The organism is Streptomyces sp. 378, from assembly GCF_030124145.1.
In the GTDB taxonomy this organism is placed as follows: domain Bacteria; phylum Actinomycetota; class Actinomycetes; order Streptomycetales; family Streptomycetaceae; genus Streptomyces.
Genome location: NZ_JASKMS010000039.1, coordinates 1 through 57,671 on the forward strand (window position 1 = coordinate 1; position 57,671 = coordinate 57,671).

Below are 57,671 nucleotides of genomic sequence, written 5' to 3' on the forward strand. Positions count from 1 at the left end.
GTGCGCCGCGCCCGCCCGGTGCCCCCGGCGCGCCCGGCGGGCCGGGCCCGGTGCATCACGCGGAGACCATGCTGGCCGCGCCCCCGGCGGGCGGCCCCGGTGTGCCTCCGCCTCCGCAGGCCCCCGGCGCACCTCCCGCCGCGCCGGGTGCCCCGGGCATGCCCGGCGCACCCGGGCCGCACGGCGTGGTGCCCGGTGCGATGCCGCCGGGTGCGATGCCGCCGCCCGGTCAGCCCGTCCCCGGGCAGCCGCCCGCGTACGGCTATCCGCAGCAGCCCACCGGACAGCCGACCGTCGGCCCCGGCTACCAGGCCGTGCTGCGCTACCGCGCGCAGGACGGTTCCGAGCAGCAGCTGATCCGGCGTTCGGCGCCGGGCACGCCGCACCCGGAGTGGCAGATCTTCCACGAGCTGCGGGCCATGAACGTGCCCCCGGACCAGGTGCTGGAGCTGCACACCGAGCTGGAGTCGTGTGAACTGCCCGGTGCGTACTGCGCGCGGATGATCCGGGAGCAGTGGCCGCAGGCACGCATCACGTCCATCGCGCCGTACGGGACGGACCACGCGAGCCGGCAGCAGGGCATGCAGCAACTGCTGGCCCATCAGGGCGAGTTGCACCAGGTGGCGGACGGCCCGGCGCGTCCGGCTCCGGTGCGCGCTCCGCTGCCGCCGGTGCAGGCGGCGCCGCCGATCCCGCCGGAGGCCATCGGGCAGGAGCTGGGCGCCGCGTTCGGGCCGGGGGTGTTCCGGTTCGAGCACGCCGCGGTGTCGCGGCAGGGTGTGCCGCCGGTGGTGGCGCACACACTGGTGGCGGCCGGACTGCCCCTGGACATGGGTCCGTTCTTCTGGGCGCAGGCACAGCCGGGCCGGCCCGTTCCGACGCTGGCGGAGCTGGCGGCCGAGCGTGGTGTGCGGCCCGCAGCGGACGCGGGTTCCTATCTGGTGATGGGCAGCGACTTCGGCAAGGCGATCTGCGTGCAGTACGGCACGGCGAACATCGTCGCCGTGCCGGTGGAGGCCGGGCCGGGCGGGGCGCCCGTACCGCCGCAGTTCGTGAACACCGGGCTGCCGGAGTTCGCGCGCTGCCTGGCGCTGCTCGGGCGGATGTGGCGGCTGCGGTTCGGGCTGAACCAGGAGCAGGCGGGCCGCTGGACCGTCGACTTCCAGGCCCAGTTGGCCGCGCTCGACCCGGCGGCGCTCGGGTCGCCGGAGAGCTGGTGGTCGGTGCTGCTGGAGCAGATGTGGGACGGACTGCTGTGACGCCTCGCCGTTGAGGTGCCGCAAGGAGCCGGGTTCGGTCGCTCGTACGACCGGGCCCGGCTTCTTCGTGCCCGGGCCGGAGAAGAAGTCCGTGCCGGGCTGTCACACCTTCTGCCGTCGCTCCGTCAGTGCAGTGACAGTGACGCACCGCCCACACAGGAGGCAGAGATCATGCAGGCACGGATGACGAACCCGGCGTATGTCCTTTCCGGCGCGATGAAGGGCATCGGCACCCTCTTCCAGGCGATCGGGGAGGGCGGCCTGGCGCAGGACGTCGCGGAGATCGTCGGGCTGCGCGCCAGCCAGATCAACGGCTGCGGGGCCTGTGTGCACGGGCACGTCGCCAACCTCCGCAAGTCCGGGGTGAGCGAGGAGCGCATCGCGGCCGTCGCCGCCTGGCGGCACGCGCCCTGCTTCTCGGACGCCGAGCGCGCCGCGCTGAAGCTGACGGAGGCGATGACGCGGCTTTCCGACCTCTCCGGAGAGTCGGTGCCGGACGCGTTGTGGGACGAGGTGGCCGACCACTTCGACGAGAAGGAACTCTCCGCGCTGATCCTCACCGTCTCGGTCACCAACATGTTCAACCGCATCAACACGACCATCCAGGAGCCCGCGGGTACCACCTGGGGCTGACCGCGGTACGGCCCGGCCGTGGTCCCGTGACCTCTGAGCGGAGTGTCGGGTTATGGACACTTCCGTCTGATCCACCAAGATGTGCGCTGAATCATCCCATTTTTGGCGCGACTTCACGTCGGTGTGGTGGAGAGGGGTCCGGATGAGCAGCGCGACGGTGTCACCGCACGGCTTCACGGCCGTGCGGGGGCGCGGCTACCGTCCCGAGCAGGTCGACGCGTACGCCGAGGCCCTCTCCGCGGACCGGGACGCGGCGTGGGAGAGAGCAGCCCGGCTGACGGTGCTCGCCCGGCGGATGGGCGAGGAACTGGCGCTGCTGCGTGAGGTTGTGGCGCGGCTGGCCCCGCAGACCTACGAGACGCTCGGGGAGCGGGCGCGGCGGCTCTTCGAACTCGGCGAGCAGGAGGCCGCGGCCGTGAGGGAAGGGGCGCGGCGGGAGGCGCGGCAGTGCGTGGACGGGGCGCGGGCGTCCGCGACCGGTCTGCGTGAGGCCGCGCAGGCGCACGCCGACGCCGTGCGCGCCGACGCCGATGAACGTGCCCGGCAGCGGCTGCTGGCGGCCCGCGCCGAGGCCGACGAGATCCGGGACGTGGCCCGGCGTGAGGCGCGGGACCAGCGGGGCGAGGCCGTGGCCGCGTTGCGGGAGATGAGGCTGCGGACCTCCGGGATGCTGGCCGAGCAGGACAAGGAACGCGCCGAGCGGTGGGCGGAGACCGAACGGGAAGAGACCGGCCGGGCGGCGGTCCTGGACGCGAGCCACGCGAAGGCGCGCACGCGCGCCGAGGAAGTGCTGTCCGACGCCGAGCAGGCCTTGGCCGACGCGGAGGATCTGGCCCGCGACCTGGAGGAAGAGGCCCACGCCCATGCGGCGGAGCTGGTCGCCCGGGCCCGCGGACACGCCGAGGCGGTGGAGGCGGAGACGGCCCGGCTCCTGCGCGATCACGCTGAGCGCCGAGACGAGGCCCGGGCCCACATCGACCGCGTCCACGCCAGCCTGACGGCTTGGGCGGTGCGGGTGGCGGCGGAGTGACATCGTCGGCGGGTGCTGCCCGTGGTGGGCGACGAGACGGACTCCGTCTCCCACCGGCCGGGCGGGCGCGCAGGCACGCCGGGTGCGCCCATGGGCGGCGGCACCTCGGCCGTGCCGTGGGTCTCCGACCGGCTGTGCGTGTGTGCGAGCGCGGGCGCACACACGCCCGGCGCGGCGACCACGGCCGTGTGACTCCCAGCGGCTGTGCGTGCGCCGGTCCACGCTCGGCGCCTCAATGCCCGGCGCAGGCACGCTCGGCGCCTCAACGCCCGGCGGCAGGCACGCCCGGCGCCTCCACGTTCGTCGTCTCCACGTCCGGCGCACGCACGCTCGGCGCCTCCACGCCCGGTGGCCGGCTCGGCCGTTCCTGTCCTCCCGTAGCGGGCCCCGGCTGCCGTGCCGGGCGTCGGCGCAGGGCGCGCCCGCACTGTGGTCGGGCCGCGCCGCGGAGGGGGCGCCTGGCCGAGCCCTGTCCCGGCCGGCCTGGCCGCCGGCCGGCCCCACCGCCGGCCGGCCTGGCCTGACCCGTCGTCCCCTGCGCCCGGGCAGCCCGCCCGGCGGCACGGCAAGCCGTCATCGGCCGCCGTGCCGTTCGCGTCAGTGGTCCCTGCGGGCCGCGCCCGCCAGGATCCAGCCCTCCACCGCCTCGTACCGGTGGCGTTGTTCCTCCGACTTGCGGTGGCCGGAGGCCATCGTGCCGAGCCAGCCGCAGGCGAAGCCGAGGGGGATGGAGAGCAGGCCCGTGGTGGTGAACGGGAACCAGTTGAAGTCGGCTTCGGGGAAGGCCGAGACGGGCGAGCCGGAGACCAGGTTGGTGCCCGGCATCAGCAGCAGTACCGCGAGGGAGCCGCCGATGAGCGTGCTGAGCAGGCCCGCTCGTGTGAAGCGCCGCCAGAACAGGCTGTAGACCAGGGCGGGTGCGATGGCCGAGGCACCCAGGCAGAAGGACAGCGTGACCAGCCATTGCAGGCTGCGGTGCTGGACCTGGGTGGCCAGGAAGATCGCGGGAATGCCCACGGCCACCGCCGACAGTCGCGCCATGGTCATCTCGCGGCGCGGCGACATCTCCTGCACCCGGGCCGCGAACACGTCGTGGGCGAGGGAGTTGGCGCAGGCCAGGATCATGCCGGCGACGGAGGCGAGCAGCGTGAGGAAGACCGCGGTGGTGATGGTCGTGAACAGGAACGTCTCGGCCGACGACACGTCCGCGCCGAACGCCGCCTGTGACCCCAGCAGATAGGCCGTGTTGCCCTGCGGGTCGACCTGCGCGATCAGTTCCCGCCCGACCAGCGCTGTCGCGCCGAAGCCGACGACGGTGATGATCAGCACGAACAGGGCCACGCCCGACACCGCCCAGGACATCGAACGCCGCACCTGCCGGGCGCTGGAGGCCGTGTACATGCGCATGGTGACGTGTGGCAGGACGCCGCCGCCGAGGACCACCGTGAGCTGCGCGGTGATCATGTCCAGGTCGGGGCTGGGGCCGCCTGCGAACTGCAGTCCCGAGGAGAGGAACGCCGAGCCGACACCGCTGTTCTGGGCGGCCGCGGCGAAGAGGGCTCCCGGGTCCCAGTCGAACCGGTGCAGGATCAGGACCGCGACCACCATGCCGGAGCCGAGCAGCATCACGATCTTCAGGATCTGGATGAGGGCGGTGCCCTTCATCCCGCCGATCGCCGCGTAGCTGATCATCAGCGCGCCGACGCCGATGATGCAGCCCGTCTGCAGTGACTCGCCGGAGAAGCCGAGGATGAACGCCATGAGCTGCCCGGTCCCCGCCAACTGGACCACCATCAGCGGCAGCAGCGCCGTCAGGGTGACCGCGCAGGCCGCGATGCGGACAGCGCGGCCCGGCATCCGACGGGTCAGCGCGTCGCCCATGGTGAACCGGCCCGCGTTGCGCAGCGGTTCGGCCAGCAGGAACATCAGCAGCATCAGCGACAGGGCCGTGCTCAGCGCCAGCACGATCCCGTCGTAGCCGAACAGCGCGATGACGCCGCCGGTGCCCAGGACGGTCGCGGCGGAGATGTAGTCGCCGGCGATGGCCAGGCCGTTGCGCATGGGGGACAGCGAGCTGTAGCCGGTGTAGAACTCGTCCAGGTCGTCCCGGTCCGGGCCCGTCATCACGCACAGCAGCAGCGTGATCGTGGCGACGGCGGAGAAGCCGACGAGGGACATGGCCTGGGCGTTGCCGCTGAATTCGGTGGTCACCGTGCTCCCTCCCGCTTGGCGTCCAGCTCGGCATGCCTGCGGATCCGGTCCGCGATCGGGTCGACGCGGCGGCGGGCCGTCTGCTCGTACAGGGCGATCGCCAGCCAGGTCACGGGAACCTGGATGAGCGCGAGGAGCAGACCGGTGGGCAGGCCGTCGGTGACGGTGCTCGTCATGAACGAGGGTGCGAACGCCGACAGGATGAGGAACAGAAGGAAGTAGCCGAGCGCCGTGAGCGTGGCCACGCGCCGCTGCCAGCGGTAGGCGCTGCGCAGAACGCGCAGATCGCTGTGCTGCCCGAGCGCGGCATGGCGCTGGGGACGCCGGCCGGCCGGTTCGGGCGCCTCCTGCGGTGCCCAGGGGTAGGTGTCGTACGCGTACGGGTACGGGGACGGGTCGTGGGACGGTGACGGACCGGGTGGTCGGTACGGGTGCGACGGGGACGGGTCGTAGGACATCCCGGTGCTCCTTGCGAGGGTGGGATCCGGTGCGGCGGACCGCAGGGAGGTGGGGGGTGGGAGCCACGCACGCTACTGCGGAGTAGGGGCTGAGCGCGAGGGTTTCCGCAAACTGATCGGTCGGTATGCGCTTACCTTGCCGACCTGGGGTGTTACCCGCGTTAACCCGGCTTTCTCACACGAGCCGGCGCTCGTGGCGCACTCCCGGCCGGCCGCCCACCGTCGTGTCCCCCACCCGCGTGAAGCCGCTGCGGGCCAGGACCCTCAGGGAAGCGGGATTGTCCAGGGTCGTGACCGCGGTGAGCGACGTCAGGCCGTAGTCGGTGGCGGCCAGCCGGCACACCTGCGCGACGGCCGCCGTCGCCACACCCCGGCCGGCGGCGCGTTCGCCGACGCGGTAGCCGAGTTCGGCGCTGCCGTCCGCCAGGTCCACCAGGTTCACCCGGCCGATCACCCCGCCCTCCTCCCCGAGGACCACGTGGAAGCGGCACACGCGCGCGTGCTGTTCGTCGAGGAGCGCCCCGAGGCGTGCGGCGAAACCCTCAGGGGTGAAGAAGGCGTCCCCCCGGTCCGGCACGGTGCGCGCGAAGTACGCCCGGTTCTCCCGCTCGAAGGCCAGCAGCGCGTCCGCGTGGTCGGCCCGGAGGGGCTCCAAGGTCACCATGGGCGCGAGGATACGGACCATCAGTCCTTGAGCACCGGGAATTTCCGGGGCGCGAGGAACAGCAGCACCAGGAACGCCAGGGCCGCCGCACCCGCCGCGCCCAGGTAGACCGCGTGCACGGCGTCGGCGATCGCCCGTCTGGTCGTCTCCGGCGCGGTGCCCGCATCGAGCGCCCGCGTCACCGAGTCCAGGTCGCCCGCGCCGCCGAGCCGCGCGGCCAGGACCCCGTTGGCGACCGCGCCGAACACCGCCGCGCCGATCGTCTGGCCGGTCTGACGGCAGAACAGCACGGACGCGGTCGTCGTACCCCGCTCCGCCCAGCCCACCGTCGACTGCACACCGACGATGAGCGGCAGTTGGAACAGACCCAGCGCGGCGCCGAGCAGCAGCATCAGCAGCGTCGGCTGCCACGCCTGCCCGGGGTACGGCAGGAAGGGGAAGGCGAACAGGATCAGCGCGGCCGTGCCGATGCCCAGCATCGCCGTGTTGCGGAAGCCGATCCTGCGGTACACGTGCTGGCTCAGCGCCGCCGACACCGGCCAGCTCAACGTCCAGACGGACAGCACGAATCCGGCGGCCACGGGCGCGAGGCCCAGCACCGACTGGGCGTAGGTGGGCAGGAAGACCGACGGCGCGACCATCAGCAGGCCCAGCGCGCCCAGGGCCAGATTGACCGCGGCGATCGTACGGCGCCGCCACACCCAGCCGGGGATGATCGGCTCCGCGGCCCGGCGCTCCACCAGCACCACGACCCCGACCAGGGCGAGTCCCGCGCCGAACAGCCCCAGGGAGGGCGCCGACAGCCATGGCCACGCCACCCCGCCCTGCACGAGAGCCGTGAGCAGCACGCCGCCGCAGGCGAACACCGCGAGCGCGCCCGCCCAGTCCACGCGCGCGTGCGCGGTGGCTTCCCGCTCCGGCTCGTGGAGGTGACGGACGATCAGCCACAGCGCGACCGCGCCGATCGGCAGATTGATCAGGAAGATCCAGCGCCAGTCCGCGTACGCGGCGAGCACCCCGCCGAGTCCGGGGCCGGCGACCGCGGACACCGCCCACACCGTGGACAGCTTCGCCTGGATCTTGGGACGGTCCTTCAAGGGATACAGGTCGGCGGCGAGCGTCTGCACCGTGCCCTGGAGCGCGCCGCCGCCCAGGCCCTGCACGACGCGGAAGGCGATGAGCGCCCCCATGTTCCAGGCCAGCGCGCACAGCGCGGACCCGAGGAGGAAGACCACCGAGCCCGCTACCAGCACCGGTTTGCGGCCGAAGGTGTCGGAGAGCTTGCCGTACACGGGCAGGGTGACGGTCACGGCCAGCAGGTAACCGGAGAAGAGCCAGGAGAAGACGGAGAAACCGCCGAGGTCCCCGACGATCTGCGGGACGGCGGTCGAGACGATGGTGGCGTCGAGGGCGGCCAGCGCCATCGAGAGCATCAGCGCCGCCACGACGGCTCCGCGCCGGCCGGTCGTGGCGGGACGTGCGGCCTCGCGTGCCGCGGAACCGGTGCTGCCCACCCCGATGCCCCTCCCTCGCCCCGGCCGCACCCGCGTCCCGCCGCTTGTGCCTGCCCCTTGCATCTACCTGCCGCGGACAGCTTCTCACTTGACCCTGACGTCGCGGGAGGGTGGAGGCTGTGTGAGCCGACGGGTGGAGCGAACCCTGAGACGGTCTCCACCCTTGGGTGGACTGCCCCTAGGGGTACCTCCGTACTACGACCTGGGGAGGGTTCGTACCGACGGAGGATGAGACGGGGAGAGCCCCTTCCTTAACCTGGCTTTACGCCGCCGGGGGGCGGTGGGACACACCGCGGGGGTGGGGTTTTCCACAGTAGAAGACTGCGCTGAACACCAGGGCGCACGACCCCTCCCCGCCGCGAGACTTGAAACGCACCGGACGCACCGGAGCACCGGAGGCACCTGACGGACCGCACGGTCCGGCGAGGCGCACAGCGGCTGCCGACCAGGCGACCGCCTTCACCAACCGCTGACCGATATAGGAGACATACCGTGACATCGGCTGTAACCATTCCCAGGCACGGGGGCACTGGAGGGCGTACGGCCGTTGCCGCGCGGGCGCGGCAGGTCGTGAAGGCGTACGGATCCGGTGAGACGCGTGTCGTCGCCCTCGATCACGTCGACGTGGACATCGCACGCGGCCAGTTCACCGCGATCATGGGCCCCTCGGGGTCCGGCAAGTCCACCCTGATGCACTGCCTGGCCGGCCTCGACACCGTGACGAGCGGTCAGATCTACCTCGACGAGACCGAGATCACCGGTCTGAAGGACAAGAAGCTCACGCGGCTGCGCCGGGACCGGATCGGGTTCATCTTCCAGGCGTTCAACCTGCTGCCGACGCTGAACGCGATCGAGAACATCACCCTGCCCATGGACATCGCGGGCCGCAAGCCGGACAAGGAGTGGCTGACGCGGGTGGTGGAGACCGTCGGACTCGCCGACCGCCTCAAGCACCGGCCCACCCAGCTCTCCGGCGGCCAGCAGCAGCGCGTCGCCGTGGCGCGGGCCCTCGCCGCCCGGCCCGAGATCATCTTCGGCGACGAGCCGACCGGAAACCTCGACTCCCGCGCCGGCGCCGAGGTCCTCGGCTTCCTGCGCCGGTCCGTCGACGATCTGGGCCAGACCATCGTCATGGTCACCCACGACCCGGTCGCCGCGAGCTACGCGGACCGCGTGCTGTACCTCGCCGACGGCCGCATCGTCGACGAGATGTTCAAGCCGACCGCGGAGGCCGTTCTGGACCGCATGAAGGACTTCGACGCCCGGGGGCGTACGTCATGACCGTCATGAAGACCTCCATGCGCAACTTCCTCGCGCACAAGGGGCGCATGGCGCTCTCCGCGATCGCCGTGCTGCTGTCGGTGGCCTTCGTCTGCGGCACGCTCGTCTTCACGGACACCATGACCACCACCTTCGACAAGCTCTTCGCGGCCACCTCCTCCGACGTGACGGTGAGCGCCAAGGGCGCCTCCGACACCGGCCAGACCACCGCCGACAACGGCAAGCCGCCGGTCATGCCGGCCTCCGTGCTGGGCGAGGTCCGCAAGGCGCAGGGCGTGAAGTCCGCCGAGGGCACGGTGTTCTCCACCTCGGTGACCGTCGTCGACGCCGACAAGGACAGCCTGTCGCCCACCAGCGGCGGCCCGACCATCGTCGGCAGCTGGAACAACAACGACGCCCGCACCATGAAGATCACCTCCGGTGCGGCGCCCAAGAGCGCCGACCAGGTCATGGTCGACGCCGACACCGCCGACAAGCACGACCTGAAGCTCGGCGACGAGATCGGCGTGATCAGTGCCATCGGCACCCACACCGCGAAGATCTCCGGCATCGCCGACTTCACCGTCACCAACCCCGGCGCCGCGATCTTCTACCTCGACACCGAGACCGCCCAGCGCACGCTGGTCGGCGAGAGTGACGTCTACACCAACGTCAACGTCACCGCGGCCGCCGGTGTCAGCGACGCACAGCTGAAGAAGAACGTCACGGCCGAACTCGGTGGCGACTTCCAGGTGCAGACGGCCAAGGAGGCCGCCGACGCCAACCAGAAGGAGGTCGCGGGCTTCATGAACGTCATGAAGTACGCGATGCTCGGCTTCGCCGGGATCGCCTTCCTCGTCGGCATCTTCCTGATCATCAACACCTTCTCCATGCTGGTCGCCCAGCGCACCCGGGAGATCGGCCTGATGCGGGCCATCGGCTCCTCCCGCAAGCAGGTCAACCGCTCCGTCCTGGCCGAGGCACTGCTGCTCGGTGTCGTCGGCTCCGTGCTCGGGGTCGGCGCGGGCGTCGGCCTCGCGATCGGCCTGATGAAGCTCATGGGCCAGATCGGCATGGAACTGTCCACCGACGACCTCACGGTGGCCTGGACGACCCCGGTGGTCGGCCTCGTCCTCGGCGTGATCGTCACCGTGCTGGCCGCCTACCTGCCCGCCCGGCGCGCCGGCAAGATCTCCCCGATGGCCGCACTGCGCGACGCGGGAGCCCCCGCGGACGCCAAGGCGGGCTGGATCCGCGCCGCCATCGGAACGGTCCTCACCGGCACCGGCGGCCTCGCCCTCTACCTGGCGGCGGCGGCCGACAAGGCCACGGACGGCTCCCTGTGGCTCGGCCTCGGCGTGGTGCTGACGCTGATCGGCTTCGTCGTCATCGGCCCGCTGCTCGCCGGCGGTGTGGTCCGCGTCCTCGGCGCCGTCCTGCTCCGCATGTTCGGCCCCGTGGGCCGCATGGCCGAGCGCAACGCCCTGCGCAACCCGCGCCGCACCGGCGCGACCGGCGCCGCCCTGATGATCGGCCTCGCCCTGGTGGCGTGCCTGTCCGTGGTCGGCTCCTCCATGGTGGCGTCCGCCACCGACCAGCTCGACAAGACCGTCGGCACGGACTTCATCATCCAGTCCGACAGCGGTCAGCTGGTCACCCCGCAGGCGGTCGAGGCCGTGAAGTCGTCGCCCGACCTGGCGCGGGTCACCGAGTACAAGTGGACCAAGGCCGACTTCACCACCCCTGACGGCAAGACGCTCAAGGACACGGCGATCACGGCGGCCGACCCGTCGTACGCGACCGACCTGCGCACCGAGACGGTCGCCGGCAAGCTCCCCGACGCCTACAAGCCCGACTCCATGTCGGTCCACGAGAAGTTCGCAGAGGACCACGGCATCAGCCTCGGCTCCAAGATCAAGGTCGCCTTCAAGGACGGCTCCGCCGCCGACCTCACGGTCCGGGCGATCACCAGCAGCGACGTCGTGATCGACGCGGGCGCGATGTACATGTCCATCTCGACGATGGCCAAGTACGTCCCGGCCGACAAGATGCCCCTGGACTCGCTGGTCTTCGCCAGCGCCAAGGAAGGGCAGACGGACGCCGCCTACAAGTCCCTGAAGTCGGCCCTGCACGACTACCCGCAGTACACCGTGCGCGACCAGACCGACTACAAGGACGCCCTGAAGGACCAGATCGGCCAGCTGCTCAACATGATCTACGGCCTGCTGGCCCTGGCGATCATCGTCGCCATCCTGGGCGTGGTGAACACCCTGGCCCTGTCGGTGGTGGAGCGCACCAGGGAGATCGGCCTGATGCGGGCGATCGGCCTCTCCCGCCGCCAGCTGCGCCGCATGATCCGCATGGAGTCGGTCGTCATCGCCCTCTTCGGCGCCCTGCTGGGCCTCGGACTGGGCATGGGCTGGGGCGCCACGGCACAGCAGCTGCTCGCCCTGGAGGGCCTGATGGTCCTGGACATCCCCTGGCCGACGATCATCGGGGTCTTCATCAGCTCTGCGTTCGTGGGCCTGTTCGCGGCACTGATCCCGGCGTTCCGGGCGGGCCGGATGAACGTCCTGAACGCGATCGCGACGGAGTAGCCGACGGCTGCGACCGCCGCCCGAGAGCCACCGCACACGGGGGTTGCGGGGGATGGGTCCGCCCCGGAGGTATCCACCTCGGGGGCGGGCCTGCGGCTTGCCCCCCGACGGTGGGCGGCCACTCCGGCCCGGCGCCACGCCGGGGGCCTTCGCCCGCCGGGTGGTCCTGCCGGCGAGCTGCCCGGCCCGGCCCGCCTGTGGCACCGGTGATGTGTCGCCGGGCTCCCCTGCCTGTGACCCCGCGGAGGAGCAGCCCGACGACGGGCCCGGCGACTCGCCGCCGTCCACTGTGCGGCGGCACGGATCTCCGCGCCGGCCGGACTCGCTGCCGATCGCTGTCCGGCCGCACGGGATCTCCGCACTGGCCCGCCCCGCCCCGCCCGTTTCCCCACAAGGCCGCACTCGGCGAGGAGGCACGGCGCCCGGGCGCGGACGCCGGGCGCCGCCGACCACCGCAGCCGCCGGAGCAGGTCGTGCCGCCGACCACCGCAGCCGCCGGCCCGGCCCCGGTCCCGGTCCCGGCCCCTGGAGAATGGGCGTTATTCGGAGAACGGGCGTTATCCACAGGCCCGCCGTGCGGGCGCGCATCGTCGTACGCTGGAGACCCCCCGGCCCGCGGCGCGCGTCGGGCCCGTCGTGTTGCCCACCCCCTGGACGGAAAACGCCCCCATGAGCCTGCACGGTCTGCTCGACGCCGTAGTCAAGGATGCTGCCCTCGCAGAAGCGATCAGGGCGGCTGCCGACGGCAACCGCATGCACGTCGACCTGGTCGGCCCCCCGGCCGCGCGCCCCTTCGCGGTCGCCGCCCTGGCCCGCGACACGGGCCGCCCGGTGCTGGCGGTCACGGCCACGGGCCGCGAGGCGGAGGACCTGGCCGCTGCCCTGCGCTCCCTGCTCCCGCCGGAGGGAGTCGTGGAGTACCCGTCCTGGGAGACACTCCCGCACGAGCGGCTCAGCCCCCGCAGCGACACCGTCGGCCGCCGCCTGGCCGTGCTGCGCCGCCTGGCGCACCCGCGCCCCGACGACCCCGAGACCGGCCCCGTCTCGGTCGTCGTGGCGCCCGTCCGGTCCGTGCTCCAGCCGCAGGTCAAGGGGCTCGGCGACTTGGAGCCGGTCGCCCTGAGGACCGGGCAGAGCACCGACCTCAACGAGATCGTCGAAGCCCTCGCGGCAGCCGCCTACGCGCGCGTGGAGCTCGTCGAGAAGCGCGGCGAGTTCGCCGTGCGCGGCGGCATTCTCGACGTCTTCCCGCCCACCGAGGAACACCCCCTGCGCGTCGAGTTCTGGGGTGACGACGTCGAGGAGATCCGCTACTTCAAGGTCGCCGACCAGCGCTCCCTCGAAGTCGCCGAGCACGGCCTGTGGGCGCCGCCGTGCCGCGAGCTGCTGCTCACCGACGACGTCCGCGCCCGTGCGCGTGCCCTGGCCGAACAGCATCCCGAACTGGGTGAACTCCTCGGCAAGATCGCCGAGGGCATCGCCGTCGAGGGCATGGAGTCCCTCGCTCCGGTCCTGGTCGACGACATGGAGCTGCTGCTCGACGTGCTGCCGAAGGGCGCCATGGCCGTGGTGTGCGACCCGGAGCGGGTCCGCACACGCGCGTCGGACCTGGTGGCCACCTCGCAGGAGTTCCTCCAGGCCTCCTGGGCGGCCACCGCAGGAGGCGGCGAGGCCCCCATCGACGTCGGCGCGGCCTCCCTGTGGTCCCTCGCGGACGTCCGGGAACGGGCCCGCGAGCTGGAGATGATGTGGTGGTCGGTGTCGCCGTTCGCCGCGGACGAGGAGCTGGACGCGGGCACCCTGAAGCTCGGCATGCACGCCCCGGAGACCTACCGCGGCGACACCGCCAAGGCCCTCGCCGACACCAAGGGCTGGCTCGCCGACGGCTGGCGCGCGGTGTTCGTCACCGAGGGCCACGGCCCGGCCGCCCGTACCGTCGAGGTGCTGGGCGGCGAGGGCATCGCGGCCCGCCTCGATTCCGACCTCGGCGAGATCTCCCCGTCCCTCGTGCACGTGGCGTGCGGCTCGATCGACCACGGTTTCGTCGACTCGGCCCTCAGACTCGCCGTCCTGACCGAGACGGACCTGTCGGGGCAGAAGGCGTCCGGCCGCGAGGGCGCCCGGATGCCGGCCCGCCGCCGCAAGACCGTCGACCCGCTCACCCTGGAGGCGGGCGACTACATCGTCCACGAGCAGCACGGCGTGGGCCGCTACATCGAGATGGTGCAGCGCACCGTGCAGGGCGCGACCCGCGAGTATCTGGTCGTCGAGTACGCCCCCGCCAAGCGCGGCCAGCCCGGCGACCGCCTCTACATCCCCACCGACCAGCTGGAGCAGATCACCAAGTACGTCGGTGGCGAGGCCCCCACCCTGCACCGCCTCGGCGGCGCCGACTGGACGAAGACGAAGGCCCGCGCCAAGAAGGCCGTCAAGGAGATCGCGGCCGACCTGATCAAGCTGTACAGCGCGCGCATGGCCGCCCCCGGGCACGCCTTCGGCGCGGACACCCCCTGGCAGCGGGAACTGGAGGACGCCTTCCCCTACGCGGAGACGCCCGACCAGCTCACCACCATCGCCGAGGTCAAGGAGGACATGGAGAAGACGGTCCCCATGGACCGCCTGATCTGCGGCGACGTCGGTTACGGCAAGACCGAGATCGCGGTCCGCGCCGCCTTCAAGGCCGTCCAGGACGGCAAGCAGGTGGCCGTCCTGGTGCCCACGACCCTGCTGGTGCAGCAGCACTTCGGCACGTTCAGCGAGCGGTACGCGCAGTTCCCGGTGAGGGTGAAGGCCCTGTCCCGCTTCCAGTCCGACACCGAGGCCAAGGCGACCCTGGAGGGCCTGCGCGAGGGCTCGGTCGACATCGTGATCGGCACGCACCGGCTGTTCTCGTCCGAGACGAAGTTCAAGGACCTGGGCCTGGTCATCGTCGACGAGGAGCAGCGCTTCGGCGTCGAGCACAAGGAACAGCTGAAGAAGCTCCGTGCCAACGTCGACGTGCTGACGATGTCCGCGACCCCGATTCCCCGGACCCTGGAGATGGCGGTCACCGGCATCCGCGAGATGTCCACGATCACCACCCCGCCGGAGGAGCGCCACCCGGTGCTCACCTTCGTCGGGCCTTACGAGGAGAAGCAGATCGGCGCCGCGATCCGCCGCGAGCTGCTGCGCGAGGGCCAGGTCTTCTACATCCACAACCGCGTCGAGTCGATCGACCGGGCCACAGCCCGGCTGCGCGAGATCGTCCCAGAGGCGCGGATCGCCACCGCCCACGGACAGATGTCGGAGGCGGCGCTGGAGCAGGTCGTCGTCGACTTCTGGGAGAAGAAGTTCGACGTGCTGGTCTCCACGACGATCGTGGAGTCCGGCATCGACATCTCCAACGCCAACACCCTGATCGTGGAGCGCGGCGACAACTTCGGCCTGTCCCAGCTGCACCAGCTGCGCGGCCGGGTGGGCCGTGGCCGCGAGCGCGGCTACGCCTACTTCCTCTACCCGCCGGAGAAGCCGCTGACCGAGACCGCGCACGAGCGGCTCGCGACCATCGCCCAGCACACGGAGATGGGCGCCGGCATGTACGTCGCCATGAAGGACCTGGAGATCCGCGGCGCGGGCAACCTCCTGGGCGGTGAGCAGTCCGGCCACATCGCGGGCGTCGGCTTCGACCTGTACGTGCGCATGGTCGGCGAGGCCGTCGCCGACTACCGGCGCCAGCTGGAGACCGGCGAGATCGAGGAGGAGCCGCCGCTCGACGTCAAGATCGAGCTGCCCGTCGACGCGCACGTCCCGCACGACTACGCGCCGGGCGAGCGGCTCCGCCTCCAGGTCTACCGCGCCATCGCCTCCGCCAACTCGGAGGAGGACATCAAGGCGGTCCGCGAGGAACTCGCCGACCGCTACGGCAAGCTGCCCGAGCCGGTGGAGAACCTGCTGCTCGTCGCGGGCCTGCGCATGTTCGCTCGGGCGTGCGGCGTCGGCGAGATCGTGCTGCAGGGCAACAACATCCGGTTCGCGCCGGTGGAGTTGCGCGAGTCGCAGGAGCTGCGGCTCAAGCGGCTGTACCCCGGGGTCGTCATCAAGCCGGCGGCGCACCAGGTGCTGGTACCGCGCCCGAAGACCGCGAAGGTGGGCGGGAAGCCGCTGGTCGGACGGGAACTGCTGGCATGGGTCGGGGAGTTCCTCACCTCGATCCTGGGATCCTGACACCCCCTCGGCCGAACCACGTCAGGCCACCGGCCACACGCGCCCGCCGGTGGCCTGGTGCCGATCCGTCGCCGGTTGTGTGGGCGGGTTGACGGTCTGGTGCCGGGCCGCCGCCGGTTGGAGGGGCGCGCGCTGGTGGTGTTGTACCGGGGCTGCCGTCGGTTGGAGGGGCGCGCCGGTGGTCTGGTGTCGATAGATGCGAAACGCGAAGAACGCACAGTGAGGCCCCATGTGGCCCGAACCTCTTCGTCGCTACGGTGGGACCCGGCACGGGCCGCCCGTGCCGGAGCGGAACAGGCAAGCAGAGGAGGGGCGCGGTGACGCGTCTGAGGGGTGGGGCCGCACTGGCCGTCGCGATGGTGTTCACCGGTTCTGCGCTGGCCGGCTGCGAGGGCTTGGCCCCGCCCGCCGACGGCGACGGACCCTCCGGTTCCGGCGTCCCGGCCGCCGGCGACGGGCGGGCCGTGAACCCGCTGGACAACCCGGACGGCACGAAACCCGGGCTGGCGGCCATCAGTTCCGACGCGGACAAGGAGAGGGCGCGTGCCCTCATCGAGAAGGTGGTGACCAAGGGACGCGGTCCCAGGACGGGCTACGAACGGGACAAGTTCGGCTACGCCTGGATGGACTCGGCACCACGGGACGTCCCCTTCTCCCGCAACGGCTGCGACTCGCGGAACGACCTCCTGAAACGAGACGGGGAGGACCTGCGCTTCCGGGCGGGGTCCGACTGCGTGGTCACCTCGCTGACGCTGCACGACCCGTACACCGGGAAGGTCATCGAGTGGACCAAGTCCCGTGCGATCAAGGTCCAGATAGACCACGTCATGCCGCTGTCGTACGACTGGCAGATGGGCGCTTCGCGCTGGACGAAGGACAAGCGGGAGTCCATCGCCAACGACCCGCTCAACCTCCTCCCGGTGGACGGACCGACCAACGGCTCGAAGGGGGACTCCGGCCCGGCGTCCTGGCTGCCGCCGAACAAACGGATCCGCTGCGCCTACGCGGTGCGCTTCGCCCAGGTGTCGCTGAAGTACGAACTCCCCGTGACGGCCGCCGACAAGGAGATGATGCTCAAGCAGTGCGGCGGGTGAGGCCCCTGCCCCGCGACGGTAATTCGGTTCCGGGTTTCCGCACGCGTGCCTACCGTGATCACATGCAGCCGAAGACAGCAAGCCTCGCCGACCGTCCGGACATGCTGGAGCGGGTCGTCGGGATGGCGGACAGCTGGCCGGAGTTCGTGATCCAGGACCTCGTGGGCGCCGCCCACTTCCCCCGGATCGCCGCCGAACTGCCGGAGTACGTCCTGTTCGCCGAGGACGAGCAGGGCGAGATCGTGGCGAACGCCTACAGCGTGCCGTTCGCCCTCGGCGCCGAGCACCGCGGCAGGCTGCCCGCCAACGGCTGGGACGCGGTGCTCATATGGGCCTTCTCCGATCTGCGGCGCGGAGTGCGGCCCGACACCGTCAGCGCCATCTCGGTCTCCGTCGCCCCGCACGCCCAGGGCCGCGGGTTGTCCGGAGTGATGCTCTCCGCCATGCGTGACAACGCCCGGGCTCGTGGCTTCCGTGAGGTCGTCGCCCCCGTCCGCCCCAACGCCAAGCACCTCGAACCGCATACGCCGATGGAGGAGTACGCCCGCCGCGTCCGCCCCGACGGGCTGCCCGAGGACCCGTGGCTGCGCGTGCACGCCCGGGCCGGTGCCGTCATCGACTCGGTGGCACCGGCGTCCATGACGGTGGCCGCCCCGCTCACGGACTGGCGCCGCTGGACGGGCCTGCCGTTCGACACGGACGGCGAGGTAGAGGTGCCGGGAGGTCTCGTGCCGGTGCGCTGCGAAGTGGAGCGCGGATACGCCGTCTACGTCGAGCCCAACGTGTGGATGCGGCACCCCCTGTAGGACGCGGCGGACGGCCGGGCCGTGACCGGCTCGGGAAGGGGCCGTACACGCGATGTGATCAGCATGACAACGGTTCGGTACAACCCGCGACCGGTTGTCCGTGTCGGGCTATACGCTCGGATTCCCCAACAGGGTCTGTCACTCGCACGTCCGTCCCATCGGCCCCACCGGTCCAGGAGCAGTCATGTACGGCCACGGCGCGGCGCCGCCTCCCCGCAGCGCGGCAACGGTCATCTCCCTGCGCGTGCTGTTCGCCGCAGCCGGTTTCCTCACGTGCGGCCTGCTGGCCTGCGTACCGTTGTTCCGGGTGGCCGTCCTGCGCGGACGGGCCCTCGACTGGACGTTGGCGTGGCTGAGCCTGCCGCTGTCCATCACGTGCTTCGCCGTGGTCGGCTCACTGCCGGATGACGACGTCCGGACCGACCTCGCGCTGGCGGTGATCCTCTTCGTCGGAGCGGCCGCGGCCATCTACTTCCTCGTCGTGGACATCACCCACCACGGCGAGCGGCGGGCCGCCGGTTACGCCTCGCCCCACGCACCCACCGTCGTGGCCACCCCCTACGGCTATCCGCACCCGGCGCCGCCCTACGCCCCGAACTCCACGCCCGTCCCGCAGCACCCCGTGCCTCACACGCCCGTGCCTCGCACACCCGCACCCCACGACGCCGCACCGGGGGTCCCGGGCCCGATCCAGCCGCCCTCGTCCCCCCAGCCCCCCGGCCCCGCCCGCATCGACCAGGTCCGCGCCGAACTCGACGAGCTCAGCGACTACCTGCGCCGGCACGAAGGCGGGAGCAACGACGGGCACGAGGGCGGAAGGTGACCGCGACGGCAGGACGCGTCGTCGCCGACCGTTACGAGCTGTCCACCGTCCTCGGGCAGGGCGGCATGGGCCAGGTCTGGACGGCGTACGACCAGCGGCTCGACCGGCGCGTGGCGGTGAAGCTGCTGCGCCCCGACAAGGTGGCCGGGCAGGACGCGGAGGAACTGCGCCGGCGTTTCGTGCGCGAGTGCCGGGTGACCGCGCAGGTCGACCACCCCGGCCTGGTCACCGTGCACGACGCGGGCAGTGAGGGCGAGGAGCTGTTCCTCGTCATGCAGTACATCGACGGTGCCGACCTCGCCGGCCACCTCGCCGAGCACGATCCGTACCCCTGGCAGTGGGCGGTCGCGGTCGCGGCGCAGCTGTGCGCGGTGCTGAGCGCCGTGCACGCCGTGCCGATCGTCCACCGCGACCTCAAGCCGCGCAACGTGATGGTGAAGCAGGACGGCACGGTCGCCGTCCTCGACCTCGGCGTCGCCTCCGTCATGGACGCGGACACCACCCGCCTCACCCACACCGGCACCCCCATCGGCTCGCCCGCCTACATGGCCCCGGAGCAGGCGATGGGCGGCGCGGTCGGCCCGTACACCGACCTGTACGCGCTCGGCGTGGTCCTGCACGAACTGCTCAGCGGCGACGTGCCCTTCTCCGGCTCCACGGCACTCGGCGTCCTGCACCGGCACCTGTACGAGCCCCCGCTGCCCGTGCGCCGCGTCCGCCCCGAAGTCCCCGAGGCCCTGGAGGCCCTCGTCCTGCGCCTCCTCGCCAAGGACCCGCAGCACCGGCCCGCCTCCGCGCAGGAGGTCTACGAGCACCTGGAGCTGCTCCTGCCCGCTCGCGGGACGCCCACCGGAGCGGCCCTCGATCCCACCCGGCCGTTCCTGCGCCCGCACGCCCCCTGGCCGGATCGTGCGCGCACCCCCGCGCCCCGGCCCACGCCCGCCACCCCCGTCACCGACACCGCGGGGAAGACGGACATCGCCCGCGCCGTCGACGAGGTCAAACGGCTCCTCGGCGAGGGACGCGTCACCCAGGCCGTCGACATCCTCGGCGCGATCCTGCCCGCGGCGGCCGAACAGCACGGCGCGCACTCCCCGGTCGTCCGCACCCTGCGCAAGCAGTACGCGGCGACGCTCCTGGACGACGGCCAGTACCGGCGCGCCCTGCCCGAGCTGCGCCGGCTCGCCGACGAACGCGCCGCCGAGGCCGGCCAGGCCGACCCGCAGGCCCTGCGCTTCCGCTACGAGGTCGCCCAGTGCCTCGAACAGCTGGGCGAGCCGGCGGCGGCGCTCGCCGAGTACCGGGCGGTGCTGCCGTACTACGAGAACCAGTACGTCGCCGCAGGCGGCCCCGAGCTCGCGCACGACGTCCGCCGTCGCATCGGCCATCTCCTGCTCGCCCTCGGCGACCGCGGCGCCGCCCACGACACCCTGGCCAGGCTGCTGCACGACGTGGAGCGCACCCACGGCCCCGGGCACCCGCTCGGAGCGGAGATCCGCAGGACACTGCAGTGGCTGGGGCAGGTCCGCGGCTGACGACCGCCCCGGGGTTGGCGCGGCGGTGCCGGAAGTCCCGGTGAATCGTTGGTCGAATGGGTTGGCCAGAGCTTGGCCACTGCCTACCATCGATCATCGCAAGACCTTGTGCACCGTCGCACAATCTCCTCGGGAGGTTTCCTTGCACCGCCGCCGTCGCACCGCGCTCGTCCTCACCGCAGCGATCGCCGCCGCGGCACCCCTTCTCACCGCCTGCGGGAACGACGCGCATCCCGGCGCGGCGGCCCTGGTGGGTGGCCAGCGCATCACCGTCTCCCAGCTGGACGAGCGGGTCGGCGAGGTACGCGCGGCCCAGCGGGCGGCCGTGCAGAACGAGGCCCAGTACCAGCAGGCCATCGCCAGGACCGGCACCCTCACCCGCGACACCCTGCACACCATGGTCCTGGACCGGGTGCTGCACCGCGCCGCCGAGGACGCCGGAGTGAGCGTCTCCCGCAAGGAGATCCAGCAGATGCGGTCCGGCCTGGAACAGCGGGCCGGTGGCGCCGAGGCGCTGGAGACGGCCTGGCTCCAGCAGTACGGCATCCCGCCGCAGCGCCTCGAAGAGAACCTCCGCCTCCAGCTGGAGGCCCAGAAGCTCGCCGAGAAGCTCGGCACGACCACCGACCGTCCCGAGTTCTGGAAGGCCCTCTCCGACGCCTCCAAGGACCTGAACATCGACCTCAACCCCCGCTACGGCACGTGGGACGTCCAGAAGAGCAGCCGCGCCGACGCCAAGACACCGTGGGTCCGGGACGTCACGACGGCACCGACCCAGCAGGGCATGTAGGAGCAGGGGCGGAATGCGGGGCCCGCTCCCAGGGCCCTGTGGATGACTTCGAGGACTGTCGGCGGCGTGGGATAGCTTCGAACCGTGAACGCCAACAGCCCCGAAGCCACCCCGGGCCCCGAGCGGACCGCTCCCGACGCGGCCCCCGCCCCGGGCCGCATCATCCTGCTCACCACCAGCCACCGCGTCGCTCCCGGCCTGCTCTCCTGGCCCGCATGGCAGGCACTGCACGCGGCGGACCGGGTGCTGTGCGCGGACGGTGCACACCCGCAGCTGCCGTATCTGCGCGAGGCGGGGATCCCGGTCGACGAGGCGTCCCCCACCGCCCAGGAGCTGGTCGACGCCTGCTCCGGGGGCCGCACGGTGGTCGTGGTGGCGACGGGTGAGGGCGAACCGGTCCTGACGGACGGACTGGCCCGCCTCGCCGGTACCGGCCGTATCGCCATGCCCGAGCTGGAGCTGCTGCCCGCTTCCTACGATCTCCCGGGCGCCCGGCTCCTCGACCTCGTCCAGGTCATGGACCGCATCCGCGTCGAATGCCCCTGGTCCTCGCAGCAGACCCACGAGGGCCTGGCGAAGTACGGCATCGAGGAGGCGTACGAACTCGTCGAGGCGATCGAGGAGGGCGACCGCGACGAACTGCGCGAGGAGCTCGGTGACGTCCTCCTCCAGGTCGTCTTCCACGCCCGCATCGCCGAGGAGGGCCGCCCGGAGGACGGGGAGGAGGCCTTCTCCATCGACGACGTGGCCGGCGGCATCGTCGCCAAGCTGATCCACCGCCATCCGCATGTCTTCGGCGACGCGACGGCCACCACCCCCGAGGAAGTCAAGGAGCACTGGCTGCGCACCAAGGCGGTCGAGAAGCGGCGCACCTCGGTCACCGAGGGTATTCCCCTCGGCCAGCCCGGTCTGGCCCTCGCCGCCAAGCTGGCCTCCCGCGCCCGCACGGCGAACCTGCACATACCGCTCCCGCCCGTCGAGGGCATCGGCTACGAGCTTCTCGCCCTGGCCGTCCGCGCCGAGTCCGAGGGCGTGGACCCGGAGGCGGCCCTGAGGGCGGCGGCCCGTGCCTACCGCGACGCGATCAGACAGGCCGAGATCGAGGGTTGAACGGAAGGTCCGCGCCGAGATCGAGGGTTGAACGGAAGGTCCGCGCCGAGTCCCGAGGGTTGAACGGAAGGTCCGCGCCGAGTCCCGAGGGTTGAACGGAAGGTCCGCGCCGAGTCCCGAGGGTTGAACGGAAGGTCCGCGCCGAGTCCCGAGGGTTGAACGGAAGGTCCGCGCCGAGTCCCGAGGGTTGAACGGAAGGTCCGCGCCGAGTCCCGAGGGTTGAACGGAAGGTCCGCGCCGACTCCCGAGGGCTGACGGGAGGTCCGCTCCGAGTCCGAAGGCTGAACGGAAGGGGAGCAGGAGAGCGGGCAGGGGAGCGGAGCGGGAAGCGGCGGGAAGCCCGATACGGTCGACGCGTGACCGACCAGCCCCAGCCCCGCACCCCCGCGACCGCGCCCGACCTCTTCACCTGGGAGTTCGCGAGCAACCCCTACCCCGCCTACGCCTGGCTCCGCGAGCACAGTCCCGTCCACAAGACGCGGCTTCCCAGCGGCGTGGAGGCCTGGCTGGTCACGCGGTACGCCGACGCCAAGCAGACGCTCGCCGACCACCGGCTCTCCAAGAACCCGGCGCATCACGACGAACCGGCGCACGCCAAGGGCAAGACCGGAATCCCCGGGGAGCGCAAGGCCGAGCTGATGACGCATCTGCTGAACATCGACCCGCCGGACCACACCCGGCTGCGGCGACTGGTGTCCAAGGCGTTCACGCCCCGCCGGGTCGCCGAGTTCGCGCCACGGGTGCAGGAGCTCACGGACACCCTCATCGACGGGTTCGCGGGGAAGGGGTCCGCCGACCTCATCCACGAGTTCGCCTTCCCGCTGCCCATCTACGCCATCTGCGACCTGCTCGGCGTCCCCCGCGAGGACCAGGACGACTTCCGCGACTGGGCGGGCATGATGATCCGTCACCAGGGCGGTCCCCGGGGCGGCGTGGCGCGGTCGGTGAAGAAGATGCGCGGCTACCTCGCCGACCTCATCCACCGCAAGCGGGAGGCGCTGCCCGCCGAGCCCGCCCCCGGCGAGGACCTCATCTCCGGTCTCATCCGCGCCTCCGACCACGGTGAGCACCTCACCGAGAACGAGGCGGCGGCCATGGCCTTCATCCTGCTGTTCGCCGGTTTCGAGACCACCGTGAACCTGATCGGCAACGGCACCTACGCCCTGCTCACCCACCCCGAGCAGCGGGCGCGGCTCCAGGCGTCCCTCGCCGCCGGGGAGACGGCCCTCCTGGAGACCGGCGTCGAGGAACTCCTGCGTTTCGACGGGCCCGTCGAACTCGCCACCTGGCGTTTCGCCACGCAGCCCCTCACCCTCGGCGGGCAGCGGGTCGAGGCCGGCGACCCGGTTCTCGTCGTCCTGGCCGCCGCGGACCGGGACCCGGAGCGGTTCGCCGACCCGGACGTGCTGGACCTCGCCCGCCGCGACAACCAGCACCTGGGGTACGGCCACGGCATCCACTACTGCCTCGGCGCCCCACTCGCCCGCCTGGAGGGCCAGACCGCGCTCGCCACCCTCCTCACCCGCCTCCCGGACCTCCGGCTCGCGGCGGATCCGGCCGAGCTGCGGTGGCGCGGCGGCCTCATCATGCGCGGGCTGCGCACCCTGCCGGTGGAGTTCGCGGCGGCCGGACGTGACGAAACATCAGGACTGTGATCTTCACGTGATCCACGCGGCATTAACTTGTGACAAGTGATCTCCTGCCGATACGTTCACCCATCAACGCGGCCGGGATGCCGGACGCGTCGGTCACCGCTGTCGTGTGAAAGGTCTCCGTATGCTCTCCGGGAACGGTCGGCACCGTCGCCCCCGCCAGGCTCCGGCTCTCCTCGTGGCGGCCGGAGTGACCGGCTCCGCCATCGCGATCCCACTCCTCGGGGCCTCCGGTGCCAGCGCGGCCGACGGCACGACCTGGGACCGGATCGCGGACTGCGAGACCGGCGGCGCGTGGAGCCAGAACAGCGGCAACGGCTACTACGGCGGCCTGCAGTTGTCCCAGGAGGACTGGGAGAACCACGGCGGCCTCGAGTACGCCGCGAGCGCCGACCTGGCCAGTCGCTCCCAGCAGATATCCGTGGCCGAGAGAATCCTCGCCGACCAGGGGGTCGGCGCGTGGCGTACCTGCGGACTGCTCTCCGGCCTCCAGCAGGACGAGGGGTCGGGAGCGTCCGACTCGTCCGAAGCATCCGGTGAGGTGGACTCGTCCGGTCTGCTCGACGGCTCCGAGTCGTCCCCTTCCGCGGAGCCCTCCGCGAGCCCTTCGTCGTCGCCTGACGCGCAGTCGATTCAGAAGGACGAAACCTCCAAGTCGGGCAAGTCGTCTGATTCCGCCTCTCGGGAGCAGGGGCAGAAGCAGGATCGGAAGCCCGGCGGCTCTCCCTCCGTCACCCCCGGCAATGACGAGTCCGGCAACTCGCGCCGGGGTGGCGACTCTTCGGCCCTGACGGACGCCGGCTCCGGCCGCCACCGCGGCCCCAGTGCCGAGGAGGACTCCGCGTCCGCGAGCGGCCGTGAGGGCGCGTCCTCGGGCCGCCACGCCTCGCCCGGCGACGACGCCTCCCGGGGCGCGTCCGAGGGCTCCTACATCGTCGGCGTGGGTGACAGTCTCTGGTCCATCGCCGACTCCCTTGACGTCGACGGCGGATGGAACTCCCTCGACGACGGGAACGAGCAGGCCGTCGGTACCGACTCGAACCTCATCCTCCCCGGTCAGACGCCCACGACAGGGGTCGAAGCGGACGAGGGGTAGTCGTTCGGGCAGTGCGGAAACCGCGGTCGAAGTCACCCCGAAAGCGGGTGAGTTCACGTCACGTTTCGCGTTGAATGTCCCGTATAAGGCCCGTGAGAGATAGATCTCAGAAGCCCTGATCGTCTTTGAAATTCCGTGGATCGCGTGTCTACGGTCGTGATCGCTCGTCACCGCGAGCCCCGGCTGCCGCAACGCCGAATCCTGCCAGCGGCCGTACGGGAACAGTCGTCGCGTCAAGCGCCGTAGGCAGGAGCGGGGGACCCAAGGTAAGTGCCCGACCGGCCGGTTGTGCCGGAAGGGCTTGGGGTGAAGCCGTGTCCCGGGAGGGGCGCGGCCGGGCAACTCAACCGGCCCGAACCCGACAGCTCACCTCGCAGGCGTCGGTGAGGGGATCTCTCCATGCTGTTTTCCGGTAAGGGCACGCACCGCCGTCCGTCCAAGGCCACGCGCGCCATCGCCATCGCCGGTGTCACCGGTGCCGCCGTCGCCGCCCCGCTGATGGCGGTCGGCAACGCCTCCGCCGCCACCGCCTCCGAGTGGGACGCCGTCGCCCAGTGCGAGTCCGGCGGCAACTGGTCCATCAACACCGGCAACGGTTACTACGGCGGTCTGCAGTTCTCCGCCTCCACCTGGGCCGGCTACGGCGGCACGAAGTACGCCTCCACCGCCGACCAGGCCACCAAGGCCCAGCAGATCGAGATCGCCGAGAAGGTCCTCGCGGGCCAGGGCAAGGGTGCCTGGCCGGTCTGCGGCAAGGGCCTGTCGAGCGCCGGTTACACCGGCGGCGGCTCCTCCAGCGACTCCAGCGGCTCCTCCAGCAACTCCGGCAGCTCCTCGCAGCAGAGCGGGCAGAGCACCGAGACCCGCCAGACCGAGCAGCAGCCGGCTTCCCGCTCCGACGAGCGCCCGGCCGCCAAGAAGACCGTCACCACGCCGACCGGCAAGAAGGTCAAGAAGGGCGACGGCGAGTACAAGGTCGTCAAGGGCGACACCCTCAGCTCGATCGCCGCGGACGAGAAGGTCAAGGGCGGCTGGGAGAAGCTGTTCCAGCTGAACAAGGACATCGTCGAGGACGCCGACCTCATCTACCCGGGCCAGCAGCTGCACCTGAAGTAAGCAGCGGCTTGCCGGGCCCGCCCAGGGTCCTCATACTCCCCGCCCCGGTGCGTCGTCCCCCGTACGCGCCGGGGCGGGGTTTTTTCGGCAACGGGCTTTGTTCCGTTCGGAAACAATTTACTCTCGGTTCTGTCCATGGGGTGGGCGACCCGGTGGCCGATCGCCCGGAGCCGGTTAGGCTCATGTCGCGAGCCACCACGGCCCGCACCTCGCAGGGTCCACGCGACCCGCGTCACCGCGTCACATCCAAGAAGGAGATGCTCGTGCCGTCCATCGACGTCGTCGTAGCCCGGGAAATCCTGGACTCCCGAGGCAACCCCACGGTCGAGGTCGAGGTCGGCCTCGACGACGGCAGCACCGGTCGTGCCGCCGTCCCGTCCGGCGCCTCCACGGGCGCCTTCGAGGCCATCGAGCTCCGCGACGGCGACTCGAACCGCTACCTCGGCAAGGGTGTGGAGAAGGCCGTCCTCGCGGTCATCGAGCAGATCGGCCCGGAGCTGGTCGGCTACGACGCCACCGAGCAGCGCCTGATCGACCAGGCGATGTTCGACCTGGACGCCACCGACAACAAGGGCTCCCTCGGCGCCAACGCGATCCTCGGCGTCTCGCTCGCCGTCGCCCACGCCGCCTCCGAGGCCAGCGACCTGCCGCTGTTCCGCTACCTGGGCGGCCCCAACGCGCACCTGCTGCCGGTGCCGATGATGAACATCCTGAACGGCGGCTCGCACGCCGACTCCAACGTGGACATCCAGGAGTTCATGATCGCCCCGATCGGCGCGGAGTCCTTCTCCGAGGCCCTGCGCTGGGGCGCCGAGGTCTACCACACGCTGAAGAAGGTCCTGAAGAGCAAGGGCCTGGCCACCGGCCTCGGCGACGAGGGCGGCTTCGCCCCGAACCTCGGCTCCAACCGCGAGGCCCTCGACCTCATCCTCGAGGCGATCAAGGAAGCCGGCTACACCCCCGGCGAGCAGATCGCCCTCGCCCTCGACGTCGCCGCCTCCGAGTTCTACAAGGACGGCGTCTACACGTTCGAGGGCAAGGACCGCTCGGCGGCCGAGATGACCGAGTACTACGCGGAGCTCGTCGACGCCTACCCGCTCGTCTCCATCGAGGACCCGCTGTTCGAGGACGACTGGGAGGGCTGGAAGACCATCACCGACAAGCTCGGTGACAAGGTCCAGCTCGTCGGCGACGACCTGTTCGTCACCAACCCCGAGCGCCTCGCCCGCGGCATCGAGGAGGGCGCGGCCAACGCGCTCCTGGTCAAGGTCAACCAGATCGGTTCGCTGACCGAGACCCTGGACGCCGTCGAGCTGGCCCAGCGCAGCGGCTTCAAGTGCATGATGTCCCACCGCTCCGGCGAGACCGAGGACGTCACCATCGCCGACCTGGCCGTGGCCACCAACTGCGGACAGATCAAGACCGGCGCCCCGGCCCGCTCCGAGCGCGTCGCCAAGTACAACCAGCTGCTGCGCATCGAGGAGATCCTCGACGACGCCGCGGTGTACGCCGGCCGCTCGGCGTTCCCCCGCTTCAAGGGCTGACCCGGCCCGTAAGTAGCAGCGTCGTACGTACGTCCCCGTACTCGGTCCCGTACCGTGTCCGGGGACGTACGCGCGTATGACGGTGGAGCGGGAGGCGGACAGATGGCCGTGAAGGACCGGGACCGGTTCTCCACCGCGACCAGGATCCGGCTGCTCGGAGAGCAGACGGCGGCCCGGGTCTACCGCTCCCAGACCAAGCGCCAGGCCCGCCGCTCACGGCTGACCGGCCGGGCGGCGCTGCTCGCCCTGGTGATGTGCTCGCTGATCGTGGCCCTGGCCTACCCGATGCGCGAGTACGTCTCGCAGCGTGCCGAGATCGACGACCTCCAGCGCGAACAGCGGCAGGCCCGCGAGCGCGTCGAACGGCTGCGCGACCTGAAGGCGCGCTGGCAGGACGACGCCTACGCCGAGCAGCAGATCCGGCGGCGGTTGCACTACGTCATGCCGGGGGAGACGGGCTTCATCGTCGTCGACCCGCACGCGGCGAAGCAGTCGCGCACCGACCTGGGGGCGGCCGACCGTCCCTGGTACTCGAACGTCTGGGACGGGGTCGACAAGGCCGACGCCTCCGACCGGTGACCCGGCCCAGTCAGTGACCTGAACCCAGAGAAAGACAGCCTGAAGACAGTCATGGAAACGCCCCCGCCGACCACCCCGCGCACCGAGCCCACCGACGCGGACGTCGAGGCCTTCAAGCAGCAACTCGGCCGGCCCCCGCGCGGTCTGCGCGCGATCGCGCACCGCTGCCCGTGCGGACAGCCGGACGTCGTCGAGACGGCCCCGCGGCTGCCGGACGGGACACCGTTCCCCACGCTGTACTACCTGACGTGCCCGCGCGCCGCCTCGGCGATCGGCACGCTGGAGGCCAACGGCGTGATGAAGGAGATGACCGAGCGGCTGGCCTCGGACCCGGAGTTGGCGGCCGCGTACCGTGCCGCGCACGAGGACTACATCCGCCGGCGCGACGAGATCGAGGAGCTGAAGAACTTCCCGAGCGCGGGCGGCATGCCGGACCGGGTGAAGTGCCTGCACGTGCTGGTGGGCCACTCGCTGGCCGCGGGCCCCGGGGTGAACCCGCTCGGGGACGAGGCCATCGCGATGCTGCCGGAGTGGTGGCGCAAGGGGCCGTGCGTGAGCACCGTCGAGGAGGACGCCCAGTGACCAGGGTCGCCGCCGTGGACTGCGGTACGAACTCCATCCGCCTGCTGGTCGCCGACGCGGACCCGGGCACCGGTGAGCTGGTCGAACTGGACCGCCGGATGACGATCGTCCGGCTCGGGCAGGGCGTCGACCGCACCGGCCGGCTCGCCCCCGATGCGCTCCGGCGGACCTTCGCGGCCTGCCGCGAGTACGCCGGGATCATCAAGGAGCACGGGGCGGAGCGGCTGCGGTTCGTGGCGACCTCCGCCTCCCGGGACGCCGAGAACCGGGACGAATTCGTGAGCGGCGTGCTGGACATCCTGGGCGTCGAGCCCGAGGTGATCTCCGGGGACCAGGAGGCCGCGTTCTCCTTCATCGGCGCCACCAGGGAGCTGGCCGGGGGCGACCACCTGCCGAAGCCCTACCTCGTCGTGGACATCGGGGGCGGCTCGACCGAGTTCGTCGTGGGCGACGACCGGGTTCGGGCGGCCCGCTCGGTGGACATCGGCTGCGTCCGGATGACCGAGCGGCACCTGGTCCGGGGCGGGGTGGTGAGCGACCCGCCGTCCGAGGAGCAGATCGCGGCGATGCGGGCCGACATCGAGGCCGCGCTCGACCTCGCCGAGGAGACGGTTCCGCTGCGCGAGGCGCGCACGCTGGTCGGTCTGGCCGGGTCCGTGACGACCGTCTCGGCGATCGCCCAGGAGTTGCCCGAGTACGACTCCGAGGCCATCCACCACTCCCGTGTCTCCCACGACCGGGTCCGCGAGATCACCGAGTGGCTGCTGCGCTCCACCCACGCCGAGCGGGCGGCGGTGCCCTCCATGCACCCGGGCCGGGTCGACGTGATCGGGGCGGGCGCCCTCGTGCTCCTGTCGATCATGGAGCGGATCGGGGCGCGGGAGGTCGTCGTGAGCGAGCACGACATCCTCGACGGTATCGGCTGGTCTTTGACCTGATCGCCTACAGGTTGCGGTAGACGTCCCGCCGGTCGCCCACCTTGACCACGAGGACGACGAGTTCACCATCGTTGATCTGGTAGGCGACCCTGTAGCTTCCGACCCGGAGCCGGTAGAGGCCCGACGGGCCGGTGAGCTTCTTGACGTCGGCGTCCTGGCGGTACGGATCGTCACCGAGTGCGGTCAGCGCGGCCAGGATGCGCATGGCGTCGGGACGGCTGATGGCCCGGAGCCGCCGCTGCGCCGCCGTGGTGAACCGGAAGGCGTATTTCACGCCGCCTCGCCGTCCTGCTCGGTGAACAGGTCCGCGAGCAGTTCCGCCATGGTCACGGTGCTGCCTCCCTCGGCCAGCACCGCTTCGGCCTCGCGCGCCAGCATCACGTCGGCCGCTTCCTCCAACGCTTCGAAGTCCGAGATCGGGACCACGGCTGCCACCGGGGCGCCATTGCGCGTGATGACGGTCGGGACACCTTCCTCAGCCCGGTTGATGTGATCGGCGAGGTGCGCGCGGGCTTCCCGTACGGTCACGGTGTTCTCAGTCATGACGCCAGTGTACGCATCACCGTGTACACGGCACATCCGCAGGAGGAACTGCATCCCTGAACGGCCCTCGACGGCATCGGGTGGTCGGTCGGCCGCCCGCTTCTGAGCAGGCATGGATCACGGATGAGCGACTCCGGGGGGTTCCGGTGACGCCCCGGCGACAGCCCGTCGGAAAAGTTCGTGAAGTTCTTCACAAGGAATTGGGCCCTCCCGGGCGATCGAAGGACCCCCGTTGACCCGTCCGGGGGTCGAACGGCTCTTTGAACATGTTCAGAAGCGTGGTATGGAGGGGTCCGCGGAGGCGTTCGGGGGAGCGTTCCGGAGGACCTCACGGAGGCTTCTCGCGCACAGAGAGGCAGCTCACGCGGCATTGACAACGGTCCGGGGTGCACAAACGCTCCCGGTTGTCACCATGACATGGATCACGCGGGCGGCGGAGGATAGCACACACCCCACCCAAGCTTGTGAAGGGGCGCACGAGCCACCCCCCTGAGACGGGTGGATACTCGATGGCATGAGCACCACGGAGCGTCCCAGGATCCTCGTAGTAGGCGGTGGGTACGTAGGCCTGTACGCAGCTCGGCGCATTCAGAAGAAGATGCGCTACGGCGAGGCGACCGTCACGGTCGTCGACCCCCGGTCGTACATGACCTACCAGCCCTTCCTCCCCGAAGCCGCCGCCGGCAACATCTCCCCGCGCCACGTCGTGGTCCCGCTGCGACGCGTGCTGCCCAAGGCGGAGGTCCTCACCGGCCGGGTCACCACCATCGACCAGGACCGCAAGGTCGCCACGGTCTCCCCGCTGGTCGGCGAGGCCTACGAGCTGCCCTTCGACTACCTGGTGATCGCGCTCGGCGCGGTCTCCCGCACCTTCCCGATCCCCGGCCTCGCCGAGCAGGGCATCGGCATGAAGGGCATCGAGGAGGCCATCGGCCTGCGCAACCACGTCCTGGAGCAGCTCGACAAGGCCGACTCCACCACCGACGAGGAGATCCGCCGCAAGGCGCTCACCTTCGTCTTCGTGGGCGGCGGCTTCGCCGGTGCGGAGACCATCGGTGAGGTCGAGGACATGGCCCGGGACGCGGCCAAGTACTACAAGAACGTGTCCCGCGAGGACATGCGCTTCATCCTGGTCGACGCCGCCGACAAGATCCTCCCCGAGGTCGGCCCCAAGCTCGGCACGTACGGCAAGGAGCACCTCGAGGGCCGCGGCGTCGAGGTCTACCTGTCCACTTCCATGGACTCCTGCGTCGACGGCCACGTGGTGCTGAAGAACGGCCTCGAGGTCGACTCCAACACCGTCGTGTGGACCGCCGGCGTCAAGCCCAACCCGGCCCTCGCCCGCTACGGCCTGCCCCTCGGCCCCCGCGGTCACGTCGACTGCGAGCCGACCCTCCAGGTCAAGGGCACCGACTACATCTGGGCCGCCGGCGACAACGCCCAGGTCCCCGACCTCGTCGGCCGCAAGGCGGGCAACGAGAACGCCTGGTGCCCGCCGAACGCCCAGCACGCGCTGCGCCAGGCCAAGGTCCTCGGCGACAACGTGGTGTCCGGTATGCGGGGCTTCCCGCAGAAGGACTACGCCCACGCCAACAAGGGCGCGGTGGCCGGTCTCGGCCTCCACAAGGGCGTCGCGATGATCGTCATGGGCAAGATGAAGATCAAGCTCAAGGGCCGGCTCGCCTGGTACATGCACCGGGGCTACCACGGTCTGGCGATGCCGACCTGGAACCGCAAGATCCGCGTCTTCGCCGACTGGACCCTCGGCATGTTCCTCAAGCGCGAGGTCGTCTCGCTCGGCGCCATCGAGACGCCGCGCGAGGAGTTCTACGAGGCCGCCAAGCCGGCCCCGGTCGCCGCCGCGCCGAAGGAGAAGACCGAGGAGAAGGCCAAGGCCTCCTGACCCCCGGTCGGTCAACCGCCTGACGAAGGGCCTCCCGCCATCCGTGGTGCGGGAGGCCCTCGGCGTTTCCGGACCTCGCTGCCGGGCCGGGGGCGTGACGGCTTTGCCCAGACATGACGCGTGCCGGGGACTGCGCCGAAGCCCCGCAGATGCTTACGTGGTGTCGGACATTCCGGGATTCCGCGTCATGGAGGTGTCACCATGGCAGACGCCGCGCAGCGGCTGCAGAGCCTCTTCACACAGTTGCTGGGAGCACCGCTTCCGGTGCGCATCCGTGCCTGGGACGGATCGCTGGCGGGCCCGCCGGGCGCGCCGACCCTGGTGGTGCGCAACCGCCGCGCGCTGCGCCGCCTGTTGTTCAAGCCCGGCGAACTGGGGCTGGCCCGCGCCTGGGTCGCGGGCGACCTCGACATCGACGGGGACCTCTACACGACCCTCGATCTCATGGCCGGTCTCGTCTGGGAGCGCGGCGAGGACGCCCGCACCCTCGCCCAGGCCCTGCGCGACCCCGAGGCTCGTGCCGCCGTTCGCGGACTGGTCAGGCTGGCCGGGGCCCCGCTGCCGCCGGCCCCGCCCCGCGAGGAGGCCCGCCGCCCCCGTCGCCGCCTGCACACCAAGCACACCGACCGACGCGCCATCAGCCACCACTACGACGTCGGCAACGACTTCTACGAGATCGTCCTCGGCGAGTCCATGGTGTACTCCTGCGCCTACTGGCCCGCCGCGGACAGCACCCTCGAACAGGCCCAGCACGACAAGCTCGAACTCGTCTGCGGCAAGCTCGGCCTGAGACCCGGTCAGCGGCTCCTGGACATCGGCTGCGGCTGGGGCTCGATGGCTGTCCACGCCGCCCGCGAGCACGGCGTGAGGGTCGTCGGCGTCACGCTCTCCCAGGAGCAGGCCGCCTACGCCCGCAAGCGCGTCGCCGGCGAGGGCCTCACCGACAGGGTCGAGATCCGCGTCCAGGACTACCGCGACGTCCGTGACGGGCCCTACGACGCGATCTCCTCCATCGGCATGGCCGAACACGTCGGCGCCGACCGGTACCTGGAGTACGCCGCCGACCTGTACAAGCTGCTCAAGCCCGGCGGGCGGCTCCTCAACCACCAGATCGCCCGCCGCCCGCAGCGCGACGAGACGACGTACAGCGTCGACGCGTTCATCGACTCCTACGTCTTTCCCGACGGCGAACTCCAGCCGATCGGCAGCACCGTGGCCCAGCTGGAGCGCGCCGGGTTCGAGGTGCGCGACGTCGAGGCGATCCGCGAGCACTACGCCCTCACCCTGCGCCACTGGGTCGCCCGCCTGGAGGCCGACTGGCAGCGCGCCGTGCGGCTGACCGGCCCCGGCCGTGCCCGGGTCTGGCGCCTGTACATGGCGGCCTCGGCCCTGGCCTTCGAACGCAACCGCATCGGCGTCAACCAGGTCCTGGCCGTCCGGACGCCGGACTCGGGCGCCTCCGGGATGCCGTTGCGGACTCGCACCTGGGGCGCGCCCGGCCGCGGTTGATCCGGACACGAGCCGAAGGGCCGGGCTCCCCGTCGCGGGGGACCCGGCCCTTCGGTGTGCCGCGGCGCGGCGGTCACTCGGTCTTGATCGCGTTCAGCATGTTCAGGCGGGCGGCGTTGCGGGCCGGCCACATCGCGGCCAGGACGCCCACCAGACCGGCCAGCACCAGGAAGATCCCGATCCGGTCCCAGGGCAGGACCAGCGTGTACCCCGGGATCTGGTCCGCGAAGGTCTCGCCGACGGCCCAGCCGAGGAACGAGCCGAGACCGACGCCGACCACCGCGCCGAACACCGAGATGACCACGGCCTCCAGCCGGACCATCCGCTTCACCCGGCGCCGGTCCAGACCGATGGCGCGCAGCATGCCGATCTCCTGCTGCCGTTCGAAGACCGACATCGCGAGGGTGTTGACGACGCCCAGCACCGCGATGATCAGGGCCATCGCCAGCAGGCCGTACATGATGTTCAGCAGGGTGTTGATGGCGCCGCCGAACTCGTTGCGGATGTCCTGCCGGTCCATCACCGTGATCGCCGGGTTGTCGCCCAGCGCGTCGACGAGGACCTTCTCGTTCGCCGCGGACTGACCGCCGTCGACCTTCACGAAGATCTGCCGGATGTACGGCTTCGTCTCGTGCCGGTCCACGATCTTCCGGTCGATGAGGACGGGGGAGAGGAACTCGCTGTCCTTGTAGACGGCACCGACCGTCAGCGTGGCCTTCTTGTCGTCGCCGAAGGTGACGGGGAGGCTGTCGCCGGTCTTCCAGCCCCTGCTCTTCGCCGTCTTCTCGGCGACCGCGATCCGGCCCTCGGCGAGCGAGTCCACGCTGCCGCTGACGACATCGACGGTCAGCACCTTCTCGATGTCGCCCGGGGTGACGGCCGAGGCGGACACGAAGTCCTTGCCGTCGAGCTGGAAGTAGGCGTCCTGCTGCGGCGAGACCGCGGACACGCCCTCGGCCTTCCGCAGCGCCGTCAGCGCGGACCGGTCGAGGTCACCGCCGTTGGCCATCGTGACCATGTAGTCGGCCTTGATGTTGTCGGTGGTCATCTTGTCGATGGCCGTGCCGACCGTGACGCCGAGCACCGACAGGCCGGTCACCAGCGTCAGCCCGATCGCCAGCGCCGAGGCGGTGGCGCCGGTGCGGCGCGGGTTGCGGACCGCGTTCTGGCCGGCGAGCTTGCCCGCCACCCCGAAGGGGCCGACGAGCAGCGGACGGACGAGCGCGATCACGGGCCGGGACAGCAGCGGGATCAGGATGATCACGCCGATCAGCGCGAGGAACGCGCCCGCCCCGATGTACATCCGGCCGTCGTCGCCGCCGGTCGAGGCACCCGCCACGATCCCCACCGCGCCGAGGGCGGTGACGGCCGCCCCGATGGAGTTGCGCAGCACCAGCGACTTGGTGGTGGCCACCGCGTGGACGCTGTTCATGGCCGCCATCGGCGGGATCTTCGCGGCCCGGCGGCCGGGCAGCCAGGCGGCGAACACCGTGATCAGCACGCCCACCGAGACGGCCGCGATCACCGGCGTGGCGGACACGACCAGCGGGCCGTCCGGCATCTTCATGTCGAACGCGGACATGCCGGAGCGCAGTCCGACGGCCAGACCGATGCCGAGGACGAAGCCGACGACCGAGGCCACCAGACCCACCAGCGCGGCCTCGGCGAGCACCGAGCGGGTGATCTGCCTGCGGGACGCGCCGACGGCGCGCATCAGGGCGATCTCCTTGGTGCGCTGGGCGACCAGCATGGTGAAGGTGTTGGAGATGAGGAAGATCCCGACGAAGAGCGCGATGCCCGCGAAGCCGAGCAGGACCTGCTTGAGGTTGCCCATGCCCTGCTCGATCTGCGCGGCCTGCTCTTCGGCGAGTGCCTGGCCGGTCTGCGCCTCGGCGGTGTCGGGCAGCAGCGGCTTGACGGCGTCCAGGATCTTCGTGTCGTCGGCGCCGGGGGCGGCGGTGACGGTGACGCTCTGGAAGTAGCCCGGCTTGAGGTACTGCCGCTGGGCGACGGCGGTGTCGAAGAGGACGAGGCTGCCGCCGGCGTTGACGGCGCCGTCCTCGGTGGTGAACACACCGCTGAGGGTGTACTCCTTCACCGGGCCGTTGGTCGCGACGCGCACCCGGTCGCCGACCTCGTACTCGCCCTTGGCGGCGGTCTCCTCGTCCAGGGCGATCTGCTCGTCCTCCACCGGGCCGGAGCCGTCGGTGAACGTGTAGGCGGCGTCCTTGCCGTCCTTGCCGGGGGCGAAGTTGGAGCCCTTGTTGGACCAGCCGACGCCGATCAGCTTCCCGTCGGGGTCGGCGACCCCGGCGAAGCCCTCGACGCGGCCGTACACCCCGGCCACGCCGTCCACGGCGGAGACCCTGTCGAGGAACGTGCCGGACAGGCCCGGCTCCTCCTCGGGGTTGTCCGGGTCGGCGTGCGAGGTGACGGCGACGGCGACGTCGTCGTAGCTTTTCGCCGACTGGTTGCGGAAGGCGTTGGAGAGGGTGTCGGCGAAGACCAGGGTGCCGGAGACGAACGCGACGCCGAGCATCACGGCGAGCACGGTCATCAGCAGCCGGGCCTTGTGCGCGAGTACGTTGCGCAAGGCGGTACGGAACATGGTGGCGGTTCTCAGTCCTGTCGGTCCTGACGGAAAATCAGCTGGTGCGGCCCTTGGCGTCGAACGCCTTCATGCGGTCGAGCACGGAGTCGGCCGTCGGCCGGTACATCTCGTCGACGATCCGGCCGTCCGCCAGGAAGATCACCCGGTCCGCGTAGGCCGCGGCCACCGGGTCGTGCGTCACCATCACCACCGTCTGGCCCATCTCCCGCACGGAGTTGCGCAGGAAGCCCAGCACCTCGGCGCCGGAGCGCGAGTCGAGGTTTCCGGTGGGTTCGTCACCGAAGATGATCTCGGGCCGGGAGGCCAGCGCCCGGGCCACGGCGACGCGCTGCTGCTGACCGCCGGAGAGCTGGGAGGGCCGGTGGCCGAGCCGGTCCGCCAGACCGATCATCCGGATCACGGAGTCCAGCCACTCCTTGTCCGGCTTGCGCCCCGCGATGTCCATCGGAAGGGTGATGTTCTCCAGCGCCGTCAGCGTCGGCAGCAGGTTGAACGCCTGGAAGATGAAGCCGATCTTGTCCCGCCGCAGCTTGGTCAGCTGCTTGTCCTTCAGCGAGCCGAGTTCGGTCTCGCCGATGCGCACCGACCCGGAGGAGAAGGAGTCGAGACCGGCCACGCAGTGCATCAGGGTGGACTTGCCGGAGCCGGAGGGGCCCATGATCGCGGTGAACTCGGCCTGCCGGAAGTCGACGGAGACCCGGTCCAGGGCGACCACCTGGGTCTCGCCCTGTCCGTAGATCTTCGACAGCTCCGTGGCGCGTGCGGCCACGGTCGTTGCCCGGTCGGCGAGGGGTGCGGTGGTCACGGGATGGCTCTCCTGTCGGACGGCTGTGCACGGGGAAGGTCGTGTTCCATCGTCCGGGTCCCGCGCCGCCGTGTAGTCACCCGTTGTTCCCGTTTCGGAGGCCGACTGCAGTCGGACCGCGCGGGGCAGTGTCATACCTGGGGATGACGAACACCCCTTCAGGGCCCCGGTGTCGGGAACCGATGGCTCCGGGTGTCGAGAACAGGTGGAGTGCCCTCGTTCGGGCGGTGAAATTCCGTCATTCCGCATACGCGGCCGGGCGCCGCGCGTAAGGCTATTGGCAAGTGCGGATGGCGTGTTCCGTGTGCTGATGCACCCTCAGGCGTCAATAAAATAAGACAACATCGGTCCACGCTGCCGCTGTTCGGGGGACCCGTCCCGATAGTCTCGGACACTCGATGCGGAGCCCACGGCCTGCCCGGATGGTGGAATGCAGACACGGCGAGCTTAAACCTCGCTGCCCCTTCGCGGGCGTGCCGGTTCGAGTCCGGCTCCGGGCACCATCCGATCCCTGCGTGGTCCATTGAAGAGTTCACGGCGCGCCCGTTGACAGCGGCCGCATGCCGTCGGAGACTCACAGGAAATCGGTGAAAAGAATTTCACCTGACGAACGCGGATGGGAAAGAGGTCGTCCGATGCGCACCACCGTCGGCATCATCGGAGCGGGTCCCGCCGGCCTCCTCCTGGCTCGGCTGCTGCACAACGCCGGCATCGACGCGGTCGTCCTGGAGAGCCGCGACCGCTCCTATGTCGAGCGGCGGCAGCGGGCCGGGATCCTGGAGCAGGGCACGGCGGACGTGTTGCGCGCGGCCGGAGCCGGGGAGCGCTTGGATCGCGAGGGGCTGCGCCACGACGGCATCGAACTGCGCTTCGACGGCAGACGCCACCGCGTCGACTTCCCCGCCCTCACCGGCGGCCGGTCCGTGACCGTCTACGCCCAGACCGAGGTCTGCAAGGACCTCATCGCCCTCCAGCTCCAGGAGGGCGGGCCCCTGCTCTTCGAGGCCGAAGCGCTGGCCGTGGAGGACGCCGACACCGACACCCCGCGCATCCGCTTCCGGCACGAGGGCCGCGAGGACGTCCTGGAGTGCGCCTACGTCGTCGGCTGCGACGGCTTCTGGGGCGTGGCCCGCCAGGCGATCCCCGCCGCACTCACCCAAGTCTTCGAACGTACGTACCCCTTCGGCTGGCTCGGCATCCTCGCCGACGTGCCGCCCTCGCACGATGAGCTGGTCTACGCCCGCCACGACCGCGGCTTCGCCCTGCTGTCCATGCGCCCGCCCGTCACCCGCCACCACGCTTCGGGGGAAGCCGCTTCGCCCCCCATCGGATCCTTCGTCTCCCGCCTCTACCTCCAGGTGCCCGACGGCACCGACGCCGGTGCGTGGAGCGACGAGGAGATCTGGGACGAACTGGAACGCCGGCTCGAGACCACTGACGACTGGCGCCTCGCGCGCGGCCCGATCACCCAGAAGTCGGTCACCCCCATGCGCTCCTACGTCCACGAACCCATGCGGCACGGCCGCCTCTTCCTCGCCGGTGACGCGGCGCACATCGTCCCGCCGACCGGGGCCAAGGGCCTCAACCTCGCCGTCGGCGACGTCGTGACCTTCGCGCGGGCCCTGACCCACCAACAGCAGACCGGGTCCCCGGCCCTGCTCGACGCCTACTCCGCGACCTGCCTGCGCCGGGTCTGGCAGGCCGAGCGGTTCTCCTACGACATGACGACCCTCCTGCACCGCGCGCCCGGCGCGACCCCCTTCGAGGACCGGCTCCAGCTCGCCCGGCTGGAGCGGATCGCGACCTCCCGCGCCGCCGAGACGGACCTGGCCGAGGCGTACACGGGATTCCCCTTCGGGTGAGCCGGGAGTGGCCCCCCGTGGTGAGGGGAATCACGAAGCCACGTAGCGTGTTGGGCAGCACGACGAGGGAAAGATCCTCCCCAAGCAGTAGGGTCATTCCTTTGCCTACCTATTACTCTTGAGCCAAGGCCACGCCTGGTGGCCATGGAGGAGTGAAATGAGGAGCAGAAACCCGGTCTTCTCGCGACGGGGGTTCAGCCGCGACAACGGCTACGCGGGCTTCAACACCGCGCCGCAGGCCGGGGGTCCCGCTGTCGCCACCCAGGGCAACCCGTACGCGCAGCCGACAGGCGACCAGTACGCGCAGAACCCGTACGCGCAGAACCCTTACGCCCAGCAGGACCTGCAGTACGGCGCGCCGCCGCAGGCCCCGGCCACCACCGGCCGGATGACCGTCGACGACGTCGTCCTGCGCACGGCGAGCACGCTCGGTGTGCTCATCCTCACCGCGGCGCTCTCCTGGGCCCTGCTGCCGATCGACGACGCCAACATCGGCCGTAGCTACGGCATCGGTATCGGCGCCGCGCTGATCGGCATGGTCCTGGCGTTCGTGCAGTCCTTCAAGCGCAAGGCCTCGCCCGCGCTGATCCTGACGTACGCCGCGTTCGAGGGTGTTTTCCTCGGCGTCGTGTCCAACATCGTCGACAACCGCATCGCCGACGGCGCGGCCATGCAGGCCGTGATCGGCACCATGGCGGTCTTCGCCGGTGTACTGGTCGCCTACAAGGCCGGCTGGATCCGCGTCAACCGCCGCTTCTACGGCTTCGTGATGGCGGCCGCGCTCGGCTTCATCCTGCTGATGGTCGTGAACCTGCTGTTCGCGGTGTTCGGCGGCGGTGACGGCCTCGGCTTCCGCAGCGGTCCCCTCGGCATCGTCTTCGGTGTCATCGGCATCATCCTCGGTGCCTGCTTCCTCGCCCTGGACTTCAAGCAGGTCGAGGACGGCGTCGCCTACGGCGCCCCGCGCGAGGAGGCGTGGCTCGCGGCCTTCGGCCTCACGCTGACGCTCGTGTGGATCTACCTGGAGTTCCTGAGGCTCATCTCGATCCTCAACAGCAGCGACTAGTTCCGACGGTCGTAGCGCGAAGGGCCCCGGCTCCGGCCGGGGCCCTTCGTCGTCTGCGGGACGGTGCGCGCTAGCGGAGTTTGCGCGCGGCCCTCCTCAGGTCGTACTCGTGAATGATCGCCTTGGCGTGGCCGTACGCGAGGTTGTGTTCGTGCCGGAGCCAGCTGACCTTTTCCTCGAAGCGGAAGAGCGCCGGGCCGTCTTCGACGGTGCGCAACCAGTCGGAGATCTCACGACCGGTGCAGTGCGGAATGCGGGCGAGCATGTTGCGGTGGGTCTCTTCGGAGAAGACTTGGGACATCGGCGCCTCCGGACGCTGGGATGTAAGCCGGTCCTTCAGGTCACCGTGCCTGAGTGTTCGCCCGTTGGCAACAGTCCCGGTGCGACGCGTACGCTCGCGGCGTGGTTGATACGACGCCTTTGACCCGTGCGGTGGAGCACTTCGCCGATCGTTTGAGGGCCGCGCCCCAGAGCCGGCTGCAGCGTGGTGCTGCCGCGGAGGCTCTCGGGCTGGCCCGGGAGTTGGCCCGCAGGGCGCAGCGGCTGGAGGCTCCGGACGTGGAGCCCCGGGAGATGCCGGATGCGGGGATGTTTGCGGCAGCAGATCAGATCACCGTGGCCGGGAATGATTTGGCAGTGGTGCTTCCCGCCGACGCCGATGTCGACGACGCCGTGCGGGTGGTGGAGGAGGCGCAGAAGCGGGCGGGGGTCTGAGCGTCGTACGCGGGTGCCGCCGGTCCGTGGGCGCCCGCGCCCGCGCGGCGGAGCCGCAGGTGGAGCCGCAGGTGGACACTGCCCCCGCGCCCCTGGCGGGGCGCTTCCCTACAGGGATGCGATGACCCGGTCGGCCAGGATGTAGACGTTCTCCTCGCCGCACTCGAACGTCAGCGTGTAGGCGCCGGAGACGCCGGAACCGCCCAGCAGGGTCGGCGTCACACCCGTGCGCAGGGCGGTGGCGAGGCGTTCGGCGGTCTCGCGGTGGCCCGGCGTCATGCACAGGGTCGTGCCGTCGGCGAAGACGTAGACGTCCAGGGTGCCCAGCGGGCCGGGACGGACGTCCGTCAGCTCGACGCGGGAGGAGGCCAGCCCTTCAAGGGTGGCGACGGTGCGCTCGTGGTCGTTCACGACCGGCGACTGCGTCGGTACGAAGTCCGGGTGGGAGGGGTGGCGTCGGCGGGCGGCGGCCAGCTCAGGGGACTCGCCGACCGGCTCCTCGGCATCCGCGCCGGGCTCGGACACCGGCTCCAGACCCGCGAAGTCGGCCTGACGGGGCAGGAACAGATCGGTCTCGGGCAGACCCAGCAGGGAGGGGGCGTCGGAGGCGTCACGGGCCTCCTGGGCGGCCCAGAACGCCCGTGCCTCGGCGAGCTCCCGCTCCCGCTCCTCGGCGAGCGCCGCCGCGACGGCGGCACGTATCTCATCGGTGTCGGCAGCGGTGCGGGCCGCGGGCAGCAGCGCACGGGTGGTGGCGGCGCGGTTCTCGGCCAGCGCGGTGTGCAGGGCCGCGACCTGACGGCGCAGCTGCAGGACGGTGCGCAGGACGGCGACGCCCACGGCGCCCGTGGCGGCCGTGGTGACCAGCAATGCGATCGGCATGGCGCTCACTGACGTACTCCCGGTTCAAAGTCGACCCCCGACTTCCTACATCAGCTTGAAGGGCGGACTAACCACCTGTCAGTGCGTAACGTCACGAAACGGACAGAGCTTCGGTCTCGGGGGAGGGGGTGGGGCTGCTGTGACCTGGGCTTCTCTTCATGGAGAGGGAGATAGGTCACATCCTGAGGGAGATTGGATCACAAAACGGCCCAGAACCCCGGGGTTTCCGGGGTTCTGGGCCAAGGCCTCACAGTGCGTGCTATGGCGGCTACCGTAAGGCGATCAGCTGAGGCGCTCGATGACCATGGCCATGCCCTGGCCGCCGCCGACGCACATCGTCTCCAGGCCGAACTGCTTGTCGTGGAACTGGAGGGAGTTGATGAGCGTGGTGGTGATGCGGGCGCCGGTCATGCCGAAGGGGTGGCCGACGGCGATGGCACCGCCGTTGACGTTCAGCTTCTCCAGCGGGATGCCCAGGTCGCGGTAGGAGGGGATCACCTGGGCGGCGAACGCCTCGTTGATCTCGGCCAGGTCGATGTCGTCGATGGTCAGCCCGGCCCGACGCAGGGCCTGCTGGCTGGCCTCCACCGGGCCGAGGCCCATGATCTCGGGCGAGAGGCCGGAGACGCCGGTGGACACGATCCGCGCGAGCGGGGTGAGGCCGAGCTCGCGGGCCTTGGTGTCGGACATGATCACGAGGGCGGCGGCACCGTCGTTGAGCGGGCAGCAGTTGCCGGCGGTGACCATGCCGTCGGGGCGGAAGACCGGCTTGAGGCCCTGCACGCCCTCCAGGGTGACGCCGGCGCGGGGGCCGTCGTCCCTGGCGACGACCGTGCCGTCGGGCAGGGTCACCGGGGTGATCTCGCGCTCCCAGAAGCCGTTCTTGATGGCCTCCTCGGCGAGGTTCTGCGAGCGGACGCCGAACTCGTCCATGTCCTGGCGGGTGACGCCCTTGGCGCGGGCCAGGTTCTCGGCGGTCTGGCCCATCGCGATGTACGGGTCGGGCAGCAGGCCGTCCTCGCGCGGGTCGTGCCAGGTCGAGCCCTCGGACTGGGCGGTGGCGACGGTCCGGGCCTCGGCGTCGGCGAAGAGCGGGTTGTGCGTGCCGGGCATGTCCGAGCTGCCGTGGGCGTACCGGGAGACCATCTCCACGCCGGCCGAGATGAAGACGTCGCCCTCGCCGGCCTTGATGGCGTGCAGGGCCATGCGGGAGGTCTGCAGGGACGAGGAGCAGTACCGGGTGACGGTGCAGCCGGGCAGGTGGTCCATGCCCATCTGCACGGCCACGATCCGGCCGAGGTTGTGGCCCTGCTCGCCGCCGGGCAGGCCGCAGCCGAGCATCAGGTCGTCGATGTCCTTCGGGTCCAGCTCCGGGACCTTGGCCAGGGCGGCCTGGACGATCGTGGCGGCCAGGTCGTCCGGGCGGAGATCCTTGAGGGAGCCCTTGACGGCGCGGCCGATGGGGGAGCGGGCGGCTGAGACGATCACGGCTTCGGGCATCACGGCTCCATTGACGTACCGGGTGGTCTGGCTGGGCTGTGTGGGAAGTTACCCGTACGTATGGTCTGGGTCACGGGTGTCGCGGTGTGACTCTGACCGCAGTTTCCAAGCGCTTGCTTTTCCGGCCTCCTCAGTTCGACGGCGCCGCGGGGGCCGGCTCCTGCTCGGGTACCCGCCTGCGCCGCCGGCGCTTCAGCAGGGCCCACGGGCCGCGCGGCCCGCTCGGCATCGCCGCCGCGACCTCCGTGCCCGCCTCCGACGCGGCCTCCGCCGCCGCCCGCGCCACCGGCAGGAAGCCCTCGCGGCGGGAGGCGTCCGGGCGCTCCTCCTCGGCGGGCCACAGGCCCAGGCAGGCGCACACGGTCGGCAGCACCGCCATCGCCGCCGTCGCGTAGCCCTCGGCGGAGGGGTGGTAGCTGTCCGGGCCGAACAGCTCGCGCGGGTTCTGGGCGAACTCGGGCCCCAGGAGGTCACCCAGCGACACGGTGCGGCCACCCTGTTCGACGACTCCGATCGTCTGGGCGGCCGCCAACTGGCGTGAGGCCCGCCGGGCCAGCCAGCGCAAGGGCTGGCGGACCGGCTCGATCGTGCCGAGGTCGGGGCAGGTGCCGACCACGACCTCCGCACCGGCCGTGCGCAGCCGGCGGACCGCCGAGGACAGGTGGCGGACCGAGCGGGTCGCGGGCATGCGGTGGGTGACGTCGTTCGCGCCGACCATGATCACGCAGATGTCGGGCACCGGGTCGGGATCGGCCAGCACCAGCGCCACCTGGCGGTCCAGGTCGTCCGAGCAGGCACCGGGGGTGGCCACCGTGCGCAGTATCACCGGGCGCTCCGCCAGCGCGGCGAGCCCCGACGCCAGCAGCGCCCCGGGGGTCTGCCCGCCCCGGTGCACGCCCTGGCCCGCGGCCGTGGAGTCACCCAGCATCGTCAGCCTCAGCGGTACCTCGGCCGGGACGGCGTACGTACGGCCGTACAGCCCGTCCGCGTGCGGCACGTGCGGTGACGTGCCGTTGCCCACCCGTCGCCGCGCCAGCTGCATCTCGGCCAGCACGAGACCCACGGTGGCCGCACCGGCCAGCCCGATCCCGCCGCCGCCGTACGCCGCGCCGGCCGCGATCCGCCGGGCCACCCTCGCCCTCGACATGCTCGTCATGTGTTGCCGCCACCTCCTCGAACCCGTACACCCAGTGCTTGCCCCGTACAGACCGTCGCCCAATCTCGACGGCCGGTGATCGACCGTCACGGACCACGGGCAGGCCATAGGCTGACGGCACCACTACAACCACTTCTTTCGCGGCATCCGGAGACAACGGTGCAATACCACGACTCGATGATCAGCCTCGTCGGCAACACCCCGCTGGTGAGGCTCAACAGCGTGACCAAGGGCATCAGGGCGACCGTCCTGGCCAAGGTGGAGTACTTCAACCCCGGCGGCTCGGTGAAGGACCGGATCGCCCTGCGCATGATCGAGGCGGCGGAGGAGAGCGGCGCGCTCAAGCCCGGCGGCACGATCGTCGAGCCGACCAGCGGCAACACCGGCGTCGGGCTCGCCATCGTCGCCCAGCAGAAGGGGTACAAGTGCATCTTCGTGTGCCCCGACAAGGTGAGCACCGACAAGATCAACGTGCTGCGCGCGTACGGCGCAGAGGTCGTCGTCTGCCCGACGGCCGTCGACCCCGAGCACCCGGACTCGTACTACAACGTCTCCGACCGGCTGGTCCGTGAGACGCCCGGAGCCTGGAAGCCCGACCAGTACTCCAACCCCCACAACCCGCTCTCCCACTACCACTCGACCGGCCCCGAGCTGTGGGAGCAGACGGAGGGGAGGATCACCCACTTCGTGACGGGCGTGGGCACCGGCGGCACCATCTCCGGGACCGGCCGCTATCTGAAGGAGATCAGCGGCGGCTCGGTGAAGGTCATCGGCGCCGACCCCGAGGGCTCCGTCTACTCCGGCGGCTCCGGACGGCCCTACCTCGTCGAGGGCGTCGGTGAGGACTTCTGGCCGACCGCCTACGACCGGAGCGTCGCGGACGAGATCGTCGCCGTGTCCGACAAGGACTCCTTCCAGATGACCCGCCGTCTCGCCAAGGAGGAGGGCCTGCTCGTCGGCGGCTCCTGCGGCATGGCGGTCGTGGCCGCCCTGGAGGTCGCCGAGCGGCTCGGCCCGGACGACGTCGTGGTGGTCCTGCTCCCGGACAGCGGCCGCGGCTACCTCAGCAAGATCTTCAACGACGAGTGGATGGCCGACTACGGCTTCCTGGAGGACACCGGCCCCAGCGCCCGCGTCGGCGACGTCCTGAACGACAAGGAGGGCGACCGCATGCCCTCCCTCGTCCACATGCACCCCGAGGAGACGGTCGGCCAGGCCATCGAGGTGCTGCGCGAGTACGGCGTCTCGCAGATGCCGGTCGTCAAGCCGGGCGCCGGCCACCCCGACGTGATGGCCGCCGAGGTCGTCGGCTCGGTCGTGGAACGCGAGCTGCTGGACGCGCTGTTCAGCAAGAATGCCTCGCTCGACGACCCGCTGGAGAAGCACATGTCCGGCCCGCTGCCCCAGGTCGGCTCCGGCGAGCCCGTCGCCGACCTGATGGCCGTGCTGGGCAAGGCCGACGCGGCGATCGTCCTCGTCGAGGGCAAGCCGACCGGCGTGGTCAGCCGGCAGGACCTGCTGACCTTCCTGGCCCGCACGGGGAAGTGACGGCCAACGTCCGGTGAACCACCCGTGAACCGGGTGAACTTACGGCGTCCGTGACCTTCGCCGACTTCGCGGAACCGGTACGCGGGTGTCACGTCCGCGCAGCACCCGCTTAACACGGGTCCGGCACATTGGTGGGTGTCGGCAGGGGCGGGAGCGGCTCCCCGTCCAGGCCGGCACCGAGCGGCGTCGAAGGACCTCCGGAGCGGCTCCCGGACCTCCATGGACGCCCCGGACGCGACGGCCCGGCCTGACCGGACCCGCGTCCTTCGCGGGGACCGCCGTCGTCCCGCCCCCCGTTCACGGGGGTGCGGCGGTCCCCGCGCACTCACCTCACGCGATGTCGGCCCGCGTGGCCGGCCGCCCGGCTCCCCGGCAACGCCAGGCGCTCCGCCGCCTCCGAGCCCGGTTCGGGCGTGTAGGCCACGATCGTCTGCTCCGGTGCCGCCGGCATCGTGAAGGTCTCGCAGGGCAGGGTCAGCAGGCCCGCGACCGGGTGCCGCAGGAGCTTCACCCCGTGGTCGCAGGGCTTGACCAGGTGGTCGGCCCACAGATGGCGGAACTCCTCACCGGCCCGTGTCAGTTCGGCGGCGAGTTCCCCCGCGACCGGGTCACCGGGATGGTGGCCCGCCCGCAGGCACAGGTGCGCGACCCTCTGGGCGGCGGTCTCCGCGCGGTTCACGCCGGTCTCCCCGCATCCTTGCGACAGTACGGCTCGTTCACGGTGGCCGACGTGGGCAGCCCGAACGGCCCGTACGCGGTCGGGGTAGAGCTCGTGCGAGGCGGGGTCGTCGCGCTGCCGACCAGCCAGGCCTGACCCGGGCCGCGACCGGGGCGCTCAGTCCTCCCAGTCACCGTCCCGGGAGGGCTTGCGGCGGCCGAACAGACCCGGGTTGGTGCGGGCGGCCTGGACGACGTTGACGCCGACGATGCCCGCCCAGGCGGTGAGCAGGCCGGGCAGATGGGCCACGCCCCCGCCGATCGCGGACAGCGGCACCGCCAGGACCAGGGAGACGATCCCGAACCCGAACCGCTCGCCCCAGGAGTCCGTGGCCCTCGGCGACCGGGAGTCCCGGGCCGTCTGCATCTGCTGTTCGGCGAACTGCCGGCGCACCCGGCGCTCCACCGCGCCGTCGATCCGCTGGTCGACCTTCTCCAGGAAGGAGTCGACCAGCGCCGACTCGTACTCCTCGCCCAGATCCCTGCGTGCGTGCAGGGTGGCGTCGAGTTCCCTCTTCAGGTCGGTGTCCCGCGCGTCCATTCCCGTCATGCCGTCCACGGTAGAAAGGGGCGGCGCCGCCCGCACTGGGGTTAGCCCCCCTGTTCGGCAGGGGTTTTCCCGTCCCGGCGCCCCGGCGGCCCTCCCGTCCGGCTTGCCGCCCTGCATATGCTCATGCAGAATCCTCAGCTACTGAATAGGCGAGGGGGAGCACGTCATGAGCGTGACCGACAGCCCTGCCGCGCGGTTGCAGGCGCTCTTCGAGGGGCACCGGCTCACGCCGACCCAGCGGCGCATCGCGCACAGCATGGTGCGGCGCGCCGCCGACGTGCCGTTCCTGTCGAGCGTGGAGCTCGCCGAGCTGGCCGGGGTCAGCCAGCCGTCCGTGACCCGCTTCGCCGTCGCCCTCGGCTTCGACGGTTATCCCGCCCTGCGCCGGCATCTGCGCGAGGTCGCGCCCGTCGAACCCGCCGCGGAGGCCGGGACCCACAACGAGTACCAGCAGGCCGTCGAGGCGGAGATCGAGAACCTGCGGCACCTGGCGGAGGCACTGGCCGACCCCGCTCCCGTGCAGCGCGCGGGGCGGCTCCTCGCCGGCTCCCGCCCGCTCCTCGTCCTGGGCCTGCGGGCCGCCGCCGCCCAGGCGCACGGCTTCGCCTACTTCGCCGCCAAGGTCCACCCCGACGTCCGGCTGCTCGGCGAGGGCGGCACGATGCTCCAGGACCGCATCGACGCCGCCGTCGGGGCCGGTGCGACCGCGCTGCTCTGCTTCGCGCTGCCCCGGCACCCCCGCGAGGTCGTCGACACCCTCGCCTACGCCAAGGAGGCCGGGCTGAGCGTCGTCACGGTCGCCGACTCCGCCTTCGCGCCCGTCGCCAAGGTGTCCGACCTGCTGCTGCCCGCCGCGGTCGGGACCGGCCTCGCCTTCGACACGGCCTGTGCGCCGATGCTGCTCGGCCGGGTGCTGCTGGAGGCCATGTGCGACGACCTGCCCCACGCCCAGTCCCGCCTGGAGGAGTTCGACACGAAAGCGGCGGCGCGGGGCCTGTTCGTCGACTGACGGCACTCGCGGTGTCTTCTCAGATTCGTCTCACGATGCGTCGCTAACGTACGTCTTCCAAAGGCTTCGGAGACCGAACGGAGGCTGGAGATGACGCGTGGAGGACAGGGGCTGGCCCGGGTGGCCGTCGTCGTACGGGCGGGGGCGGCCCCGCTGTGGTGGCTGGGCGTACTCGCGGCGGGCATCGGCTCGCTCGCACCGGGCCTGACCGGACGCCGCATCGGCGTCCTGGCCGGGGCGGCGCTCTTCGTTCTGGCGGCGGCCGCCGTGGCCGGCAGCCGCCGCAAGCGCTATGCGGCCCTGGCCGCTTCGGCGGCCCGCGCGGGCAAGCACGACGTGCTGCAGGACCGCGCGGTCACGGTGCGCAACTGGCGCCGGGGCAACCGCTGGTGGCTCCTCCTCGCCTTCCTCGCCGCCCTGGGCAGCGCCTTCGCCGTCCCGGCGGCCGGGGGCATGGCCCTGGCCGGGTGCGGCGTGGGCCTGTGGCTCAAGTCGGCCTGGCTGGGCCGCCGGGAGCGCGACGGCGAGGCACTGCTGTGGGTCCGCGTGGACTGGCTGCGCGGGGGCGCGGCGCAACCGGCCGGCAAGCGGGTGAAGGCGTACCGCAGCACGGGCATCGCGGCGGGCGACGCGGCCCCGGGAGGCGCACGAAAGAAGTCACCGGCATTGGTGTGACGCCCCCGGGGCGCGGGCCTGTATCGCCGCGCGGCCCCGCCACGTGAGCGCGCCGAGCCATGACGCGCCTGCGGCGCGAGAGCTCGCGGTCCGTCGCGACGCGCCTGCGGTGCGGGGCCTGCAGCCCGCGCGCCACGGCGCGTCCGCGGCCCGGCGCCCGGGGCTACGCAGGTCCGAACGGTGGCTGTGTCAACGCGTTCACCTGCGCCCCACCGGACTCGGCGACGACCTCCCGCACGGTCTGCGCCCGCCGCACCACCGGGGCGCGCCTGCGGCCCGGCGCCCGGGGCTACGCAGGTCCGAACGGTGGCTGTGTCAACGCGTTCACCTGCGCCCCACCGGACTCGGCGACGACCTCCCGCACGGTCTGCGCCCGCCGCACCACCGCGAAGCTCCCCTGCGGCCCGAACCCGTACACCCCGGGCCGCACCAGCGAGTTGTAGCCGTAGTGATGCGCGAAGTAGTACGCCCCGGTGTCCAGAGCCGCCGCGTAGTCGCCCTGCTCCAGCAAGGGCAGGGACCGCCCCTCGGCCAGCAGGTCCCCCGCGAAACAGGCCGGCCCCGCCACGTCCTGCACCACCACCGGCCCGTCCTTCGGCCGTCCCTTCGCGTCGTAGGCGGAGATCCGCAAGGGCCAGCTCCCCGGCGCGTAGACCGTCCGCGCGGCCACCTGCACCCCGGCATGGGTGACCGCCACCGCCCGGCCGCCGGAGGCCTTCGCGTACTCGACCCGTGCCACCACCGTCCCGTGCTTCGCCAGCAGCGACCGGCCGAACTCGGTGACCAGCCCGTACCGCCCGTCGAACAGCCCCGGCACCTCCTCGGCGAGCAGCCGCGCGTACTGCGCGTAGGTCGGGGTCGTCGCGTCCGAGGCGAAGTTCACCGGCAGGCCGCCGCCGATGTCGAGCGTGTCGACCTGGTGCCGTCCGGCCCGCAGGTTGATCTCCTCCGCCAGTGCGTACGTCTCCGCCACGCCCCGCGCCATCAGGGCCGGCGGGATGCCCTGGGACCCGGTGTGCGTGTGCAGCCGCGTCAGCCACGGCCGGTCCAGAAACGCCTGGACGACCCACTCCCGGGCCCCCTCGTCGCGCAGGGCCACCCCGAACTTCGAGGTGGCCGTCGCCGTGGACAACGCCTCGATGGAACCCCCGCCGACCTGCGGATTCACCCGGATTCCGAGGGGTGAGCGGCTCGCCGCCGTCTGCGTCAGGGTGTCGATGCGGGCCAGCTCCTGCGGGTTGTCCGCGTTGACGGCGATGCCCAGGGACAGGGCCTCGCGCAGCTCGGCCGGGGTCTTCGCGGGGGAGTCGAGCACCGTCGCCTCCGCCGGCATGCCCGCCGCCCGCGCCAGGGCCAGCTCACCGGGGCTCGCGACCTCCGCGCCGAGGCCCTCCTCGCGCAGCAGCCGCAGCACCGGCACCAGCGGGGTCGCCTTCACCGCGAAGGCGTGCAGCACGGGCGTGCCCGGTGCCGCCACCGCGTCGAACGCCGCCCGCAGCGCAGCCGCCGACTCCCGGATGCCGGTGACGTCCAGCAGCCCGACGATGGGGCTGTCGGGCCCGAGCAGCCCTTGCTCCACGGCGGCCCGCACCGCCTCGTCCCGCCGGGCCGTCCGACCGGCCCCGGTGTCGTCCGCTTCTTCCGCCTCGATGTGTGCGCCCATGCATCCAGCCAAGCATCCACGGCTTCGTCGCGCCGACCCCCGACGTGTTGACTAGCCCTATTCATGAGGTCAGGATGTGAATAGACGCAGCAACATTCCGCCGGGAGCACCCACCAGGAGGCAGACCATGTCAGGACCCCGCACCGTCCGAGCGCCGCGCGGCACGGAACCGAGCGCCCTGGGATGGCAGCAGGAAGCCGCCCTGCGGATGCTGCAGAACAACCTCGATCCGGAGGTCGCCGAGCACCCCGACCAGCTCGTCGTCTACGGCGGCACCGGCAAGGCGGCGCGCGACTGGCGTTCCTTCGACGCGATGGTGCGCACCCTCGAGGGGCTGAAGCAGGACGAGACCATGCTGGTCCAGTCCGGCCGGCCCGTCGGGGTCATGCAGACCCACGAGTGGGCCCCGCGCGTCCTCATCGCCAACTCCAACCTCGTCGGCGACTGGGCCACCTGGGAGGAGTTCCGCCGCCTCGAACGGCTCGGCCTGACCATGTACGGGCAGATGACCGCCGGCTCCTGGATCTACATCGGCACCCAGGGCATCCTCCAGGGCACCTACGAGACCTTCGCCGCCGTCGCCGCGAAGAAGTTCGGCGGGACGCTGGCCGGCACCATCACCCTGACCGCCGGTCTCGGCGGCATGGGCGGCGCCCAGCCGCTCGCCGTGACGATGAACGACGGTGTGGCGATCTGCGTCGACTGCGACCCGCGCGCCATCGAGCGGCGCATCGAGCACCGGTACCTCGATGTGCGGGCCGACTCCCTGGACCACGCCCTCCGGCTGGCGACCGAGGCGCGCGACGCCCGTCGCCCCCTGTCCATCGGTGTCCTCGGCAACGCGGCCGAGCTGCTGCCGCAGCTCCTCGCCATGGGCGCGCCCATCGACATCGTGACGGACCAGACCTCGGCCCACGACCCGCTGGCCTACCTGCCGCTGGGCACCGCCTTCGAGGACATGGCCGACGCCGCCGCCGAGGACCCGGCCGGTTTCACCACCCGGGCCCGCGAGTCCATGGCCCGGCACGTGGAGGCCATGGTCGGCTTCATGGACGCCGGCGCCGAGGTCTTCGACTACGGCAACTCCATCCGCGGCGAGGCCCGACTGGCGGGATACGAGCGGGCCTTCGCCTTCCCCGGCTTCGTGCCCGCCTACATCCGCCCGCTGTTCTGCGAGGGCAAGGGCCCCTTCCGCTGGGCCGCCCTGTCCGGCGAGGCCTCCGACATCGCCAAGACGGACAAGGCGATCCTCGACCTCTTCCCGAAGAACGAGTCCCTCGCCCGCTGGATCAAGATGGCCGGCGAACGCGTCCACTTCCAGGGCCTGCCCGCCCGGATCTGCTGGCTCGGCTACGGCGAGCGGGACAAGGCCGGTGAGCGGTTCAACGACATGGTCGCGAGCGGGGAGCTGGCCGCGCCGGTCGTCATCGGCCGCGACCACCTCGACTGCGGTTCCGTCGCGTCCCCCTACCGCGAGACCGAGGCCATGCTCGACGGGTCCGACGCGATCGCCGACTGGCCGCTGCTGAACGCCATGGTGAACGTGGCGTCCGGGGCCTCCTGGGTGTCGATCCACCACGGCGGCGGCGTCGGGATGGGCCGGTCGATCCACGCGGGGCAGGTGACCGTGGCCGACGGCACGGCGCTCGCGGGCGAGAAGATCCGCCGGGTGCTCACGAACGACCCCGGCATGGGCGTCATCCGGCACGTCGACGCCGGGTACGACATCGCGGAGTCGGTCGCGGGGGAGCGGGGCGTGCGGGTCCCGATGCGCGAGGGTGACGACGCGTGAGCTTCCACAGCATGTGGGCGGAGCTGCTGCCGGTCGGCCGCAGTTCCGCCTCCGGCGGCTACCGACGCTTCGCCTGGACGGACGCCGACGCCGACTGCCGGGCCTGGTTCGAGGACCAGGCCCGCTCGCGCGGCCTCACCCACGAGGTCGACCGCAACGGCAACCAGTGGGCCTGGCTCGGGGACCCCGCCGCCGGGGACGCCGTCGTCACCGGGTCGCACCTCGACTCCGTGCCGGACGGCGGCGCCTTCGACGGCCCTCTCGGAGTCGTGTCCGCCTTCGCCGCGCTGGACGAACTGCGCGCCAGGGACGCCCGCCTCACCCGGCCCCTCGGCATCGTGAACTTCGGCGACGAGGAGGGCGCCCGCTTCGGACTCGCCTGCGTGGGGTCCCGGCTCACCGCCGGGCAGCTCACCCGTGACCAGGCCCACCTGCTCACCGACGGCGACGGCGTGTCGCTGCCGCGCGCCATGGAGGCCGCCGGACACGACCCCGACGCCATCGGCGCCGACCCCGAACGGCTCGCCCGCATCGGCGCCTTCGTCGAACTGCACGTCGAGCAGGGCCGGGCCCTGGACCTGTCCGGCGACCGGGTCGGCATCGCCAGCGCGATCTGGCCGCACGGCCGGTGGCGGTTCGACTTCCGGGGCGAGGCCAACCACGCCGGCACCACCCGGCTCGCCGACCGGCACGACCCCATGCTGTCCTACGCCGAGACCGTCCTCGCCGCCCGGCGCGAGGCGGAACTCGCCGGAGCCGTCGCCACCTTCGGGAAGATCGCCGTGGAGCCCAACGGCGTCAACGCCATCCCCTCCCTCGTGCGCGGCTGGCTCGACTCCCGCGCCGAGGACCAGAGGAGCCTGGACACCGTGGTCGGCGGCATCGAGAAGGCGGCCCGGAGTCACGCGGACGCGCACGGCGTCGACCTCGACATCGTCCGCGAGTCGTTCACCCCCGTCGTCGAGTTCGACCACGTCCTGCGCGACGAGCTCGCCCGGATCCTCGGCACGGACACCGGCCTCACGGTCCCCGTCCTCGGCACCGGCGCGGGACACGACGCCGGGATCCTGTCCGGCAGCATCCCGACCGCCATGCTGTTCGTGCGCAACCCCACCGGCGTCTCCCACTCCCCGGCCGAGTCCGCGAGCGAGGACGACTGCGTGGCCGGGGTACTCGCACTCACCGACGTACTGGAAGGACTGGCGTGCAGGTGACGACAGCAGCCCCGCGGACGTACTGGCTGGAGCACGCCTGGCTCGGCACCCTCCCCGAGGCTCCCGGCTCCGCTCGAACAGGGGAGACCCCCATCGAGCCGGGCGTCGTCCTCGACGTCCAAGGCGGCCGCATCACCGCCGTCCGCACCGGCACCCCCGCCCCGCCGCCCGGCGCCGAGGTGCTGCGCGGCCTCACCCTCCCCGGCCTAGCCAACGCCCACAGTCACGCCTTCCACCGGGCCCTGCGCGGCACCGTCCAGGTCGGCTCCGGCACCTTCTGGACCTGGCGCGAGGTCATGTACGCCACGGCCGCCCGGCTCACCCCGGACAGCTACCACGCCCTCGCCCGCGCCGTGTACGCCGAGATGGCCCTGGCCGGCATCACGGCGGTCGGCGAGTTCCACTACGTCCACCACGCCCCCGGCGGCACCCCCTACGCCGACCCCAACGCCATGGGTGAAGCCCTCATCGCGGCCGCCGCCGAAGCCGGGATCCGCATCACCCTCCTCGACACCGCCTACCTCTCCTCCGGCTTCGGCCAGCCGCCCACCGACCCCCAGCTCCGCTTCTCCGACGGCACCGCGGACGCCTGGGCCGAACGCTGTTCAGTTCTCAAGGAACGGGATCACGCACGGATCGGGGCGGCGATCCACTCCGTACGGGCCGTGCCCGCCGACCAGTTGGCGACCGTCGCGCGGTGGGCCGGGGAACGGCGGGCCCCGCTTCATGTGCACCTGTCGGAGCAGACCGCCGAGAACGACGCCTGCCGGGAGGCCCACGGCCGCACCCCGACGCGGCTGCTCGCCGACCACGGGGTGCTCGGGCCGCGCACCACCGGCGTCCACAACACCCACCTCACCGACGAGGACATCGCCCTCCTCGGCGGCAGCGGCACCGGCACCTGCATGTGCCCGACCACCGAGCGGGATCTCGCCGACGGCATCGGACCCGCCGTCGCCCTCCAGAGCGCCGGCTCGCCGCTCAGTCTCGGCTCCGACAGCCACGCCGTGATCGACCTGCTCGAAGAGGCGCGGGCCATGGAACTGAACGAACGGCTGCGCACCCGCACCCGGGGTCACTGGACGGCGGCGGCCCTCCTGCGGGCGGCCTCCGCCGACGGCCACGCCGCCCTCGGCTGGGCGGACGCGGGCGCCCTGGAGACCGGCGCGCTCGCCGACTTCACCACCATCGCGCTCGACTCGGTCAGGACGGCAGGGCCGCCTCCGCGGCTCGGGACCGAGACGGCCGTATTCGCCGCGTCGGCAGCGGACGTGTCGCATACGGTCGTGGCAGGCCGGCACGTCGTACGGGACGGGGTCCACCGCCTCGTGCCGGACGTGCCGCGAGCCCTCGCGGACGCCGTCGCAGCCCTGCGCGGATGATCCCGGGCCGCCCGCCCGCGCGGCCCGGCTCCGCCCCCGAACCCGATCCCACCGCCGACCAGGCCACCAAGGACGCCATGAGCAACGCGACGACCGTCAGCCCCGCCCACTCCGCGAACACCGCAAGCACGCTCATCACGAACATCGCCAGCCTGGTCACCAACGACCCCTCCCTCGAACGGGGAGGATCCCCCCTCGGATTGATCCAGGACGCCGCGGTCGTCATCGAAGGCGACCGCGTCGTGTGGACCGGTGATCGAAGCAAAGCACCCGCCACTGACAATCGGGTCGACGCGGACGGCCGGGCCGTCCTCCCCGGCTTCGTGGACTCCCACTCCCACCTCGTCTTCGCGGGCGACCGGACCCAGGAGTTCAACGCCCGGATGTCCGGGCGGCCGTACAGCGCGGGCGGCATCCGCACCACCGTCGCGGCCACCCGGGCGGCGAGCGACGAGGAACTCGAGGCCAACGTCACCCGTTACCTCCGCGAGGCCCTGCGCCAGGGCACCACCACGTTCGAGACGAAGTCCGGCTACGGCCTGACCGTCGAGGACGAGGCCCGGGCCCTGCGCATCGCCGCCGCCCACACCGACGAGGTCACCTACCTCGGCGCCCACATCGTGCCGCCGGACCACGCCGAGGACCCGGCCGGCTATGTCGCTCTGGTCAGCGGCGAGATGCTCGACGCCTGCGCCCCGCACGCCCGCTGGATCGACGTCTTCTGCGAGAAGGGCGCCTTCGACGGCGACCAGGCCCGCGCGATCCTCACCGCCGGAAAGGCGCGCGGCCTGCACCCCCGTATCCACGCCAACCAGCTCTCGTACGGCCCGGGCGTGCGGCTCGCCGTCGAACTCGACGCGGCCAGCGCCGACCACTGCACCCACCTCACGGACGCGGACGTGGACGCTCTGGCCAACAGCCGTACCGTCGCGACCCTGCTGCCCGGCGCCGAGTTCTCCACGCGGGCCGAGTGGCCGGACGCACGGCGCCTGCTGGACGCGGGTGTCACGGTCGCGCTCTCCACGGACTGCAACCCCGGCTCGTCCTTCACCTCGTCCGTCCCGTTCTGCGTCGCCCTGGCCGTACGGGACATGGGGATGACCCCGGACGAGGCCGTGTGGTCGGCCACGGCGGGCGGCGCGGCGGCCCTGCGGCGCACCGACATCGGCCGCCTCACTCCGGGCGCGTACGCCGACCTGACGCTCCTCGACGCCCCGAGCCACGTCCACCTGGCCTACCGGCCCGGCGTGCCGCTGGTCAGCGGGGTGTGGCGGCGCGGAGTGCGTGTGGTGTGACCACCGGGCCCGCGATAGTGCCGTGCCGTGCCGGCGGACGGCCGGCACGCGCCCGGGGGCGGGCCGTCAGGCCCGCCCCCCGAGGACACGTTCACCCGCGTCGAGGATCACTCCTCGACGGTCAGCCCCTTGCGCAGCCGCACCAGCGTCCGCGACAGCAGCCGCGAGACGTGCATCTGCGAGATGCCGAGTTCTTCACCGATCTCCGACTGGGTCATGCCCGCGACGAACCGCAGGGACAGGATCTTCCGGTCGCGCTGCGGGAGTTCGGCTATCAGCGGCTTCAACGACTCGACGTACTCGATGCCTTCGAGCCCGTGGTCCTCGTAGCCGATGCGGTCCGCGAGCGCGCCCTCGGAGTCGTCCTCCTCCGGCTGGGCGTCCAGCGAGGAGGCAGTGTAGGCGTTCGACGCGGCCATGCCCTCGACGACCTCGTCGTCGGAGAGGCCGAGGCGCTCGGCCAGTTCGGCCACCGTCGGGGCGCGGTCCAGCTTCTGGGCCAGTTCGTCACCGGCCTTGGCCAGATCCAGGCGCAGTTCCTGGAGCCGTCGCGGAACGCGCACGGACCACGAGGTGTCGCGGAAGAAGCGCTTGATCTCGCCGATGATGGTCGGCATCGCGAACGTGGGGAACTCCACGCCGCGGGACAGCTCGAACCGGTCGATCGCCTTGATCAGGCCGATGGTGCCGACCTGGATGATGTCCTCCATCGGCTCGCTGCGGGAGCGGAACCGGGAGGCGGCGAACTTGACCAGCGCGAGGTTCAGTTCGACGAGCGTGTTGCGGACGTACGAGTAGTCCTGGGTCCCTTCCTCCAGCGTCTCCAGACGCTCGAAGAGGGTCTTCGACAGGGCCCGTGCGTCGACCGCGCCGACTTCCGCGTACGGGGGGATGTCCGGAAGTCCGGCGAGAAGTCCGCCCTGTGTGACGAGCATCTCGTCCTGCTCGATGGGATCCAGATGTTCCGGAGAGAGTGCCGACGTCGCTTTGGGGGTACGCGATGCGTCGAGCCGGGGTGACATGATGTCCTCCATCGTTCTCGGCATATGGCTGCCGGAGCCGTAAGGTGCACTGCGGTGTGCGGCGCCTCCAAAGCCGACCGTGTCGGGTACGTGTCCTTACTAGGCCTACCCGCTTTCCCGAGCCCACCGCAAGTGCGTTCTGTGGGCATATGTCCGTTTGTGTGTAGTTGTTCGGGTGTCGAAGCGTGCGGGGAAGGCGTAGTGTTCGAGGGCGTCAGCAACCAGACTCGACGTCGGGAGAGAGAGACGGCATGGACCGCGGGACGGTCGGCAGCGCACAGTCTGGCCGGCTTCTGGTGGAGGTGCGGGAAGAGGGCTCTAGTGCCGTCGTGACCCCGGCGGGTGAGTTGGATCACCACACCGCCGATCTGTTGCGTGAGCCCCTCGAGGACTGCCTCGCCAAGGGATTCAAGCGCCTGGTCATCGATTGCGCGCGCCTGGAGTTCTGTGACTCCACGGGCCTCAACGTGCTCCTCGGGGCGCGGCTGAAGGCGGAGGCGGCCGGTGGCGGCGTCTCGCTCGCCGGCATGCAGCCGGTGGTGGCCCGCGTGTTCGAGATCACGGGCGCGGACGCGGTCTTCAGCGTCCACGACTCGCTCGAGGCGGCCCTGGCCGACGAGTCGGGCTGATCGGCGGTGCGTCGGTGTGCGGTGCGTCGGTGTGCGGTGCCTCGGACATCCCCCTGTGACCGGTGTCCCGGCCCTGTCGCGCGTTTCGTGCGGAATACATGGGTGTTCCCTCGGTCCGCCAGGGCAAGAG

At 71.5% G+C, this 57,671-nt stretch carries 49 protein-coding genes, 1 tRNA gene and 1 riboswitch; of the genes, 34 read left to right on the plus strand and 16 right to left on the minus strand.

Going from position 1 to position 57,671, the window contains the following annotated elements:
* From QNO09_RS34975 to QNO09_RS34990, 4 genes are all read left to right on the plus strand, one after another.
* Nucleotides 1-1,259, plus strand: a 1,259-nt coding sequence (locus QNO09_RS34975; protein WP_283974259.1) for an SUKH-4 family immunity protein, incomplete at its 5' end; no start/stop codon positions are given.
* A gap of 171 nt (nt 1,260-1,430) precedes the next feature.
* Entirely contained in the window at nt 1,431-1,892 is a 462-nt protein-coding gene (locus QNO09_RS34980; RefSeq protein WP_283974260.1) for a carboxymuconolactone decarboxylase family protein, read from the plus strand.
* A gap of 142 nt (nt 1,893-2,034) precedes the next feature.
* Nucleotides 2,035-2,922, plus strand: a complete 888-nt coding sequence (locus QNO09_RS34985; protein WP_283974261.1) for a cellulose-binding protein — start codon at nt 2,035-2,037, stop codon at nt 2,920-2,922.
* A gap of 12 nt (nt 2,923-2,934) precedes the next feature.
* The gene (locus QNO09_RS34990; protein WP_283974262.1) at nt 2,935-3,114 is read left to right on the plus strand and encodes a hypothetical protein; all 180 of its coding nucleotides are present in this window, start codon (nt 2,935-2,937) and stop codon (nt 3,112-3,114) included.
* A gap of 405 nt (nt 3,115-3,519) precedes the next feature.
* Here the strand turns inward: QNO09_RS34990 and QNO09_RS34995 are convergent, their stop codons facing one another.
* From QNO09_RS34995 to QNO09_RS35010, 4 genes are all read right to left on the minus strand, one after another.
* On the minus strand, nt 3,520-5,133 hold the full coding sequence (locus QNO09_RS34995; protein WP_283974263.1) for a sodium/solute symporter: 1,614 nt from the start codon (nt 5,131-5,133) through the stop codon (nt 3,520-3,522).
* On the minus strand, nt 5,130-5,591 hold the full coding sequence (locus QNO09_RS35000) for a DUF485 domain-containing protein (RefSeq protein ID WP_283974264.1): 462 nt from the start codon (nt 5,589-5,591) through the stop codon (nt 5,130-5,132). The genes QNO09_RS34995 and QNO09_RS35000 overlap by 4 nt, the downstream gene beginning before the upstream one ends.
* 175 nt (nt 5,592-5,766) lie before the next feature.
* Nucleotides 5,767-6,255: a GNAT family N-acetyltransferase gene (locus tag QNO09_RS35005; protein WP_283974265.1), complete on the minus strand. Its 489-nt coding sequence runs from the start codon at nt 6,253-6,255 to the stop codon at nt 5,767-5,769.
* A 20-nt stretch (nt 6,256-6,275) separates the two neighbouring features.
* Nucleotides 6,276-7,769, minus strand: coding sequence for an MFS transporter (locus QNO09_RS35010; RefSeq protein WP_283974266.1), 1,494 nt, complete (start codon nt 7,767-7,769; stop codon nt 6,276-6,278).
* A gap of 492 nt (nt 7,770-8,261) precedes the next feature.
* On the opposite strand from QNO09_RS35010, the gene QNO09_RS35015 reads away from it, so the two are divergent.
* From QNO09_RS35015 to QNO09_RS35090, 16 genes are all read left to right on the plus strand, one after another.
* Nucleotides 8,262-9,050: an ABC transporter ATP-binding protein gene (locus QNO09_RS35015; RefSeq protein WP_283974267.1), complete on the plus strand. Its 789-nt coding sequence runs from the start codon at nt 8,262-8,264 to the stop codon at nt 9,048-9,050.
* On the plus strand, nt 9,047-11,626 hold the full coding sequence (locus tag QNO09_RS35020) for an ABC transporter permease (RefSeq protein ID WP_283974268.1): 2,580 nt from the start codon (nt 9,047-9,049) through the stop codon (nt 11,624-11,626). The genes QNO09_RS35015 and QNO09_RS35020 overlap by 4 nt, the downstream gene beginning before the upstream one ends.
* Nucleotides 11,627-12,295: 669 nt before the next feature.
* On the plus strand, nt 12,296-15,829 hold the full coding sequence (gene mfd, locus QNO09_RS35025; protein WP_283974269.1) for a transcription-repair coupling factor: 3,534 nt from the start codon (nt 12,296-12,298) through the stop codon (nt 15,827-15,829).
* 317 nt (nt 15,830-16,146) lie between these two features.
* Complete coding sequence (locus tag QNO09_RS35030) at nt 16,147-16,923, plus strand: HNH endonuclease family protein (RefSeq protein ID WP_502962384.1); 777 nt, start codon at nt 16,147-16,149, stop codon at nt 16,921-16,923.
* A gap of 62 nt (nt 16,924-16,985) precedes the next feature.
* Nucleotides 16,986-17,729: a GNAT family N-acetyltransferase gene (locus tag QNO09_RS35035; RefSeq protein ID WP_283974270.1), complete on the plus strand. Its 744-nt coding sequence runs from the start codon at nt 16,986-16,988 to the stop codon at nt 17,727-17,729.
* 184 nt (nt 17,730-17,913) lie between these two features.
* Complete coding sequence (locus tag QNO09_RS35040; protein ID WP_283974271.1) at nt 17,914-18,552, plus strand: hypothetical protein; 639 nt, start codon at nt 17,914-17,916, stop codon at nt 18,550-18,552.
* Between the two features lie 38 nt (nt 18,553-18,590).
* Nucleotides 18,591-20,087, plus strand: coding sequence for a serine/threonine-protein kinase (locus QNO09_RS35045; protein WP_283974313.1), 1,497 nt, complete (start codon nt 18,591-18,593; stop codon nt 20,085-20,087).
* 142 nt (nt 20,088-20,229) lie between these two features.
* Entirely contained in the window at nt 20,230-20,877 is a 648-nt protein-coding gene (locus QNO09_RS35050) for a SurA N-terminal domain-containing protein (RefSeq protein ID WP_283974272.1), read from the plus strand.
* An 84-nt stretch (nt 20,878-20,961) separates the two neighbouring features.
* Nucleotides 20,962-21,987 carry a nucleoside triphosphate pyrophosphohydrolase gene (locus QNO09_RS35055; RefSeq protein ID WP_283974273.1) on the plus strand — a complete coding sequence of 342 codons (1,026 nt, stop codon included), beginning with the start codon at nt 20,962-20,964 and terminating at the stop codon, nt 21,985-21,987.
* Nucleotides 21,988-22,343: 356 nt separating this feature from the next.
* Nucleotides 22,344-23,642 carry a cytochrome P450 family protein gene (locus tag QNO09_RS35060; RefSeq protein ID WP_283974274.1) on the plus strand — a complete coding sequence of 433 codons (1,299 nt, stop codon included), beginning with the start codon at nt 22,344-22,346 and terminating at the stop codon, nt 23,640-23,642.
* Nucleotides 23,643-23,763: 121 nt separating this feature from the next.
* Nucleotides 23,764-24,735, plus strand: a complete 972-nt coding sequence (locus tag QNO09_RS35065) for a transglycosylase family protein (RefSeq protein ID WP_283974275.1) — start codon at nt 23,764-23,766, stop codon at nt 24,733-24,735.
* A gap of 228 nt (nt 24,736-24,963) precedes the next feature.
* Nucleotides 24,964-25,130: riboswitch (cyclic di-AMP (ydaO/yuaA leader) on the plus strand.
* 4 nt (nt 25,131-25,134) lie between these two features.
* Nucleotides 25,135-25,851, plus strand: coding sequence for a LysM peptidoglycan-binding domain-containing protein (locus tag QNO09_RS35070; RefSeq protein WP_283974276.1), 717 nt, complete (start codon nt 25,135-25,137; stop codon nt 25,849-25,851).
* A 263-nt stretch (nt 25,852-26,114) separates the two neighbouring features.
* A complete protein-coding gene (eno, locus tag QNO09_RS35075; protein ID WP_283974277.1) occupies nt 26,115-27,395 on the plus strand; it encodes a phosphopyruvate hydratase in 1,281 nt (426 codons plus the stop codon).
* 102 nt (nt 27,396-27,497) lie between these two features.
* A complete protein-coding gene (locus QNO09_RS35080; RefSeq protein ID WP_283974278.1) occupies nt 27,498-27,974 on the plus strand; it encodes an FtsB family cell division protein in 477 nt (158 codons plus the stop codon).
* A gap of 51 nt (nt 27,975-28,025) precedes the next feature.
* Entirely contained in the window at nt 28,026-28,556 is a 531-nt protein-coding gene (locus tag QNO09_RS35085) for a DUF501 domain-containing protein (RefSeq protein WP_283974279.1), read from the plus strand.
* Nucleotides 28,553-29,494: a Ppx/GppA phosphatase family protein gene (locus QNO09_RS35090; protein ID WP_283974280.1), complete on the plus strand. Its 942-nt coding sequence runs from the start codon at nt 28,553-28,555 to the stop codon at nt 29,492-29,494. Before QNO09_RS35085 ends, QNO09_RS35090 begins: the two co-directional genes overlap by 4 nt.
* Before the next feature lie 4 nt (nt 29,495-29,498).
* On the opposite strand, the gene QNO09_RS35095 is transcribed toward QNO09_RS35090, so the two are convergent.
* Nucleotides 29,499-29,768, minus strand: coding sequence for a type II toxin-antitoxin system RelE family toxin (locus tag QNO09_RS35095; RefSeq protein WP_283974281.1), 270 nt, complete (start codon nt 29,766-29,768; stop codon nt 29,499-29,501).
* Nucleotides 29,765-30,037 carry a type II toxin-antitoxin system Phd/YefM family antitoxin gene (locus QNO09_RS35100; protein WP_283974282.1) on the minus strand — a complete coding sequence of 91 codons (273 nt, stop codon included), beginning with the start codon at nt 30,035-30,037 and terminating at the stop codon, nt 29,765-29,767. Before QNO09_RS35100 ends, QNO09_RS35095 begins: the two co-directional genes overlap by 4 nt.
* Before the next feature lie 514 nt (nt 30,038-30,551).
* On the opposite strand from QNO09_RS35100, the gene QNO09_RS35105 reads away from it, so the two are divergent.
* Together QNO09_RS35105 and QNO09_RS35110 are read left to right on the plus strand one after the other, a co-directional pair.
* Nucleotides 30,552-31,940: an NAD(P)/FAD-dependent oxidoreductase gene (locus tag QNO09_RS35105; protein WP_283974283.1), complete on the plus strand. Its 1,389-nt coding sequence runs from the start codon at nt 30,552-30,554 to the stop codon at nt 31,938-31,940.
* 201 nt (nt 31,941-32,141) lie between these two features.
* Nucleotides 32,142-33,449 carry a class I SAM-dependent methyltransferase gene (locus QNO09_RS35110; RefSeq protein ID WP_283974284.1) on the plus strand — a complete coding sequence of 436 codons (1,308 nt, stop codon included), beginning with the start codon at nt 32,142-32,144 and terminating at the stop codon, nt 33,447-33,449.
* A 73-nt stretch (nt 33,450-33,522) separates the two neighbouring features.
* Here QNO09_RS35110 and QNO09_RS35115 read toward each other — a convergent pair whose 3' ends face one another.
* Nucleotides 33,523-36,057: an ABC transporter permease gene (locus QNO09_RS35115; protein ID WP_283974285.1), complete on the minus strand. Its 2,535-nt coding sequence runs from the start codon at nt 36,055-36,057 to the stop codon at nt 33,523-33,525.
* Between the two features lie 37 nt (nt 36,058-36,094).
* Nucleotides 36,095-36,865: an ABC transporter ATP-binding protein gene (locus QNO09_RS35120; RefSeq protein WP_283974286.1), complete on the minus strand. Its 771-nt coding sequence runs from the start codon at nt 36,863-36,865 to the stop codon at nt 36,095-36,097.
* Between the two features lie 416 nt (nt 36,866-37,281).
* Between QNO09_RS35120 and QNO09_RS35125 the strand changes: the two genes are divergently transcribed.
* From QNO09_RS35125 to QNO09_RS35135, 3 genes are all read left to right on the plus strand, one after another.
* Nucleotides 37,282-37,368: transfer RNA gene (locus QNO09_RS35125), tRNA-Leu, on the plus strand.
* Between the two features lie 132 nt (nt 37,369-37,500).
* Nucleotides 37,501-38,727, plus strand: a complete 1,227-nt coding sequence (locus QNO09_RS35130; protein WP_283974287.1) for a 4-hydroxybenzoate 3-monooxygenase — start codon at nt 37,501-37,503, stop codon at nt 38,725-38,727.
* Between the two features lie 157 nt (nt 38,728-38,884).
* Nucleotides 38,885-39,793, plus strand: coding sequence for a Bax inhibitor-1/YccA family protein (locus QNO09_RS35135; RefSeq protein WP_283974288.1), 909 nt, complete (start codon nt 38,885-38,887; stop codon nt 39,791-39,793).
* A gap of 70 nt (nt 39,794-39,863) precedes the next feature.
* Here QNO09_RS35135 and QNO09_RS35140 read toward each other — a convergent pair whose 3' ends face one another.
* The gene (locus QNO09_RS35140) at nt 39,864-40,094 is read right to left on the minus strand and encodes a DUF4287 domain-containing protein (protein WP_030844794.1); all 231 of its coding nucleotides are present in this window, start codon (nt 40,092-40,094) and stop codon (nt 39,864-39,866) included.
* A 101-nt stretch (nt 40,095-40,195) separates the two neighbouring features.
* Between QNO09_RS35140 and QNO09_RS35145 the strand changes: the two genes are divergently transcribed.
* Nucleotides 40,196-40,507: a hypothetical protein gene (locus QNO09_RS35145; protein ID WP_283974289.1), complete on the plus strand. Its 312-nt coding sequence runs from the start codon at nt 40,196-40,198 to the stop codon at nt 40,505-40,507.
* A gap of 108 nt (nt 40,508-40,615) precedes the next feature.
* Here the strand turns inward: QNO09_RS35145 and QNO09_RS35150 are convergent, their stop codons facing one another.
* The 3 genes from QNO09_RS35150 to QNO09_RS35160 all read right to left on the minus strand — a co-directional run bounded on the left by QNO09_RS35150 (nt 40,616) and on the right by QNO09_RS35160 (nt 44,045).
* Nucleotides 40,616-41,398, minus strand: coding sequence for a hypothetical protein (locus QNO09_RS35150; RefSeq protein WP_283974290.1), 783 nt, complete (start codon nt 41,396-41,398; stop codon nt 40,616-40,618).
* A gap of 273 nt (nt 41,399-41,671) precedes the next feature.
* Nucleotides 41,672-42,889 carry an acetyl-CoA C-acetyltransferase gene (locus QNO09_RS35155; RefSeq protein ID WP_283974291.1) on the minus strand — a complete coding sequence of 406 codons (1,218 nt, stop codon included), beginning with the start codon at nt 42,887-42,889 and terminating at the stop codon, nt 41,672-41,674.
* 130 nt (nt 42,890-43,019) lie between these two features.
* Entirely contained in the window at nt 43,020-44,045 is a 1,026-nt protein-coding gene (locus QNO09_RS35160; RefSeq protein ID WP_283974292.1) for an SGNH/GDSL hydrolase family protein, read from the minus strand.
* 159 nt (nt 44,046-44,204) lie between these two features.
* Between QNO09_RS35160 and QNO09_RS35165 the strand changes: the two genes are divergently transcribed.
* A complete protein-coding gene (locus QNO09_RS35165) occupies nt 44,205-45,593 on the plus strand; it encodes a cystathionine beta-synthase (protein WP_283974293.1) in 1,389 nt (462 codons plus the stop codon).
* A gap of 325 nt (nt 45,594-45,918) precedes the next feature.
* On the opposite strand, the gene QNO09_RS35170 is transcribed toward QNO09_RS35165, so the two are convergent.
* Nucleotides 45,919-46,401: an MmyB family transcriptional regulator gene (locus QNO09_RS35170; RefSeq protein ID WP_283974314.1), complete on the minus strand. Its 483-nt coding sequence runs from the start codon at nt 46,399-46,401 to the stop codon at nt 45,919-45,921.
* A gap of 27 nt (nt 46,402-46,428) precedes the next feature.
* Nucleotides 46,429-46,851, minus strand: coding sequence for a hypothetical protein (locus QNO09_RS35175; RefSeq protein ID WP_283974315.1), 423 nt, complete (start codon nt 46,849-46,851; stop codon nt 46,429-46,431).
* 175 nt (nt 46,852-47,026) lie between these two features.
* Here QNO09_RS35175 and QNO09_RS35180 point away from each other — a divergent pair, with 175 nt between their 5' ends.
* Nucleotides 47,027-47,869: a MurR/RpiR family transcriptional regulator gene (locus tag QNO09_RS35180; protein ID WP_283974294.1), complete on the plus strand. Its 843-nt coding sequence runs from the start codon at nt 47,027-47,029 to the stop codon at nt 47,867-47,869.
* 90 nt (nt 47,870-47,959) lie between these two features.
* Nucleotides 47,960-48,544 carry a hypothetical protein gene (locus tag QNO09_RS35185; protein ID WP_283974295.1) on the plus strand — a complete coding sequence of 195 codons (585 nt, stop codon included), beginning with the start codon at nt 47,960-47,962 and terminating at the stop codon, nt 48,542-48,544.
* A 289-nt stretch (nt 48,545-48,833) separates the two neighbouring features.
* Here QNO09_RS35185 and QNO09_RS35190 read toward each other — a convergent pair whose 3' ends face one another.
* Nucleotides 48,834-50,207, minus strand: coding sequence for a type III PLP-dependent enzyme domain-containing protein (locus tag QNO09_RS35190; protein WP_283974296.1), 1,374 nt, complete (start codon nt 50,205-50,207; stop codon nt 48,834-48,836).
* Between the two features lie 127 nt (nt 50,208-50,334).
* On the opposite strand from QNO09_RS35190, the gene hutU reads away from it, so the two are divergent.
* Genes hutU through hutI form a run of 4 tightly spaced genes read left to right on the plus strand, consistent with a single transcriptional unit; the run spans nt 50,335 to nt 55,890 of the window.
* On the plus strand, nt 50,335-51,999 hold the full coding sequence (gene hutU / locus QNO09_RS35195) for a urocanate hydratase (protein ID WP_283974297.1): 1,665 nt from the start codon (nt 50,335-50,337) through the stop codon (nt 51,997-51,999).
* Nucleotides 51,996-53,213 carry an allantoate amidohydrolase gene (locus QNO09_RS35200; protein WP_283974298.1) on the plus strand — a complete coding sequence of 406 codons (1,218 nt, stop codon included), beginning with the start codon at nt 51,996-51,998 and terminating at the stop codon, nt 53,211-53,213. The genes hutU and QNO09_RS35200 overlap by 4 nt, the downstream gene beginning before the upstream one ends.
* On the plus strand, nt 53,204-54,595 hold the full coding sequence (locus QNO09_RS35205) for a formimidoylglutamate deiminase (RefSeq protein WP_283974299.1): 1,392 nt from the start codon (nt 53,204-53,206) through the stop codon (nt 54,593-54,595). Before QNO09_RS35200 ends, QNO09_RS35205 begins: the two co-directional genes overlap by 10 nt.
* Nucleotides 54,592-55,890, plus strand: a complete 1,299-nt coding sequence (gene hutI, locus QNO09_RS35210) for an imidazolonepropionase (protein WP_283974300.1) — start codon at nt 54,592-54,594, stop codon at nt 55,888-55,890. Before QNO09_RS35205 ends, hutI begins: the two co-directional genes overlap by 4 nt.
* A gap of 107 nt (nt 55,891-55,997) precedes the next feature.
* Here the strand turns inward: hutI and QNO09_RS35215 are convergent, their stop codons facing one another.
* Complete coding sequence (locus tag QNO09_RS35215; protein WP_283974301.1) at nt 55,998-56,924, minus strand: RNA polymerase sigma factor SigF; 927 nt, start codon at nt 56,922-56,924, stop codon at nt 55,998-56,000.
* A gap of 239 nt (nt 56,925-57,163) precedes the next feature.
* Between QNO09_RS35215 and QNO09_RS35220 the strand changes: the two genes are divergently transcribed.
* Entirely contained in the window at nt 57,164-57,541 is a 378-nt protein-coding gene (locus QNO09_RS35220) for an STAS domain-containing protein (protein ID WP_031102780.1), read from the plus strand.
* The last annotated feature ends 130 nt before the right edge of the window (nt 57,542-57,671 follow it).

What these genes read in the sequence shown, in the direction of transcription:
- QNO09_RS35000 (WP_283974264.1), bottom strand. Translation starts at nt 5,591, where the DNA reads ATGTCCTACGACCCGTCCCCGTCGCACCCGTACCGACCACCCGGTCCG.
- QNO09_RS35190 (WP_283974296.1), bottom strand. Translation starts at nt 50,207, where the DNA reads ATGGGCGCACACATCGAGGCGGAAGAAGCGGACGACACCGGGGCCGGT.
- hutU (WP_283974297.1), top strand. Translation starts at nt 50,335, where the DNA reads ATGTCAGGACCCCGCACCGTCCGAGCGCCGCGCGGCACGGAACCGAGC.
- QNO09_RS35035 (WP_283974270.1), top strand. Translation starts at nt 16,986, where the DNA reads ATGCAGCCGAAGACAGCAAGCCTCGCCGACCGTCCGGACATGCTGGAG.
- QNO09_RS35215 (WP_283974301.1), bottom strand. Translation starts at nt 56,924, where the DNA reads ATGGAGGACATCATGTCACCCCGGCTCGACGCATCGCGTACCCCCAAA.
- QNO09_RS35085 (WP_283974279.1), top strand. Translation starts at nt 28,026, where the DNA reads ATGGAAACGCCCCCGCCGACCACCCCGCGCACCGAGCCCACCGACGCG.
- QNO09_RS35100 (WP_283974282.1), bottom strand. Translation starts at nt 30,037, where the DNA reads ATGACTGAGAACACCGTGACCGTACGGGAAGCCCGCGCGCACCTCGCC.
- QNO09_RS35005 (WP_283974265.1), bottom strand. Translation starts at nt 6,255, where the DNA reads ATGGTGACCTTGGAGCCCCTCCGGGCCGACCACGCGGACGCGCTGCTG.
- QNO09_RS35110 (WP_283974284.1), top strand. Translation starts at nt 32,142, where the DNA reads ATGGCAGACGCCGCGCAGCGGCTGCAGAGCCTCTTCACACAGTTGCTG.
- QNO09_RS35180 (WP_283974294.1), top strand. Translation starts at nt 47,027, where the DNA reads ATGAGCGTGACCGACAGCCCTGCCGCGCGGTTGCAGGCGCTCTTCGAG.
- QNO09_RS35020 (WP_283974268.1), top strand. Translation starts at nt 9,047, where the DNA reads ATGACCGTCATGAAGACCTCCATGCGCAACTTCCTCGCGCACAAGGGG.
- QNO09_RS35070 (WP_283974276.1), top strand. Translation starts at nt 25,135, where the DNA reads ATGCTGTTTTCCGGTAAGGGCACGCACCGCCGTCCGTCCAAGGCCACG.
- QNO09_RS34985 (WP_283974261.1), top strand. Translation starts at nt 2,035, where the DNA reads ATGAGCAGCGCGACGGTGTCACCGCACGGCTTCACGGCCGTGCGGGGG.
- QNO09_RS35175 (WP_283974315.1), bottom strand. Translation starts at nt 46,851, where the DNA reads ATGGACGCGCGGGACACCGACCTGAAGAGGGAACTCGACGCCACCCTG.
- QNO09_RS35155 (WP_283974291.1), bottom strand. Translation starts at nt 42,889, where the DNA reads ATGCCCGAAGCCGTGATCGTCTCAGCCGCCCGCTCCCCCATCGGCCGC.
- QNO09_RS35135 (WP_283974288.1), top strand. Translation starts at nt 38,885, where the DNA reads ATGAGGAGCAGAAACCCGGTCTTCTCGCGACGGGGGTTCAGCCGCGAC.
- QNO09_RS34980 (WP_283974260.1), top strand. Translation starts at nt 1,431, where the DNA reads ATGCAGGCACGGATGACGAACCCGGCGTATGTCCTTTCCGGCGCGATG.
- QNO09_RS35115 (WP_283974285.1), bottom strand. Translation starts at nt 36,057, where the DNA reads ATGTTCCGTACCGCCTTGCGCAACGTACTCGCGCACAAGGCCCGGCTG.
- mfd (WP_283974269.1), top strand. Translation starts at nt 12,296, where the DNA reads ATGAGCCTGCACGGTCTGCTCGACGCCGTAGTCAAGGATGCTGCCCTC.
- QNO09_RS35160 (WP_283974292.1), bottom strand. Translation starts at nt 44,045, where the DNA reads ATGACGAGCATGTCGAGGGCGAGGGTGGCCCGGCGGATCGCGGCCGGC.
- QNO09_RS35185 (WP_283974295.1), top strand. Translation starts at nt 47,960, where the DNA reads ATGACGCGTGGAGGACAGGGGCTGGCCCGGGTGGCCGTCGTCGTACGG.
- QNO09_RS35040 (WP_283974271.1), top strand. Translation starts at nt 17,914, where the DNA reads ATGTACGGCCACGGCGCGGCGCCGCCTCCCCGCAGCGCGGCAACGGTC.
- QNO09_RS35140 (WP_030844794.1), bottom strand. Translation starts at nt 40,094, where the DNA reads ATGTCCCAAGTCTTCTCCGAAGAGACCCACCGCAACATGCTCGCCCGC.
- QNO09_RS35220 (WP_031102780.1), top strand. Translation starts at nt 57,164, where the DNA reads ATGGACCGCGGGACGGTCGGCAGCGCACAGTCTGGCCGGCTTCTGGTG.
- QNO09_RS35130 (WP_283974287.1), top strand. Translation starts at nt 37,501, where the DNA reads ATGCGCACCACCGTCGGCATCATCGGAGCGGGTCCCGCCGGCCTCCTC.
- QNO09_RS35105 (WP_283974283.1), top strand. Translation starts at nt 30,552, where the DNA reads ATGAGCACCACGGAGCGTCCCAGGATCCTCGTAGTAGGCGGTGGGTAC.
- hutI (WP_283974300.1), top strand. Translation starts at nt 54,592, where the DNA reads ATGATCCCGGGCCGCCCGCCCGCGCGGCCCGGCTCCGCCCCCGAACCC.
- QNO09_RS35065 (WP_283974275.1), top strand. Translation starts at nt 23,764, where the DNA reads ATGCTCTCCGGGAACGGTCGGCACCGTCGCCCCCGCCAGGCTCCGGCT.
- QNO09_RS35080 (WP_283974278.1), top strand. Translation starts at nt 27,498, where the DNA reads ATGGCCGTGAAGGACCGGGACCGGTTCTCCACCGCGACCAGGATCCGG.